A 57,671-nucleotide genomic window follows, 5' to 3' on the forward strand; every position below is an offset into this window, starting at 1 on the left:
ATGTAAGGTCAAGGCACATAAGAACGCAGGCAGCTGAGCTGTTTTGTAGGCTGATAGCCTACAACATCGGCTATCGCCGATGGGATTTTCTACTAGGCCTGTGGCTGGTGCATTCACCAAATTTTTTTTGGATTCTTTGCATTGGTTCGCAAAACTATTTAAAACACTCATGATTTTTTCCTTCCATGGCAAAAGTTGTTGCTGTTATTGGTGCCCAATGGGGCGATGAGGGCAAGGGAAAGGTCATTGACCTTATGGCTGATAAATGCCCGGTTGTTGCAAGGGCAACAGGAGGCAATAATGCAGGCCACACAGTCGTCGTGGGCAAGGAAAAAACAGTCCTGCACCTTCTGCCGTCAGGAATTCTCCACTCTTCAACAGCATGCATCATCGGAAACGGCACAGTGATTGATCCCAAGGTTCTGCTGGGTGAAATCTCAGCATTGAAGGCCAAGGGAATTTCCATAACTCCAAGGAATCTGTTCATTAGTGACCGGGCGCATATAATCCTCCCAACCCACATTGCCTTGGACAGGGCGAGAGAGTCTGCTGCAGAGGCAACAGAGCACAAGATTGGCACAACCGGCCGGGGAATTGGGCCGGCATATGCTGACAAGGCAAGCCGGACAGGAATTCGCATGGCCGAGTTTGTTGACCCCGCAGTGTTCAGGGATTTGCTCAGGCGAAATGTTGATGAAAAAAATTTCATCCTCACGCAGCAATTTAAATCAGGGGCAATTGATTTTGAAGCTGTTTTCAAGGAATACACTAAATATGCAAAGGAGCTTAAGCCATTTGTCACTGATACATCTGTTTTGATAAATGGGCACGCGGCACAGCAGAAAGACATTCTGCTTGAAGGGGCGCAGGGAGCCATGCTTGACATTGACCATGGAACATATCCCTATGTAACCTCGTCCAATGCAGGGATAGGAGGCATTTGCTCTGGCCTGGGGATAAGCCCGCGAATTATCACTGAAATTATTGGCGTGACAAAAGCTTATGCAACAAGGGTCGGCAGCGGGCCCTTTCCAACTGAAATTAAGGATAAGGTCGGGGACAGGATAAGGGAAATTGGCCATGAGTTCGGCTCAACAACAGGCAGGCCGCGAAGGTGCGGCTGGCTTGATTTGGTTGCATTGCGCCATGCCATCCGGACAAATGGAATCACCTCATTGGCAATCACAAAGCTGGATGTTCTGACCGGCCTCAGCGCAATAAAAGTATGCACTTCTTACACAGTAAATGGAAAGAAATTGGAGAATTTTCCAGCAAAATCAAAAGATGCCGAGTCCATTGTTCCTGTCTACAGGGAATTCAAATCATGGAAAAAGGATATCTCATCAGTGAAGTCATTCGCTGGCCTGCCGCCTGAAGCCAAAGCCCTTGTTGATTTTATCCAAAAGGAGTCCGGCGCAAAGATAAGCATTGTTTCTGTTGGACCCGAGCGAACGCAGACTCTTGTTAATTAGCGCAAGAGCAGCCCAGCCCATTTTTTTGCCGGTAATTTATGCCATGCTGAAGTAGTGTCCCATCCCCGCAGGCGGGTCTTGTCGAATTCCTTTCCTATAAGCTTAGTAGAAAAGTTTACGTTTTGCCATCAATTCTGCGAGCATCTGGAAATAAGGCAGACAGCAGTTTTCAGAGTTCCATAGAGAAAACTGCCCTCGTGAATAAGATGCCCATGCGAGCCGATGGCAAAACCTGAGCCTTCAGGCGAAGTTTTCTGCTAAGCTTTCCTATAGAAAAATTTATATACTGGATTGAAATAAGTAAATGTTAATTTGTATGTTAATATATTATGATTATTAACAAACTACCTTTTTGATGTGAGGGATGTAAATGAAAAAAAAAGGTCAAGCCGCGTTGGAATTTTTAATGACTTATGGTTGGGCGATTCTTGTTGTTCTTGTTGTCATTGGCGCATTGGCATATTTCGGTGTGTTGAATCCGAGTTTCCTGCTTCCGGAGAAATGCACCATGGGCCCAGGTATCACCTGCAAGGATTTTAATGTTGACAGCACTACAGACAGAATAACACTCAGTCTGCTCAATGGTCTTGGGAAAGATATTGTATTTACAATGGTGAATGCAACAAGCTCCTTCACACCACAGGGATGCGGCAATTCTTCATCAGAGGTGTGGAATATAACCACAAGAAGTCCTCCAAACCTCATCTTCTCAGGTGAAGAGTTCTTTGTTGATATCACCTGCAGTAAAGGCGCTTTTGGCATTAATCCCACCAGCAGCAAGCAGCAATGGCGGGTATCACTGACATATTACCAGACCGAGAGCGGCCCGGCTTTTACGCATGTAGCTGAGGGCGAACTCACTGCCAGAGTGGACTAATCATTTTTAGCATTTTTTTAACTTTTGAATTGTTAAATAGGGATTATCATGGTAAAAAAAAGAGGCCAGGCAGCTTTAGAATTCTTAATGACTTATGGCTGGGCCATCTTGGTTGTCCTGGTGGTGATTGGCACACTGGCTTATTTTGGCGTGCTGAACCCAAGTTTCCTTCTCCCGGAGAAATGCACCCTGCAGCTTGGATTGTACTGCAAGGATCACAGGATTGACGCCGTTGACAAGTCTGTGAGGCTGATGCTCCAGAATGGCATTGGCCAGGGAATTATCATCACACGGCTGCGCGTTGCAGATGAAAAGGGCATTATCATGTGCGATTCCGGTGTTGGCAAGTTCACATCCGAGCTTACCAAGCCAACCTGCAATGGGGTTGACTGCTCAGGATGCGGCAACCTGGACCCTGCCAGCCTGTTCACAGCTCCGGATGACAGCTATGTCGGGTGCAATCCATTGGCCAATTACAGGAAAACTTTCAACGGCATGCCCGGCTGGCATCTTGAAAACACCTACGATTCCACCATAAAGATACCATGCGATAAAATGAGCCAGGCCGAGGGAAAGGCCAAGGTCAGGATGGATGTGGTTTATTTCTACGATGACAGCACCGCTGACTTTGAGCACACAATGCAGGGCGAGCTGCTTGCCAAGCTTGAGAAGCCTTTGGTATAAATACTTTAAAGCGCTTAATCATCAAATATTTATACTTCTTGCGCACCTTTGCACATTAGCCCGCAACGCAGGAATATTTGTTGCACAAATTCACCGCATTTGGCACAATGGCACGATCGCATCATAAAAAGAGGAAAAAGGCACCTGGTATCAATGCGCAGGTTTCCCTTGAGCATATCATGGTGGTAGCCATTGCCATGATTGTCCTTATTCCTGTTGTCTACCTTTTTTATTCCTATACCCAAAAGTCCACGGCAGAGGTAAATCTTGGCAGGATGTATACGATTGGCCGCAACATTGTGCACGACGCTGAATCCATCTATTATCTTGGGCCTCCTTCCAAGGTGACCCGGGAAGAAAACATGCCGGAAGGCGTGGTCAGCATCGAAATATTGCAGGACCCTTCTGTAACTGCATATGAGCTGGTTTTCCATTTGGCAGACGATAATTCAGTTGTCATCCCTGCCAATGTCCCGATAAATGGCACTTTCGGGGAGGAAAGCACTACAAAGGGGCTTAAGCTGATTGGCATACAGTCCATGGGCGGCTATGTCAATATAACTTTTGAATAAAGAAACTGCCACGCCCATCCACCAACAAAATGCACAATCAATCCTATGCGCATTATCAGGGCAAAAAACCACGCAATTTTGAGGCAAACAGGCGCGGGCAGTCTGCATTTGAGCTTGTAATGGTAACAGGCCTCATGCTCGTAGTATTCACCACATTCTTCATTGTAATCACCAATAGCAGCATTTCAGCCAAAAAAGAGCGCGACACTCAGATACTCAGGGAAATTTCGCTGTTGATATCTGATGAAATCATATTGGCATCATCCTCTGAGGATGGCTACACCCGCACTTTCGAGGTGCCAGTTTCCATCGATGGAATAAATTTCACCGCCGAGCTGCACTATGACAATGATATCAAGAACCATAGTGAAGTCATAATCAAGTCTGTAAACAACCCGATTGAAGTTGAAATTGTTGATATGGTGCAAAAGGATGTTGTGGGAACGATTGTCCAGGGCAGCAACACCATCCAAAAAAGGGACAATGTCGTGTGCCTGAATACCGCCGCATGCCCCTGATCTCCTGCGCTATGCGTGCACTGTGCGCTCATGCCTATCCTGGCAAGCGGATTATATATGAAGTGGATTATTGCCTGCCTGTTTTTGCCAAAGCCTGTTTTTGCCAAGCCAACCAAAAAAATATTAAAGCCTGCCATCTTTTGGGCTCAACAGCAGAGCATGTGGGTGCACCAGGGCCCAATATCCAGTCAATGTTGCATAAACCCTCACTACTGCCTGCCGAATGCCGGCATGCGATAAATGCAAACAGGCAATAATAAAATGACAAGAGACAGGACACTTAGCAGGAAAGCCCAAAACTGGGGCATGGATGTCATGATTGGGATTGGCATATTTGTTCTCGGCCTTGGCCTGTTCTTTTACATCGTTGACAAGAAATCTGATGATGACAATGTCAGCGAGCTGCTGAGGGAAACGGAAAAGATGTCCCAGGCAATGGTTGCCTCAGAAATCAACATCAACAACCCCTGCGCTTTCATCATCGGCAATAAAATCGACAAGCTAAAGCTTGAGCAATGCTCGCAGGATTACCCCTACAGCAAAATCCTGCTCGGAATCCGCAACGACTACTGCGTTTACTTTGTCGACAAGGACGGCAACCTGATAAATATCTCCGCAGTGACCAACAAGTACGGCATTGGGTTCGGGAGCACGGACATAAATTATACTGTGCTGGATGAATTCGGAATCCCGCAGGGCGCAGTGCCCTGCAGCACATAATCCATAACATTTAAAATCATGTACATATACAGTCCTTAATTGTGGCAGGATTGTCCGGTTTAATTTTGACAAAAGAGGCGCACGCATCCAATGGCCAAGAGGAAAAGGGCATCTAAAATGAAAAAAGGAAAAACAATCTCAAAAGCAAAGCCCCAAGTCTTGCCAGCTGCTGGCAAAGTAGCCAGGAAGCCTGGCCTGAAAACCCTGTTGAACCCCATCATAGTCAGCATCATTGCAGTCTACTTCCTGATATTGGCAATCTACGTGATAAACGTGGCGCCCAAGAAAGTCATGCAGGAAAGCCTTGAGACAGACAAGGCCATAATGCTCAAAAGCATTGAGGAGGCCACTAACCCGGACCTTGCCGGCCAGGCATCAGCGCAAAACGTCATCACTTTCATCGTTGGCCAGGAAGTGGACAAGGATAAGCTCCAGGAATTCGCGCAGACAAAATATTCAGACCTTAAAAAACAGCTTGGCCTGACCAATGACTTTTGCATCCATTTCGAGGACCAGGATGGCAACCTCATAGACATTTCAGAGCTGACTGGGAGGCGGGGGGCAGGCATAGGAAGCCCTGAGCTTGAGTTCAATGTCATTGATGACCGGGGCAATCCAATTGCTGTAATGACCTGCTAATCGAAAAGTATTTTAACCAGTTAATCATAATTTTTTAAAAAGAGGTGAAATATTGGGAGTCATAAGCAAATTAATGACAAAGAAACAATATGAGATTGCCCTTCCGCTATACTACTGCGCATTTGCGATTTTCTTCAATATTTTCGGCCTGGCATCAATGTTTGCCCGTGATACACGCTCAGCCATAATCTACCTGCTGTCAGTGCTTTTCATGGGAAATTTCCTCATGTTTGTCGGCTATCTCTACATCCTGCGCGATGTCAGGAAATGGGGATTTGAGTAAGAGTTTTGGATTTCCAATTTTCTCAGAATTTGGCCAAATGGTTTGTCAAAAGTACGCAGCACAATGTAGGCAAATGGGGGAGTTTCCTTATCCGGGCCTTTTCAGGGATTTTCCAGTTATGTGGTGGCCGAGGTTCTTGTAATTCATGAGGAGCAGCGATATCACTGCAATCCCAAAGCTTGTCCACAGCTCTCCCAATGGCCTTGAATAAAGTATGACGACAATCCTATAGACGGATAAAAGAAAAACAGCCGACGCAACCAGCTCAACCCAGTAATCAGCAACCTGTTTTTTAAGCCCCATGCTGCCAATGAATTCATCTTACTATATAAATTTTTTTTGGAAGAACACCAAAGCACGCCTGGCTTTATTTGAGGATTGTCCCAAATCCAATCAGCCTGAACCTTGTCCCAATCCTCCTTGAAATTGTGATTCTTGAGCTTTTCTCGGCGCAGACAGGAAGCTTCAGCTTGCAGTGTATCTGGTTTTTTCCCAGCTTGTCCACAATGCCGACAGTAGCTGCTGAATTGACATTAAGCATAAGGACTTCCCCCATCTTGATGGGCTCGACATTAAGCTCCTTCTCTGACCCAACAACCCTCTCCAACAGGTTGACGCCGAGATTGAACTCATACCACACCTCAGGAAGCTTGCCGACCTTTCCAACGACATTCCCAGTCAGCTTGTCAGACTTGACAATTGAAGGGTCGAGGCTTGTAAGCACCCCCATCGAGCCGCCAGGGCTGATTTCCTTGGCTTCCTTCCCGCCGGTCACAATGCTCATGATTGTTGTCTTTATCGGCTTCCATACCTTCTGGTTTTTTTCCTCGACCATCCTTCCAGGCCGAATCTCAATTTCGTCCCCTATCGTAAGCATGCCCTCTTTCAGCGTCCCGCCGAGGACGCCGCCTTTCAGGCCTTCTATGGCAGTGCCTGGCCTGTTGATGTCAAAGCTCCTCGCTACTAGCATGAGCGGGTCTTTTTTGCTGTCCCTGTTGGGAGTCTTGACGGTATCCTCGATCGCCTTGATCAGGAAGCCAATATTGATATTGTGCTGCGCTGTTATCGGCACAATGGGCACATTCTCATATCGCGTGCCCTTCAGGAATGCCTTAATCTGCTTAAAATTCCTGACCGCATCGTCCCTTGACACAAGGTCTATCTTATTCTGCACAACCACAACATTCTCCACGCCCACAATGTCCAGGGCCATCAGGTGTTCCTGTGTCTGCGGCTGCGGGCACCTTTCATTTGCGGCAATGACAAGCAGGGCACCGTCCATGATTGTTGTCCCGGCAAGCATGGTTGCCATAAGCGATTCGTGGCCTGGCGCATCCACGAAGCTGACTTTTCGTACAGCGACTGAATCTTTGCCGCAGTGCGGGCATTTTGCAGCTGTTGTGTAGCCTTCTGCATCATCTGTATCCGGGCATTTCCTGAAAACCGAATCAGCGTAACCAAGCCTTATCGTGATGCCCCTTTTGATTTCTTCAGAATGAGTGTCTGTCCACTTGCCGGAAAGCCTTTCCGTGAGCGTTGTCTTGCCGTGGTCAACATGCCCTACAAGCCCTATGTTTACTTCCGGCTGGCTGTTTTCAACGTCTGTGTGCTGCTTCTTCTTGACCATTTATTGCTTATCCTCTGGGGTTTTTTCCTCAGCCTTTTTCTCATGCTTGTGATGGTCGCCTTTCACATCCTTTCCAGCATGCTTTTCTACCTTTGCCTCGGCAGGTGCTTCCTTTGCTGGCGCAGCCTTTTCTTCCTTGGCATCCTCTGCTTTTTCAGCTTTTGGCTCCATGGGCTCCTTGCCCTGTTTTGTGACCTTGAGGTTGACTTGGGCTGTAAGGTCAAAAATTGTGTTCCCCGCAACCGACTTCCTTTTCCTGTCGCCGTATTCAATGTCGCGGACGCCGCTGCCTTTTGTGGAGAGAATCCTTTTTCTTGCTGTGCCGATGACATCCCTTCTCATCGGGAATCCGCAGTTGTCGCTTCCGCCTGTAATCATCATCTCATAGCCTGTCAGGCCGAACAATTCACCTTTGACAGTGTCGCCAATCTTCATCCCAAAAAGGTTCTTAGAATCAGGGTCCTTTAGTTCCTTCTGGTAACTTTTGCCCGTTTTAGGGTCAGATATTACAATTTTAAAATCAGCCATGCATATCATTCCTCCCGAGGACTGGACTCCAATGGAGCAGCCTCAGCGATACAAGGAAAAAACAAGCCCTTTAAAAAGGTTGGTGTATTTGCAAAAGCATGAATTTTCAAACCCTGACAAAAGTTGAGAGCGCACAGTTTTACCTGGACACGGCATTCAGGAACGGCCAGCAGGCTGCAGTGCGGTTCAAGCTCCAGAACAAGCCGAGCCGGGATAAGCCGAGGCTGGACAGGACAAAAAATATGGAGTATGCCAGGGTCACTGCCATCAAGAACAGCATGGTCAGCAGCCTGTCCACCATCTTAAAGTCATTCCCGGACATTTCCTCGCTGCCAACTTTCTACTATGAGCTTGTAAAAGTCACGCTGGATTACTACAGCCTGAAAAAATCCCTTGGCACCATGAACTGGGGCAGGGCAAAGGTTGAGGAGTTCTACAGGCAATACATCCCGAAAATCAGGTCTGCACGCGATTTCAGGCAGATGGAGGAATTCAGGAAGCAGTTTTTTGGCCGGGTCAGCAGCATATTTTACCAGATGGACAAGGCCTTCAAGTATCTTGAAAGCGCAAGAAAAACAATGAAGGAATACCCGACAGTCAAGACAGAGACAAAGACTGTGGTGCTTGCGGGGTTTCCAAATGTCGGCAAGACAACCTTATTGTTCCGCCTGACCGGCTCAAGGCCCGAGATTGCCAATTATGCATTTACCACAAAACGAATCAACATTTCCTATTTCAGGGAAGGCGATGAAAGGATCCAGGTGCTTGACACACCTGGCACTCTCAACAGGTTCAATAAGATGAACATGGTTGAAAAACAGGCTTACCTTGCCATGAAGCACTGCGCAGATGCATTTGTCTATGTCATTGACCCGACAGAGCCTTATCCAATAAAGGACCAGGAAAAATTGCTCAAAATGGTCAGGGGATTCAAGAAGCAGGTGATTGTCTATGTTTCCAAGACAGACATTGTCGAAAGCCCAATTGCGCAGGCTGCAGTGTCCAAATACCGTGCAGTGGCCGAGGCTGAAATTCTTAAAAAGGAGATTATGGGCGCTTTAGGTGCTTCTCTTAAGAGCCCATAACTCTCAGGCGGCCTAATTTTTGGCTCCTGAAAACTTCCCCTAATCCTGCTAATTCCCCTTTGCCTTTTCCATAAAGATTGTCCTGGTTGGGAAGGGGATATTGATTTTCTCTTTTTTCAGGGCATACCAGATTGCAGTTGTTACAGTGTCTTCAGTGTCGAGCTTTTCAGAGAATGATGGGACATAAAAATACACCTTGAACTCAAGATAGTAATCAGCCATCTTATTAAAATTTACCCGTGGTTTGGGGTCATGCATTATGCCATTTATATTCTGCAGAGTCTGCAGAAGCACTCTCTTCACTTTGTGCGGGTCAGAGCCATAGTCAACGCCTATAGCAAGCGCAATCCGTATTGTCGGGTCTGGCCTGGCCAAATTGACTATCTTCATGTTGGACAAAAGGTTATTGGGCATTATGATCTCCTCATTGTCAAATGTCTTGATTCTTGTGCTCCTGATTCCGATGTCTATGACCTGCCCTATTTCCCCCTGGTCAAGCTTCACATGATCGCCTACATTGAAATTCTTGTCAAGAATCAATGATATGCCGCCAAAGACATTGGCAAGGCTGTCTTTCAGCGCAAGGGACACAGCCAGGCCTAGCAGGCCAAGGCTTGCAAGGAACGGCCCAACCTGGACATCCCATTCAACCATCACAAAAAGAAAGCCGAGCATAATCACGAAAATCGAGATAAAGCTTTTCAGGAGCGGGAAAATTGTCCTTCCGTGCACTACGCCTGTGGGCCTGTACTTGTCGGTGAGCGCATTCATCGCCACATGGGTAATCACCATCAGCATGTGCGTTACCAGAATTATGAGAAGTGTGTTGATCCCATGGTTTGCCACCACCCCCACTGACTCCTCGAGGTTTAGCGGGAGCACTGCGAATTTAAGGCCCAATCCGGCTATGAGCAGGCTTATGGGCGTCTCAAGCTTTCTGACCAGCATTTCGTCAAGCCTTGACTTGTCCCTATGCACCATGCTTCCGACCAGGGTTTTCAGCAGGCTGAGAATCACATAGGCAATCACAAGGAAAAAGACAAAAACTATAAGCGATTTGGCATAGTCATTCTTTACCAGGATTTGAAGAAGGTCTGTGGTGCTTGCTGCCATTATAAAAATTATTCTTGCAGGCTATATATATTTTATTCCCTATGCTAGAATGGTAAAAAATACTAAGTGAGAATTATGCCTTCTACTTTGCTGTCGGAGCATTTACAATTGTCTCAATTGTTGTCTTGCATGGCACCTTATGCGAGAACCTGATAAGCGCTTTTTTCGCAATGTCCAGGTGCTGCTTGTCAACAGACAATGAAACCATGGGCTTGCCTTCCTTGACCTGCGCGGCAAAGCCGATTGGCTTTCCAAACGACTTCTGCATTCCTGTGCTCATCCTGTCTGCTCCCGCCCCTGCAGCCAGTGGATTTTCCCTTAAGACATGGTGGGGATAAACCCTTATTTTCATGAAATAGCCGCTCTTGCCAAGCACTTTTTCGAGGAGCCTGTTGGAGCTTTGCCTGGCAGCCTCAATTGCATTGTGCCTCAGCTGGAAGCTTGACTTTGAAAGAAGGTTAAGCGTGTACTGGAATTTCCTGTTGGTTTCGCCCATGTTAAACCTGACTACCCTTATGTTCCTTGCTGTCCTGATAAAAGACTTCTGCCTGTATTTGGATATTCGCGTGTAAGGCCTTTCAAGCTTTCTGTATGCTACACCTTTTCTTAGTTTTGCCATAACGGTCTTGCCCCGTTAACAAGCGAATTAGTCTTGGAGGGGTCTCGCTTCGCTTCAACCCCTCAAACTCCGTGAGATATCATGTGAAGATATCCAAGTTAAGCGCAATCCAATATGCTATCCGCTTTGTTAGTATTGCTTACTGGGAAAAATGGCCGCTTTAAAAATGTTGCTATGTTATAGCTTTTTGTGCGGCGGAGGCGGGAATACCGCAGCAGCACCCAATGTGCTGCAGATTTTCGCTGTTTTGTCACAGCTTCGAACCCGCAAGGCATTTGGGTATGCCGCCTCGTCTGGAGCGAGGTGTCAAGAACTGCCTGCTAAAGCAGGCAGCGTGTTTGGATACTGCCTAAAAAGTGAGCAGTTCTTGAGCATGCTCAGAAATCGATATTCTTTCACCGAGTAATTGTTTGGGTATGCCGCCTCGTCTGGAGCGAGGTCTTTCTTTTTTATTTCCAGAATTAATATGCCTTATCAATATAATTCCGAAGATATTTCGGGCCATGGCAAGAATCTGCATCTTAGCTAATAACATTCTATATCACCAACTTAACTTGCGCAATGATACTTTCATTTTTGGCACAGGTTCTCCTTCGGCACTAATAGAAAAATATTTAAATAAGGTAAGTTATATGTGGCTATATTACAGTCAATACCAGTCGAAGTGTATATAAAAAGAGGTGAATTGAATGAAGAAAGGTTCTTTAAGCCTGTCCGTTAATGCTATAGTTGTTCTTATTCTTGCCATAACAATGCTTGGGCTTGGATTAGGATTCATGAAAGGGATGTTTGGGAAGATGACTGAAAGGTTTGACACTGCTTCAGGCGCAGGTGACTTGACCAATCCTCCATCATCATCAAATCCATTTACTGTATCTTCAAACCAGTTATCTGTTTCAAGAGGAACTACTACTTCAGTACAGGTCGCTTGGCTGAATGACCTGATTGCCCCAGCTTCACCGGATCCAAACATTGTATGCGAGGACCAACTTGCAGCTGATCCTATAGGTGGCGGCAGATTGTTTGTAATTGGCCTCAACGCACGAAATAACATAGAGCAAAACAAAATTGCGTCATGGAACGTCGGGGTGCAGGTTGATGAAACAGCGCTAGTAGGGGATGTCTATGCTTGCTCCATAGATGACGCTCAGGTTCCGCCAAAATATGTGGACTTTATAGTAACTGTCAAATAAAGGTGATTCACGATGAAAAAACGACTAACAGCAAGTGAGGAATTTGAGATTATGAAGCTTGTCCTGGACAAGTTTCTGTGGCTTGGCTTCATCATCATGGGCTTTGGAATGTGGTCAATGATTGCCGACACTGGCGAGACAATTGCAAAGGGGCTGGCTATTATGCTGGCAGGCGCAATCGTGCTTGTATTGTTCCTCATGCTCATTGTGAAGGAATACGAGATTATCAGGTAAATTTTATTTTTTCTACTTCTTTTCTTTTTCCACTTTTTTATTTCACATACTCCACATTTGGCATGCCCTCAAAGTCTGAGTCTCCTGTTAAGAACTTAACTTTGTATTTTTGAGATATAACATAGCCAACTGCGTCTGGAATTGACAAATGTTTCTTCTTAACCTTCAGGCTTATAGCCTTTTTTATGTCCTCTAAGGTTACTTCCATTACAAAATCCTTGAACATGTCTGTATATTTGTCCGCTATTTTGCTGCCAACCTCTTTCTTGAGGTTATAGTTTAGCTCTGCCATGTTGAATACGGTTGTAATGGCATGGGCATCCTTGTACTTTTCATATGAAAAGCTCCCTCTAATTATCTCAAAAAATGCATAGGTGTCAAAAAAATAGATTTGTTCACTCATCCCAGGCTTCCTCATCTGATTCTTTCAGCATTTCCAGGGTGCTTTTTCTGAACTTCATCGTTCCGAATGCGTCTTTCAGGGTTCTGCTCTTCTTGGCCACTAAAAGCATGACAGTATCATCCTTGCCTATGCCTTCTGAGATCAGCTTTTCCTTGGGCAAAACCACTCCCAAGCTTCTCCCCCATTCCCTTACATTCGCCTCAACTTCAATCATAATATCACCTTTGATTATATCAATATAATCATCCTTAATAAATCTTTCTGATAATATCCCGAAAATTTATCGCAGCAATCAAAATATATTTATACCACCGTGCCGCATGGAGGCGTATGAGCAAAAAGGGCTTTGAGCTTTCAGCCAACTTTCTTGTCATTCTTATACTTTCCATTGTCATGTTCGGCTTTGGGATATACTTTACCAGGCAGATTATGGAAAGCAGCCGGGACATAACAGACAGAATTGATGACGATACCCTCAACAGGATGGAGGAGCTGCTAAACGACGGCTCCAGGGTTGTAATACCCTTTGACACCAAGACCATAAGGCGCGGTGAAACCGCTGTTTTTGGCGTAGGCATACTCAACACACTGCAGGCGAACACGAATTTCAGGATTCAAACGCAGGACAACACCGGCGCTGTTGCCACAAGCCCTTACCAGGGGAATGCGCCAGACGGCACAGCCATCCCTCCCGCAGAGCTCAGCAAAATCGCCCTGCTTTATGACACAACAGCTGCCGGCAGGAATATCCGGAATAACGATAATCTAAAATATGCAATTGCCGCGAATGTCGCTAAGGATGCTCCTTCCGGGACCTACATCACTAATCTGGTTGTATTTTACGAAGACCCAGCCAATCCTGGCAGCTGGGTGGCTTACGGCGACCCGCTTTACAAGCTCTATATCGTGGTCCCTTGAGCTTGGCTCCTTAAGCTGTGGAACAGAATGCATCACAGTCTTCTTTGCATAATTCGCATGCACTGCTGCAAATTCATCATATGTTTTTCTTGTCTGCCTTATCTCATCCATTTTCAGCCATCTTTTCTGAGATTCAGGAATTCAATATTATGTCAGCAAAATGTTCAGGGTCCAGGCTTGCCCCGCCGACCAGAAATCCGTTTATTTCCCTTTGCGCAGAAAGCAGGGCGCAATTGTCCCTGTTCACGCTTCCGCCATAAATGATGATTGACATCCTTGATACCTGCCTTCCATATGCTGCCAATAATGCATTTCTGATAAAATTGTGCATTTCATTGGCCTCTTCAGGCGTTGCATTCTTCCCGGTGCCAATTGCCCAAACCGGCTCATAGGCGAGAATTACCTTTGGCACTTTTTTTCCATCTACCCCTTTCAGGCCTTCCCTGAGCTGCGTCCCAACCACCCTCTTTGCCATGCCTTTTTCCCGTTCATCCAGCGTTTCGCCTACGCAAAGGACCGGCATCATCCTGTTTTCCAGGGCTGCAGCAACTTTCCTGTTTATGGTCGCGTTGTCCTCTTCAAGGATGTGCCTCCTTTCAGAGTGCCCCGCAAGGCAGAATTTTGCATCGAATTCAGCCAGCATCTCAGCCGATATTTCTCCAGTGAATGCGCCTTTTGGCTGGAAATGCATGTCCTGCGCGCCTATCATTATTTTTGTCCCGGCAGCTGCGCGCTGTGCGGCATAAAGCGAGGTGAATGGCGGGAAAACAATGATTTTTTTCTCGCGCCTTTTTTTTATAGGCCGTTCCCCGGCCCCTGACCCTTCCTTCTCCTTCATTATCCTCTTGAAATCCTTGAAGAACACATACGTCTCCTTAGCTGTCTTGTTCATTTTCCAGTTTGCAGCGATAATCATGTCAGTCATTTGCCAATTCCTCGTCAAAGAATACAAATTTTCACTATTTATGTTTTTTCCTTTTGCCTTCTTTGGCAGCAGAAAAGAGGCCGCCCAGTTTTTTCCCGAGCAGGAGCATGCCGATCCCGTAAATTATGGCCAGCAGGAAAACCATCATTCCGGTCCTGAAAAAAAAGCTTTCCGGGTACATCTCAATCAGGAGGTCGTCCATTGACAGCATCCATGTGTCGCCCTGGAAAAATGCGAGGTGGAACCTGCCAAACAATTCAGCAAAATCCCAGAATGATATTATCACAACAGCGGCCAGGCCGAGCACGGCATACCCTCCCGCGCGCAGGGACTTGCCGATTTTTTCCAGGCCTTTCTCCTTCCCAAGGGCAGAAACAAGCCAAAATCCCATGGCAAATGCAAGCAGCACGCTCATTTTCTCTGCCACAAGGACATTCTGCACAATATTTTTCACATCAACCATGTGGAGCCTTTCCTTGAGCGTGTAGTATTCCCCTGGCAGAATGTCAAATTCCTGGCCGTACCTGAAATAACTCAATATTTCGGAAGTTTGCTGCATATAGAATCTGGCAACTGCCGGGGTTTCCCTTTTGCTGAATTCATGAAAATAATATCCCTCGCTGAATGCTACAGCGTGGAATGCCAGTGTGTAGGAAAGCACGAAAAGGGAAACAGCCAGCACAACCATTGCTGTAAAAGATGAAACGCAGGTTTTTTGGCCCTTTGAGGATTCTCTCCTTTTTCCAGGCATATTATCGTCTCCTGTTCCATGACATCTTCTTGATTATGTCGTCAACGCTTCCCGGGATGCCGCCACTTCCATCCTCATCATGCTTTTTCCCCTGGTGCTTTTTGCCGTGGCCTTTCTTATCCTCATCGTCTTCTATGGACTCGAGGCCGAAGCCAGGCGGCATATGCGCCCGGAAAAGAGTTTTTGCAATTTCATCGTCATCAACTTTCTTGTATTTTTCCCCGAGCTTGTCATCTATTCCCTCATCCTTGCTCGAGAACTTCTCGTCCTTTTTCAGGAAATCCTCGTTTTCCTCATCCCTCTTCAGGTAATCATCGCCAAGGCTCTTGCCATCATCCCTGCCGTACATCTTTTCCTGGTGGTAGAGCACATCTTCTTCTTCATCCCCTCCGTGGCTGTGGCCCTGGTACTTGAACATGTCCTTGACTGCAGATGTAAGGGCATATTTTTTCGGGGAGAATTCATCTTCCTCTGATGGATGGTAGGCTGCCATGCCTTGATGGTCGGCAGGGGGTTTTATATTTTTTACCTTTTCTGGCCCGGCAGGACACTGATCTGGCTTTTGTACATGTCATTCAGGGTATAGCCCATCTGGTTCAGGTAGCCTTCCCACTCATGCAGCACATCGCTCCTGCGCTCGGCCCAGCCGAGATTGAGCGAATTGCTCATCAGTTTGAGCGCGCTGTCATATTCCTTGCTTTGCATCATTTCCCTCACATTTCGGATATGCCTGCTGTCAGCAGATTCGACAAGCTGGTTGAAAAAATTTTGTGTATAAGGAGAGGTGTACCATCCCACCACAGTCAAAAAAGCAAAGGTTGCCAGCTTTGCACGCCTAATCCTGAACAGTCTCTCAAGATTCTCGCTGATTGTGGTCACAGCATCCTTTGGCAGCTCAGTATTCCCTGGATCATACAACGCTTCCCTCAGCTCATTTGCATTTTCGCCGATATATCTCTCAAACCTTCTCTTGGCCCGGATGGATTTTCCCATTTTCAATGGATTCATGACAAATTCGGAGAGGCTTTTGTACTCCGGGAATGACGCCAATACCTCTTTGAGGCCCATGATGGCATGTTCATTCCTGCTTTTTCTCTCAGCCTCAATAAGGGCTTCTCCTTGCATAACCCTGCTTTGCCAGTATCCTGTGTCTGAAATTGTGCTGTAAGCGGCATTATCCTCCTGGCTGCCATGCTGCCTGACTATCTCCCTAATTTTCAAGGTGAAATTTTTTGGGTCAACAAGCCTGTCCAGCGATTTTCTTGGAATGATGGTCGCATATTCACTTCCTTGCCTTACATCAGCAGCAAAAATCCTGCTCCCTCCTCTGGAAACAATCCTGTCAATGCTCTCAGCGACAATAAAGCCTGACTTTGGGCTGTTGATCTCGGAGATATGCCGGACGTAGCATTGCACATTCTCAGCTTTTTCAAAGGCATTCTTCCCCATGACATCACCGTCTATCAAGATGGCATTGACGCTTTCCTCAAGCAATGACCTGCCGGTGCTGATGTTGTTCACGAGGAGCGCATTTTGCGATGCATACATCGCAGCATCTCCTGAGAGCGTGCTGTCAACCACAAATGGGTAAAACGCCCTGCCGAAAGCAAACTCTCCTGAAAATTCGGCCTCGCTCGCTATTGGATATTCAGACTGCCAGGCAACTTCATTGCCAGAATAATGGCCTTTGTCTATGAAGACATACCTGCTCCCAAGGAGCGGCCTGTCCGAGCCAAATCTGCAGGCAACGACTTTAATGCCTTCTTCCCTTGCAAGAAAATTATCCTTGCCTCTATCAGTTCTCAGGTAAACATTCTTGCGCTCTGGCTCTGCCATGTGGCTATCACCCATCTCCAGATCTGCAGTCCAACTTTATTTCTGAGGCTTATTGAATACAGGCAATAACTGCAATTCTTGGGTTTCGCTTGTATATGCCTGCTTTGCAGGCTGGCCAACATCGCCGTACATTATTTTGCTGGCTTTCTGGCTCGTTCTTGATCGAATGCTGTTTATGATATTTCTTGTATCAAGCTGGGTGGAATGAACCTGCCTCATGTAGCTGTCTGCAAAAATTGGAATTCTTTCTTGCTGAGCAATCCTTGCCATGCTTTTGGTCAACGCACTGTTGGCAACCATAAACTCATTCACTAGAAACGCAACAGAGTCGTAGCTTTCCATTGCACTTGATAATCCATCAAATGCCTTTTTGCTGGCAGTTAGATTAGTATCAATTTTTGCAGTCATTTCCAATTGGGAGGAAGTTTCTCCTATCGCAGAAGAATAAGTATCTATCCTTTCTGCAAGTTCTTCTCTGTAGTGTGCCAATAGATTCTTACCCATCTCACAATTATCCATAGTTCCTTCATATGCTGTTAATTGCCGTTTCACCTTTAAGACTTCATCAGCCAGGTCACTGAATTCATGCTTCAGGGCCACACCCGCCTTTGATATTTTTTCCCGTTGGGGTAGACTATCATATCTAGATTTTAGTTCCATGCCCACTTGTGCATAGCTATCAAGGGCATCTTTCAGCTGTTCAACATTATCAGCTGCCTGGCTCTGCATACTGTCAAGGTCTTTGATGTGCTCGCCGGCAGAGCTATAATCTCCCTGCCACTTTGTAACGTACTGCTCAAGCCTACCCACTTCATCAGTTGCCTTTGTAATCATTCTTGGCAAAGCTGATCCGGCTTTTTCATTCATTTTCCTGCTTGCCCATTTTCCTATAAGTGGAAGAGCGGACAGAAAACCATAGCCCCTATCACCAGTAACCATCCTGGAGCCGGCTGCATATTTACCAAAAGATTCCTCTGCTTTCCTGTTTTCATCGGCAAATCGTTCATACCTTGATGAAATTTCAACGCTATAGCTTTTGAATTTTTCTGCATGGTATGTGTCTCTGTTTAATGTCAACTCAACACTTTGAATTGGTTGTAATGCTTTGATTTTTTTCCTTGCCACAGCGAGCCTTTGCTCCAGGTTTGCATCCACTCCATCAATCTCAACTTTTTCCATTGTTTTTGCTTCCATCTTATTCACCCCTCCACCATTTTCTTATCTGTTTCAGGCCTTCGGAGCCTGTTTCCATGATTATTTTCACAAGGCTGGCCTCATCCTGCCTTGGATTTTTTTCAGCGGAGAAGAAATTTGTGTCATAATATTTCCATTTGCCGTCGGAGAATACATACTCAACTGCGGTGTTCATGACTTTCCTGTCGCGGACATTCTTGAATTTGTCAAGCGCTCTGTACTCGACTTCCACAGTTGCCCTATTCCCGATGACATTAACGGATTTTCTTTGATAGAGAAACGTGTCACCCGGCAGCTTTTTTTCATGCTCAGCCCTGACTTTGTCCCACTCGCGGATAACATTGTCATACAAATGCAGTATCCTGAACCCTTCGTCTTGGGAATATTTTTGCCCATTTATCTCAGTCCATCTGCTTCCTTTGGAGGCAAGGCTGTCAATATCGTTGCCCTTTATGGAAAATTCATATTGCTCCACAAACTCAAGGCCGTCAAGGTCATAGGAATAATGCACATCTGCTGTCGCAGAATTACCATGCACGGATGTGACATCAGCTGACACGCCCTGCTTCAGCCCTAAATATGACGCTAGCCCCTTGCTCACCGAATCAGGAATGTCATAGGACATCCTGTTCTGGATCTGGTCTTCCAGCCGCATTTCATGGTATTTTCTTTCAACATAATTTGCGCCAGATTTTGCAGCATTCTGCATCACATTCCATGATTTTTTCCCAAGGCTTTCGAGCAGGCCAGGCGCATGCTCTTTCACCTTCTCCTGAGAATAGCCTATCTGGGAATGGCCTATGGCAGATGCGAACAGCACCAATCCAAGCAAAGCCTCTTTTGATTTCATAAGAACTATGTTGCAGGGAGATTTAATGTGATTTACTGTGCAAAAATCGGAAAGATTTAGTTAATAACGAAAAAACCAATTAACATAGCAGAAATATTGCGGAATAATTAGCAATAATCGGAAATCTTCCGTTTATTTCAGAATAAAACAATCAATTTTGGGCATAGGTTAAATTTATTTTACATATAGCTTTATAAATAAGTACACTTACTACTATTAATGAGTAATAAAAAAACTGGACTAAGCATAGTAGTCCCAACATTTAATCGGCCCGATAGCTTGGATAACCTGTTGCATTATTTATCTAACCAAAATGACCTTGGTTCTGAATTCGAAATCATTGTCGTGGATGATGGCTCGGAATCTGATTACCACGGAGTCATTTCTAAACATCAAAACCTCCCACTGGCATTTTACAAAAAGGAGCATAAGGGGCCAGGGGCTGCCAGAAATTTGGGGGTAGAATTATCCAGTTTCAGTGCCGTCTTATTTATCGATGATGATGTGATTCCAACAAATGGCCTTGTAGGGCAGCACATGAGGTCGCATCAGAGAAATCAGCCAGCGTATTCGATTTTGGGGGCCACTTATTTTCCGACTTCTGGGGGTGAAGTTATGGACAGACACGAATATCCAAATGGTGTCACTTTTCGCCTATCCGAGCAGTCCCCTCATTTCAAGGATCAGCAAGTGTTGGATTATACTTGGTTTATTACCTGCAATGTCTCTGTGGACAGGGAACGATTCCTCTCGGTCGGTGGATTTGACGAGAATTTTATTTTTCCAAATTATGAGGACATTGAGTTAGGATACAAACTTGAGGCCAGCGGGGTGCAATTGATATTCAGCAAGGAAGCTAGGGCATACCATCTCAATGTTCACTCCTTTGCAGAACGCAGTAGATGGGCGTATCAGAATGGATATTCCAAGGGCATAATGATTGGCCTTCATCCGGAACTGACAGATGAACTGATTCAATGCAGGAGATACGGTGTCGGCGAAAAAAATCTATTGGAGATGAGGACTGATCTGGTAAATGAAGAAGAAGTCATGGCAAAAGGCCTGGAACTTGAAAAAGCGCTCAGAGCGAATTCAAACCCACAGTTGATGCAGCAATTTGAACAGTTATGCAACGCATTTTATGCGCACCTTGAAGCAAGAGGGCTGCAAGACAGGCTAGGTGGTATGTATCGAGCACCGGGAATTTCGAAACCTACTGGTTTCCAAATACAACATAAATGAAATTGCAACTATCCAAAAAGTTGGCGGCAATACAAATCAGAATTATTTAGTGGCAGGTCCATCACAAAGGTATATATTGCGTGTTTCTAATCCTGCCAAGACTGAACAGGAGCTTGCATTTGAAACTTCTGTGCTTGACCAATTGGCCAACGAGTTATTTGTGCACTTTGTGGCAAAACCAGTGCCGGATGTCCGCGGGAGCAAATATTCCTTAGCACAAAATGGCGCATTAGTGACATTGTTCCAATTTGTCGAAGATGAATCAAATGGCTTTGCCTGGAACCCATCCCATCCCGATAAGGAATTTCTCGAAGATTTGGCAAGGAAAACTGCTATTTTGCACAGGAGCCTTGCTTTATGTCGGCCTGAAGGTCAAAAGGCATCTTTGGCAGAAAAATTCAGACGATACAAAGGCGGCCCTTATTTTGTCGATATTTTGGATGGCGAGAATCTGGTCCACACAGACCTGAGAATCAAAAACTTGGTCTTTCGATCCAATAAAGTCAAAACTATTCTTGACTTTGACGATATGACGCACGGCAATCAGCTATATGATCTTGCCAAAATTATAAAGGAAAATTTTGCGCTCAGGCAGGATTCGGGTGGGAGCCCCTTGCCACACTTTAATCTGGATGCAGCATCAGCATTTCTAAAAACATACCAGGAACTGAACGGCAGGGTGGATACAGAAAAAATCTATGAGCTGATGAAAGCCTGCATTGTTCATGTGCTTAATTTTTTGGAAGGGGACAATCCCCTTCCGCATGAGCAAAGGGAGTTTATACAAAAGCTGAACATCCTGCAAATGGATTATTTGGGCCAGGCCAAAATAAAAAATGATATTATGGGTGTTTTCCGTGAACAGTGAAACTATTGAGGCCTGTTACGGATTGGATGTTGTTAATTCCCGGGATTTAAGTACTGGGCACACTAACCAGACGCGATTACTTACCACTGGAGACGGAAAAAAATTCATAATGAGGATTTACAATAAGAGGCAGCCCGTGGATATCATATCGAGGGAACATGGCCTACTTAAACATTTTTCATCCAATTTTGCATACAATGTCCCCCATTTGCTGCCTAATCGGCAAGGAGGAACACTTTCCAAGTCAGGCGATTTGCAGTATGCAATCTATCCGTACATCCCATCTTCGCAAAGCCCATATGTCATACTGCAACCATCGAAAAAAATAATTCATGAAATCTCAAAATTATCTGCCAGCTTCGCGGCCAGGGCCGCTGAGTATCCAATCCCTCATACCAATGAAATTATTTTGGAGTTGCAGTCCTACAAAAATAGACTGATAGCATACCTTGCCGGCATGCGTCAGGAAAACCATAACACCCCTCTATTTAATGGGAATTTAGCAAATCGAAATGAATTTTTCATGAATAATATCGAAGATTTAGTAAGAATGTTTACAGGTTACACCCCGAGCTCTGTCGCACATACAGACCAGCGGAAGGACAATTTTATATTTTCACCAGGAGATGAAATAACTGGTTTGCTGGATTTCGGAAATAGCATGCTTGCAAGCCCGTGGTACGATATAGCATTTACACTTAAAGAGCATACCCTGCCTCAGGAGATTAGCGCTGACTTCAACTATGCCCTGCTTCACGAGTTTCTCACTGCATTCCACCAAGCCTTTGAATCAAAGGGAGTGAATATCAAAACCGACCAGGAATTACTAGTGCCTTTTATGCGGCTTTCCGCATTGAGATGCTTATCCTGGCTCTTGCAGGACAGAACCCACACACCTGAATACAGAGAGCAGCTTCAGGATTGGATATATAGGCAGGCGGAATTATTGGTGCACGAAAAAACAACCAGAGGGATTATTGGGAGGCTGAGATAATGATATCCCTTATAAACTCCCCAACAGGAAAGAGCACAATACGGCAATGCGCAGGGGGACTAGGGTTTGGAAGCAACGAGGAATCAATCTTCCCGCCGATAGATTTGATGTATTTTGCAAGTGAGATAAGGAAAGAGCAGGATGTGGCAATCCTGGATTGTGATGCGCAGAGTATTCCTAAAACAAGGGCACTGGAATTGATTGCTGAATCGGATGGAGCGATAATTAATGTATCCCTCCCAACAATACATGAAGATATGGATTTTATCAGGGCAGCGTCTGATGTTACAAATGTGCTGCCACAGACATCAATCACCCACAAGCCAATTTTAGAACAAATTTTTGAGGATACAGGTGTTAATCGCATAATTGTTGGGAAGCCTATCACGGATATCAACAGAATTCTCCGTGGAGAAGACACCTCTGTGGCAAAATATGTCAATGGCAGGCTAAGACTTGATAAGGTTGTCTATTTCCCTGCTTTCGACAAGTTGGCGTTGCCAGCCAGGGATTTAATTGACAGCACTCTTTATTTCTACAATTCCCTTGGAAAGCCTTCAACTGTCATCTACACCGGACTGGGTTGTCCGCACCCCTGCAGGTTTTATTGCCCTTATCCCTCAGGCGAAGGGACCATATGGATAAGCCGCAGTGCCCAGGGCATTTTCTCAGAAATCAATGATGCCATGAAAACCGGCAGCAACTCGTTCTACTTTAAGGATACTTTGTTTACCAGTGATCGCGCAAGAGTAATGGACTTGTCCAGGCTGCTTGTGGCAAATCAAGCCAAGATCAGATGGTGGTGCGAAACACGAGCAGACCAGCTGGATGAACAGCTCATGGAATCTATGAGGGAATCAGGTCTTGCAGGTTTGAACCTCGGGATTGAGTCAGGTGATGAGGTTGTCCGGCGCACCAAAACCAAGAATGGTCTAAGCGATAGCAAAATTGATGCTGTTATAAGGTCAGCAGATAAGCTGGGAATAAAGTACGCTTTCCTTGTGATGGTTGGGCATCCCGCTGAGACTCCAGAAACAACCCAGGCTACCTTGGATATTGTGAAAAGGTATCATCCATTTGAAGTTGGCATATGCTATGCGACACCCTACCCCGGTACCGGACTTTATACATTGGCCGAATCCAAGGGGTGGCTGGTGGATAGGGATCTGTCCCATTATGACGGTCGCACCCCTGTTATGCGAACGGATAACATGTCAATTGCAGACATGAAACTATTTTATAATCAATTAAATCAAATGAGGACTAGAAGATGACAGAAAATGTAAAACCGGTACACATACTTGATTTGGAGCTTACAAATTATTGCAACGCTGACTGCGTTTTTTGCCCTAGGGACAGCCTTGGAAGGCAGACCGGCTTAATGAGCCGCGAGACTTTGGATGCAATTATTGAGAATATTGACGGATTTGACTTCAGGTCCATAAACCTGTCCGGGTTTGGTGAGCCCTTGTTGAATAAGAAAATATGGGAGTTTGTGCGCCTGATTAAATCATCCAATGATTCGCCACTTGTGCTTGTCACGAATGGCGCATTGATGCATGAGGATGCAGCCCGATTTATTTTGGATACTGGCATTGATGAGGTTAGAGTTAGCTACAATGGCAGCAGTGAGGAAATCTATAATGCCATGATGAAAAGGCTGGATTATCACGCCACAACTGCGAATGTGCTTGGTTTAATCCGGACAAAAGGAGCAAGGCAGAAGCCTGTTGTCTCTATCAACACAGTTGCAACGGACTACAATACCAGAGACCTTAACAACCTTATCAATTTCTGGACTGAACACGGTGCTGACAAGATTGTGGTTCACCAATGTCACAATCGCGGTGGCTATCTCCCGGACATGAACATTAGGGAGGACATAATTCGCGAAGTTGTACAAGGTGAACGGGCTGATATCAAACCTCAAATACAGCAGTTTCCAACCGAGATAAACTGCAAGCTCTACAACGAACAGATCTTTGTAGCTTGGAATGGAAAAGTGCTTCTTTGCTGCAACGACCTAGAGGGGGGATATGTTTTAGCAGATATAACATCACAAAATATAAAAGAGATATTGCATATAAAGGGACAATATAAGGATCTGCCAGCAATGCCAGCCTTATGTCAGGATTGCCAATATCATCCAATACAGACAAAGAGATGAAAATCATGAAAAAACTGGTTTTGTGGGATATTGACGGAACAATACTGACAGACGGAGGTGCCGGACATAGGGCATTTGAAAAGGCAATAGGGTCTTTCCTTAATTTGGCCAAAATAAGGCATGTGCGCAAAGCCGGCAAGACAGACCCGGCAATTATCAGAGAAATGCTCATGGCTAATGGCTATGACCATGGGCAAATTGATGTCACCTCCAAATTGCTGAATGAGTACGCAAAATATTTTGCAGAAGAATTTTCAAAGGCAAAGGATGCCAAGCTCATCTCAAATTCCTATGACGCTGTCACGGCACTGGCAGGAAATGGGGACTGTGTGCAGGGGCTGGTAACGGGAAATCTTAAGTCTATTGCGCTGGATAAAATGAGAAAATTTGGCTTAATTGCTTACCTCGCTGATGGTGGCTTTGGCTCTGATTCTGATGAGCGAAACGCTATTGCGGAAATAGCGGTAAAACGTTTTCGGAAGAAATACCCTGACATTGCGGAGATTTTTCTGGTTGGAGATACTCAGAGCGATATCAGGGCAGGTAAGCATATTGGAGCAATAGTAATTGCTGTCGGAACCGCAGAAAAAAGGGCAGAATTTGAGGCGGCTGGTGCTGATTTTATAATGGGTAACTTAAAAGAAATATCACAAATCATCAAATAGAAGCAGTTTCTCCTTTTTTGAAAGCCTCTTTGTCACACGCCTTGTCATTTTTATTTCATGTATATTATTTCATGTATATTGTTTCACCCCTGGATGGACCGGTGGTTATCATATGCACAGGCCGGTTTGTAGATGACTGAATGAAATCCACAAAATAACGGGCTTGTGACGGAAGCTTTGATGCATCGGTCATCCCTCTAGTCGATGATTTCCATCCTGGAATATGCTCATATACCGGGTTTGCCTTTTCCAGCAGAGCCCTATTTGGGGTGAACTCGTCCACTCTGTTGCCATCGATTTCGTAGGCAACGCACACCGGAATCTCATGGAATTGATCCAAAATGTCCAAATGAGTGAGCGCCAACTTGTTGAAGCCTGCAGCATCCACAGAGTATTTTAGTGCAAGCATATCCAATCCACCTATTCTTCTGGGTCTCTTTGTTGTTGCCCCATACTCATTGGCAATTTGCTTGATATGTTCTGCAACATCCCCGAAAATCTCAGTGACAAATGGGCCGCTACCGACACATGTTTCATATGTCTTCACCACACCGACTATGTTTTCAAACTTGTCTGGTGGAATTCCCTCATAAATGCTAACTCCAGCAGGCACTGTGGTGGATGAAGTTACATATGGGTATACACCTAAGTTGATATCTCTCATAGTGCCAAGCTGCCCCTCGAATAGCACATTTTTTCCGGCATTGATTGCATTCTTAAGCAAAGTTTTTGTATCCGTTACATGGGGAAGAAGCCTCTCCCTCCACTGTCTGGCGCTGTCAACAATATACCCCAAATCACCTTCCCAATTATACAACCCTGCAAGAATTTTCTTTTTGGTTGCAATCTGTTCAGATAGTTTCTCATAGAAACTACGTTCGTCCAGAAGGTCAAAAAATTTCAGCGCTTCACGCGTCATCACATCTGCATAAGCAAACCCAACCCCTTTTTTTGTTGTGCCTATCCTATTTTCTTGCCTCTCTCTCATCTCATCGAGAACCTGATGAAACGGAAGCAAGACATTTGCATCCCGTGAGATCAGCATATTTTCAGTGCTGAAGCCGGCATCGTTGAGCATTTGCATCTCCTTCAATATACTTTCAGGATTTACAACCATGCCTGATCCAAGAATTGTTATTACTGATGCATGAAATATTCCTGAAGGGATAAGATGCACGATATACTCTTTATTGCCAAAGGTTACTGTATGCCCTGCATTGTCCCCTCCTTGATACCTGACATTATAATCAAAACGAGATGATAATTCATCTACTACTCTCCCCTTGCCCTCGTCCCCATACTGGGCGCCTGCAATTATTGTAACTCCCATTCATTCCCCCTGTCCTAAATATTCTGTTTTCCCAAACCAAAAACAACTGCAAAACTCAATCTATAATAATGAACAATATCTTATAAAGCTATCTGTTTTTACTATTGTTGCATAGTTGCATTTTTTTCATACCGGATAGGTGACATATTCAATGAGAATCGGCCATATCAAAAGGGGCTATTCCAGTAAAATCCATATACTTCAATCCGCAAAGCATAAATACCCGCTTAAATTCTTTAATCGCATGGCAAAACAGCAGGTAAGCAGGGACACTCCGCTGGCAGAGCTGACGCTCCGCCGGTATGAGCGGCCTTTTGACCTCAAAAAAAGGGAGCTTGTCAAGAAATTGTGCCTGAGCCTGGGGCTGCTGAATCCCGGAGACTCAAGGGATGTCATAGTGGACGTCCTTGTCGTGATTTTGGAGTCAAGGAAAACGGGGCAGCCGCTCACATCCGGCGAAATTACTGAAAAAGTTGTGCAAAGCAGGAAGCAGGAAAAGCTGAAGCTGCTCGGCATAGCGCATTCAAACATAAGGCGCCAGATTTCAAGGCTCAGGAAGCTTTACCTTGTTGAAAAATCAAAGAATCGTTATCGCATCGCTGAAAATGGGATGCTGCTGGAGGCATTTGCAGAGAAAGTCCAGGATTTTGTCCTGCCCGCAATTGTGAACAGGGTCAGGGATTACCTAAGGCAGGTTGATGATGAATTCTCATAGGATGCTGAAAAATTCTTGATTATTTCCTGATCTTCTTGATTATTCCCTAATTATTTTTTGTCCAAAGCCCTTAGGGCATTCAATGCCATGAAATGCCGTGCCCAGTTCAGGTACAAGAGCAAAAGCACAAGGTAAGAGAATACAAAGGCCATTTCAGGCAGCTTCTCCAGCAGGTTGCCAATCCATGATATCATGACAAGCATCAGCCATGCAATAAAAATTCCAGGCAGAATGTAATCCCAGCTTTTGGCCAGCCGCCAGCATGCTTTCATCCCGTCGGCAAATTTCTTTTGGCTTGCCAATCCGAATACAAATGCAGCATAGGCATAGAAAAAAACCAGCATGACACCTGCGCCAATGACCGGTATTGCATTTGGATTGAGGGTTTTTTCAAAGAGCAATGCCATCGACCCTATCAATCCCAGCATGATAAACTTGAAAATGCCAAGCAGCAGCGCTGTCCTGCCAAGCTGGATCCGTGACTGGCCTTTCGCCCCGGCATTCCTGAAATACGCCTGAAGAATAAAAGCCCTCCAAAACATCCAGTTAATCAGGATTAAAATCAGGCCAATAATGCCAATTGCCTTTATCTGGGTGACGCTTGCAGCCAGCTGGGCAATCAATTCAGGGGACTGCACATCAGGATTTTGCTCGAATGCATTCATGGCCCCGAATGCCTGGTCAGTCATGACAAAAAAAAGGATAATTATCAAAAAGAAGATAGAGTAGCCAAGAACATCGAGCCCGAGATTTTTCAGGAACGGCTCCCTGAATCTCCAGCTCTCAAGGAATGAGGATTTTAGCCCCTGAAGGAATCCATGTGCTGCCTTTGCTTTTCTTTTTGCCATAAAACTAAATTAATTGCGGCTTTAATAAATCTTTGTTATTGCTGTATTGCATGCAGAACTCCAAATGGTCAGCAGCCCTTCCAATCTCAGAATACCATGCTGGCAGGCCTTCATTTGTTGTTTTTACCACAACTGTGTTATAATCAAGGTAATTGTCCGGAACATCAAGCTCCGCGGACACCCCTCCAACCATAATCAGGCTGACTTCCACATCTTCAGGGGGGAAGGTGTAGCCTCCAAATGATTCGCTGTCGGCAAAATAAGTGTGCGGCGAATCCTCTGGGAATTCCAGGTAAAGCTGCGCTTCAATCAGGTACTTGCCCGGCGCGAGCCTTAATTTCCCGGCCGAGCCCGGCCTGAAATCCCTCACAACATCCTCCCATGTATTCTCATCAGCAGTAAGCCTTGTGACTTTGAGCTCTGAAAGTTTTTGCCCCGCATGCATGTCAGCTGCCGGGCCAGACAGTTCACAGCTGGCATCGTCGCCAGGCAATGTCAGGTAAGTGGTGTCATAAATCTGCGCCTTGATGTCATATTCCTTGAGCGGAACCATGGTGTACTCAATCTCTATTCCCTCCTGGTCTTCAAACTGCTCAGAATTGAAAAGGTAATTCGCGCCCATGAACTGCGGATGCCTTAGCATGACAAGCCCATTGCTGCAAATCGGGAATTTTCCCAAAACTTTTGAATTTGCCTCTGAATAGCCTATGTTGCAAATCCCTGCATTTGGCGTGCATTGGTATTCAACTGTGGCGCCTGAAATCTTGTTGTTTGGCAAAAGCGAGTTTTTCAATGTTATCTGTATGGGCGGTGTTTGCGGCTGCCCTGGGTCGCAGTCCAGCAATCCCGGGACTGGCGATGGCACCTCATCATCAGTTTCAAGGGCCAAGTCGCCTGTTTCTGAAATCCTGGGCCAGTTGTCTGCAACAACAACAAGTATTGGGAACTGGAAAAGATACTCCTGGCCTTCCTGCTGGTCGTAGATGGTGACAATAAGCGGGAAGGCGAAGCTGTACTGGAACCTGTAAGTGGTCAGGCATTCGTCTGAAAACGGGTTGCCTGAATCAACTGAAACTGGCGGCTCAAGGATTCCGCTCCTGCCCCACAATCCATTTATCCCGAATGCGAGCAATGGCTTTGCCTCAAAATCAACTGCAAATTCACTATACTGGTCTTCTGTAATGTTCAGTATCATTCCCGTGAAGAAATTATTCTGCGCCGCCCTGAGGAAGTCGTCATACTCCTCTGTCTGCAGCACCCTGAGCCTCTCATAATCTGTGTGGTTGATTCGCATGTAAGGGATGTTGTCAGTAAGCATGTACTGGAAATTATCCACGACCTGCGCCATGTTCCACCTGGTCTTTTCATTGCACCCTTCCGTGACAAGGCCATAATGCCTCGGCGGCAATTCCTCTGGCGTCTTGCCTTCATAGCCAACCATGATGCTGTCCAGCACAGCCCTTTCAAAAATCACGTCGTTTGCTTCCTTGTAAAGGATGTCAGCAGCCAGCTGGTAGACTTTTTTCAGCTTGACATTAACCTCCCCCCTGAAAAAATTCAGGTCATTTGTCTCGCCTTGCCGTGTGACTTTCAATGGATAATCAAGGTTCACAACAACATTCTGTTCAGTAATGTCAACTCTTGAGCTGATTGTCCCGAGCTCCTCAACCTCAAATCCCTGCGCTTCCATGCTTTCAAACCCTTCCAGGCATTCGCCGATATGCGCATTGACATACCTTTCAATCTGGCTCTGGACAGAATAGTCAGCAGGGGCTTCCTTGTAAAGCAAGGGGACGTTTTCAATAGTGGGCAGACCGTTCTTGTGGAAAATCCAGTAGGGCACAAAAACCCCGTCAACAGCCTCGACAAGGTTACCCGGGCTTGACCCTGATGGCTGCTCAAACCTGGGGGAATTCACATCAACCCAGCCGCCGTGCAAACCTAATTGCACAATTGCCTTTTGCGCTGCCTGGCTTGCGCACCGCGACACAAAATTATCCAATGGCTGGAGCGACAGCGGAACCTGTGTAACAACTGGAAAATTCACATTAAGGTCCTCCTCTGCCCTGTAAGTCCTGAAATAGAAGAATAGCGCGCTGCTGAAAAGCAGGACTATTGCAATTATGATAAATACAGTTATCTGGCCTCTTTTTTTCATGTTCATCTTGATTCTCCCAAGCTAACAGTCGCCAAGCGCATGCCCTGGCAGTGCAGTTACCCAGCCGCACCCGCCGCTTCCGCTGCAAAAGTTCAGGCAGCGCTCCTGCCCGTTGTTGTAGCTGCTTCCGGACTTTGCCTGCACGCAAATTGTGTCATACCTGCACGGCTTGCCCTGGCAATAAATCGCATCCGTTGCATCATTCATCTGCTTGGCAATGCCGAACAAGTACCATTTCCTGTTTGCGGTGTATGACTGCACTGCAGCATTTGCAGCAAGGCGGTAAACATAATCGGATTTGCAGCTGTTCGTCAGCCAGATATCCCATGTTGAGTCAGCAACCGGGAAAATCCTGACTTCTATCTCATAATTGTAAGTCTCATCATCAACCTGCTGCATCCGCCCGGCAAGCCTTACCGAGTCAGCATCCATCTGGGCAAAGTAAGCATTGAGGTCCAATGTAGGGATGTCGCCGTATGGCCCAACTGCAGGCAACAAGCCATAATGCGCAGGGTTGCTCCCGACTCCTGTCCTGAACACTCTTGCCCCTCCCATTTTTGTGAAATCCTCATTTGTATCCTTGCAGGCTGACTGCAGCAATCCTATGCCACCCAACCCAATGCTCTTCACAACAGGGTCGAGCAAATTCTGGATAAATGGAGTAATAATGCTGCGGATTGCCGATGACAAAGGGGCTTGATTATATTTTACTGGTGCAGCAGCCGGAGGGGTAACAGGGACGGGTTCGAGCGGAGCCAATGGATCCTCAGACGATAATTCGACTGTTCCAACAATCGGGGGCATTTCACCGCTTAGAGTTGGGCTTTCAGCAGTGCCGGCAGTGGACTCAGGGGTTAGCACATTTGCGTCATAGTAATATGCATTAGCTTCTTCCATTGATGAAAATCCGCCAGGCGCAGTGCTTGCTGGCGATGCCTGCTGTGATGCGGCAGGTGGCGTTTCAACCACTGCTCGTGTCGCAGCAGCTTGTCCGGCAGTATAGCTTTGCTGGGCATGAGCTGACATCATTTGTCCACTGTACGAAGATGTTGAACCGCTGGCTGTTCCAGTTGACGGTATTGCAGGGGCAGGGCTGTTTCCTCCAAATATATTATTGACGTAGTTACTCACACCACTAATTCTCCAAGCGCCCTGTGCCATTCCTGCAAGAGGCATGCACAGGAAAACTATTATCACAACACTTGCAAGCACAATTCTCCTTCCATTTCTTGCGTTATTTATCATCTTTCTCAGCAATCCGTCAGCCCGCAAATGTCTCCGTCAGGCGGCGTTGCCATGTCAGGCAAGGGCGCTGCTGCGGCACTGTCCAATCCCTCATATCTATTGATCATGTCCTGGGTATCGCTAATCCTGTCCAGATAATTACCCGCATCAAGCATTGCATAAAGATAACAATATGGCTCATAGGCCAGCCCACCTGTCGGGCAAAGTATCAATTCACCGCCAATTGCCTCCATTATTTTCTGGACCAAATAATTTACAACAAGCGAGGTAATATAACTCATGACAGCAGATGCCAATAATTGGATTAAGGCCGAGCCCGCATTCGAGTAAATGCAGCTGAACTCCTCGCTCAGCCTTTGGCACTGCATGTCCTTGCCCATCAATGCCTGTTGCCTTATGCAATAATCCTCAGCAGTGAGAACTGTCTTTTTCATCTGGAAATATGTATAAAATCCGGTCAGGCAAGTTGGAATCTGGATTGAAGAAAGCCAAATATTCTCTCGAGGGTCTGGGCTGCCAGCTAAAAGTCCGGCGACGGGAACTCCGCCTGGCAGGACAGTGTCAACGCCCATTGCACTCATTCCAACTCCTGCAATATTAGAACCCTGGCATGTTGCCATCTCGCACCAGAATTTGACTTTGTAGACGTCGAGGGGATGAATTGGGCTCCACCATTTCCACGCAAAGAAAAAAACTGACCTTATCGAATCCCCGATAAACGGCATCCAGCCGGCAACCAAGGATGCAGTAGCACTAATCATGAGCGCCATTGCCCCTGCCTTGCATGCCGGCACAATGAAATCGAGAATCTTCTTGAAATTGTTTGCCCATCTCTTGGCTGTTTCAATCTCATCTGCATGGTCAGCTATTTTCTTGAAATTCTGCTGCCCGATGTTGACGCCAATCTTTTGCCTTAGCGTGAAAGTGAATGACTCGTTCTCAAGCTCTACGCTGTTGGTATAGACCTGGGTCGCATCGCCATTTGTTATTTCAAACTGGCAGTTGACTTTTATTTCAGTGTTATCCTCATCCTTGAGCCAGTCCTCTTCAAGTGCGGGCAATTTCAGGGTGAAGAATATTTTGTGCCTTTCCTCGCCTGTTGACGCGTCCCCGATATAGTTGTTGACGCTCCATTCAGTCCCCAGTGTTTGCCCGGGGTATTGCTCGGAAGTGCATTTCCTCGGCCTGAAGAGGAATACTTCCAGGTCTGGCGGGGGGGATGCGCCTGTATCCTCGCTGAGCTCGGCAACAATTTTTGTCCTGAATCCGTTTTGCGGGGCAAAGCTCGGCTTCAAAAGGTTCCTGTTGATTGATTTCGGCGAAACGCCTGTCTCGTCATCAACATTGACAATCCAGTATTGGTCAGGTGTTATTGCGCCTCCTTCCCTGTAAACCTCCAGCAGCCCGAAAACATTGTCCTGCTGGCTGTGTTTGTAATTGCCCGCAACGTCCTCGGTTGAAATGTAAAGCTTGTTGGGCGGGTTTCCTGATTCCGGGTTGTAATTCTGGAAATTCCAGACACATTCCCATGTATCAGCTTCAATCGCGCTCATTGTGCAGGAATCAGCCTCGGCATATGAGTCAGCGCCTGCGCCCTCATTGAAATTCTTGTTAAGGTCCTTTGTCCTCAGCATTGTCTTGCCGGGGGAAATGCCGGACAATGCCTCCTCTATTTTTGCAGTAATCCTTACTGAATGCCTCCTCACTGACTGGGGGAAGTCATCCTGGCTGTTCACAATTTCAACTGACTTGAATTTCGGGGCTGTCTTGTCGACATAGAGGTCTGCATCTCCTGTGCCCGGGCCGTTTCCAAAATCATCCACTGCGGAAATCTCAACTGTGAACGGATTCCCATCCGGAATCCCGCCTGCGCCCATGTCGTCCAATGACATGCCCGTGGATGCATCATCATCCCCATACCACTGCGCCCTATATCCTCCTGTGTTTGCTGATTGCTCGTAAACCCTTGTTGGGTTGGGATATGCGTCAAAATTGGCAGTGACCCTTTCCACATCTGAAATCAAGGACGCAGAAATTGTGGAGGATATTGTGTTATTCTCGCGGTTAATGTAATATCTGTCATCAAGCGGATCATAATGGTTTGATATAATCAGGGTATCATCTACATAAGGCGATTGTGATGCAGCAACTGTCACGCTTGCAGATTCATTGTTGCCAGCAACATCAAAAATATTGATGTAAACCTGCTTGCCAAAGCAGTCAGTGTCAACTGTGCCAATCCCTGTTGATGCGGTTCCCCAAGTGCAGGTCACTTCTCCGGGATATCCTGGATTTTCTTCGCAGGTTGTAGCAGCTATGCCCTCCCCTGTTCCCATGTGGCAGTCAGGGCCTTTGGCATATGCCCTTGCGTTTCCTGTTTCTGGCAGTATCCCTGAAGTCTCGTCCCTGGCAATTGTTGTGATCTTCAGCTTGCCTCCCCTTGACAAGGAAGCAAGGTTGGTTATTTCCGGAATCTGCACAAAGCTCGGCGGCAAATTGTCCAGCTGGGCCTCACAGCCATCCAGTTCTGCGCATGCAGCATCCTGCAAAATCGGATTGCCTGCATCATCCGCGCCAGTCACTGTGAAAACAACAATGCTTCCATCGCTTCCTGCAACCTCAACATTCTCGAACTCGCATTCCCATACTCCTGGCACAGAGTTGCCTTTCTGGGCACAGGACTTGATGGACTGTGACACAACGCTGTGCCCCGGGCTCGTTGCCTCGAGGTGCACATTCTTGTCGCCAAACCCTGAAACACCGCTCAATTCCAGGGGGTCTGAGTCGTTCAGCAAAACCAGGATGGAATTTTCCGTAGCCTTGAGCATGTTGATTGTGCCTTTTCTCATAATGCCTTTGATTACAGGCGCAGAATTGTCAAGCTCGTCCTGCGGCATTTCGCTCAATGTCCAGAAATCAGCGTCGCTGAACTCATTGCCCTTTAGGTCAGCAACCTTGACGCCCATAGGCTTTGTCTTGTCGCCAGTCCCAACAGTTATTTGCCAGGTCAATTCATACTTGTGCGCAATTTCAGTCAGCCGCACAGCCCCTCTCAACTCATCTTCATCAATGTTAAGGTAGTTTGCATCCAGAAGCGGGTTGGCAATTCCCTCATCATCTGTAAAATTGGCCTTTACAACAATTGCCTGCCCGAAGCTCACATAATCAGTACTGCTTATTGGGTCGCCGATTACAGTCCCGATTGATTTTTCAAAGCCGCCAGGCCTTGGAACCGGCTTTGGCGTTTTCAGGTCCAGGAAATAATTGCCGGCCAGGCATGACTGCGCCTGCGCCTGTCCCAATTTGTCATCTGCATCAACGCAGATTGACACTTCCTCAGAGAACTCCGCCCCGAAATCAGAGATCAGTTCTGTCCTGGGAATCCTCAATGTCTTATTTCCAGCTGGAATCTGGCTGCAGCCAGTGTTCAAATCTGCCAGGTCCTGGGTGTATTCCTCAGATGAGACCGGGTCATCTGCTTCAGCAATTGTCAGCCTGACTTCATTCAATCCAGCGCATTCCTGCCCTGTAGCGCCTGAAAATGCCCTGTCGCCAGAGCCATCATTGTAGGTTATTGACAGATAGCCGGGCGGTATGAGCTGCGTCGCAGATTTTATGCTCATAACAGGCGGTTGGGTGTCCACATAAAAATAAAATCCCTGGCTCGCGATCAATGTCTCGGGCGCCCTGGACAATTCCTGGTAAAGGTTGACATATCCCTCATTCTCGCCCGGGCTCCATGTGCTGACCGGCGCCTGCGCGTAATCGCACATCATGTAACCGGGGTATTTTACAGAGTTTGCGCATGATTCGCCCGCCCCTCCATAGGAAAGCAATGTGGTTGGCAAATAAATCGCCAAATATCCTTTTTTGAGCGCCGCAACTTCATCGACAACTGCGTGCGTCCTCACAACAATGTAATCATCAGGCAGCATCACATTGCTGTCCCTGTGATTATTGAAGTTGGCGTCCTCAGAGCCATAAACTTCCACTGCCCTTATATTCCCTCCGCCAAGGGCAAATGAGCTGTAGAATGGCAAGCTAATGATAAGGGCAATCATAAACGCTGCAACTTCCCTCAATCCTCTCGAATCCATGTTTTTCCTCTTGCCCGCTCTCTTTATCCTGATTTAATATATATGGTTTGCGCTGTTTAGCTCAATGGCACGCCAAACCTGTATGGCCCGTAATTTGAGCATGCAATGCTTGTCTTGCAGGCCACAATCATGAAATAATACTCTGTTCCGGGCTCAAGCGCTACAAGGGTTGCTGAATGCACCTTGGATGTGCCTGATGCTGATGCAATTGTTCCCTCCCAAATCCCGACTGCCTTTCCGTACCTGATGCTTCCGGTTGACAATTCATCCGTGTTCCAGTTTATTGTAGTGGTAATTCCGGGGATAGCGCTCATGCTGTTGACCCTTGCGCCTGGCCTTGCCTGGAGCCTCAGCCTAGCGGTCATGTCCGGCCATGCCTCCTGCATGATGTCAAAGTCTGTTCCAGTGGCAAGGTAGTAGCCATCGCAAACAAGCGTGCCCTGCCCCTGGCTTGACATGTTGTACCTTTCAATTGAATTGCAGACATAGGTTGTCAAATTATCATAGCTTACGACAACATACTTGTCTTCATCCGGAGTCCCCTGCTTGTCCCTGACCCTTCCAACAATTGTCTTGTCGCCAACATGGATTGTGTAAAACTTGTCGAATACAAACACATCAGTCGGGACATTGGCGGATGAAATGAACAATCCACGCACCCAGTTGATGACAGTCTTGACAGGGCTTGTCAGGAAGCCGAGGAATGCCTCGAGCCTTGTAGGCGCCCCCAAATCCATGCCAACATTGTTGTAAATTATCATCTCATAATTATTGTCATACCATACTTTCCTGGCTGCATCGCAGTTGTCAAACCCTTCTGCGCCCTTGCCGTCGCAAACTCCGGCAAAATTCCTTCCAACCGTGCTCTTCAGGTAATCTGAGGCATTGCTTACATTATTTATTGATGTTCCCACTGCAACCTTAAACCTGTTGTTGTCGTTTGTGTCATTGTACTGCAAGACACAGAAATTATTTGTGGGCGCTATGTTCCTGGGGCTCCCGACACCGCTCAGGTAATCATGCAGGCTCTTCGGCGTTCCAGCATCAAATTCCACATCATAGTCAATATAATTCAATGTATTCTCATAGCTGTCGCAATAGATTGAATAATCCACAATTTTCTGCTCTGCTGTGAAGTTTAGCATCTTAGCTGCAATCAACCCTGTCCTTGTTGTCCAGTTGCCATTGTTGCATGCATGGTCATAGAAATACCTGAAATTGCCATTTGTGCAGCCTCTTCCATCCAGATAAATTGAGCTAAATGTATCATAGTCATAATCATATTGGGCTTTCCTCTCAGCCTCATACCTGCTCCTTGGCAGGAAGCATTGCCCGGCCCCTGCGCAGTAATCATAAGTCAGGTCTGACCAGTCATATCTCTTGACTGCGTTCTGCCAATTTCCTGCCTGGCATATCCATAGTCTTTCAAACCCGGGCAAAGGTAAGGAGCGATTGAGCAAATCAAATTCATTAGTGCAATTATTCCCTGTCCAGCAGGAATCAACGCCTTTGCAGCAGGAGCTCATTGTTGAGGAATTGTACAGCAGGTATTCCTCCACTTTTATTTCTTCATGCAAGCTCATGGGAAGGTATGCATCATGGTAATCGGGTGCATAAGCGCATGCACTGTAATTTTCAAATCTCCTGGTCTGGTCCTGCCAGAAACCTTTGCCAATGTCAAGGCTTGCCTGCTCTGCAATTGGCCCAAGGTCATTGTTGGCGACAAAAATTGCATAGTCATAATATGACAGCATTTTTCCCACTTCAGGGAAATGTATTGTCTGGCCGCAATTGTAAACAGCCCCTCTCACTCCAGCGCTTGCCGAGGACAGCTGGCCGGCTGTTGCATCTGTAATCGTGCAAATATTATCAGAGAGCAGGTTCCTATAAATGATTGAAGCGTATTCATAGCCTTTTGTGGTTATTTCCGTAACTCCGCTGCCAGTTTTCGTAGTCTGGTTGGTCTGTTCACTCAAGGCTTCAATGTAAGTTGGGTTCCCAGTCAAATCAACTGTCCTATTATCCTGCCTGTAGAAGAAATTTTCGAAGTTCCTTGTCTTGGAAATCATGCTCCTCAGGCCTGATAATGCCGGGGCATCGCCGCGTTCCCTGAACCCGAGCAATCCAATGAACCAGTTCCACATCCTTTTCGCAAATCCAGTTGGCTGGCCAGGCGCAGTGATTGCATCATCTGTGCTCACAACAAGGATGCCAGTCTCAAAGTCCCACATCACTTTCCTGGCACGGCCGGCATAAGACGCATCAATCTCGCAATCAGCCAGCCCTTTTCCTGCAGCAGAGTCGCAGGCATTGGGGAAATTTGCCATGATTATCTTCAGGTCACCTTCAATCATCGTATGGATGGAAAATGCCGGGTCATCCAGGGCTCCCGGCGGGCTGAATGCAAAGGTAATCTGCCTGTTGCCCAAATTGTAATAGGTGCATACGGGCGTGGCAGTGCCATGGTAAAGTTTCATTATCCTGGAAACATTGCTCATATTGTTGCATGCAAATGTGAAATTCGCATCAGCGCCATAGGCCTTTTCAGTGACGTTCAGCAATGTAATTGCAGCGAGATGCGTCAAAGTTGTCCATTCGCCGGACAGGCAGTAATATTTTCCTTGTACTGCACCTGTCGCTACACATCCAGCAGGCGAAGTTCCTCGTGCAGTTATCCAACATTTGTTTTGTTCAAGACAATAACCATACTCCGATAAGTCATACGCATCCTTGCGGTAAACCTTGCTCCAGTCTGAGTATAGTTGCACATACTCGCCAGTTGGCAATCCGACATTCGGATAAGTGACAGTGGCATTCAGCCTGCATACATAAGTCTCTGCTCTGCCCTGGTCATATGGGCTGAACAATGATTCTGGCCTGCTTCCTGCTCCAATAAATTCATCCTGGGTAAAATTAGTGACATCGGAATTCCATCCTCCGACACATTTCCTTCCATTCCAGCATTTGTCAGAAGGGCAGCATCCATCAGGGGAGCTGGTGCCGAAAGGCAGGTGGGCCTCTGTTTCAAGCATGGCAGAATACTCCCACGGCACGGTCAGGTTGTTGAAATCGTACTTGAAGCTGCAATTGGCAAAATTCCTAAACCCACCCAAAGTTTCATTCCAGAAATACATGGCAAAATACGCTGCAGGCGGCACAGCCGGGCTGGTTTCCCAAACAGGCGTTTCAGCAGGCGGCGCAGTATTCAAGATTGCAAACATATCCACATCCCTGTCCTCTGGGACAGCATAATTTTCCAGGCAATTGAACCATCTTGTATAATCCAATGGCTTGGGCGGCAGGTCATATTCAAAGCTCCTGACGCTGTATTCAGCTGCAAGAACAGGGCAAAGGTCATTTGCTGATCCAACATTCCGATAAAATGCGCCCAGGAAATATGATTTGTCAAGGTGCTTTTCCAGGAGGGCAGTTATTCTCTTGGCCCCTGATTTTTGGATAAATATCGTATCATAGAATTTGGGCTGTGCAACCAATGGCTCAAGGTCATATGTTGCTGCCCCTCCGCTTGACAATTCAGCCGGCAAGCCAACAGGGGAGCCATCATTGTAGTAATCCTGGAAATCCTGAGTGTACTTTTCAACATAGGAAGTATCCATGCCTCTATCCAATCTTGTCCGGTAGTCTATTGGCGCATTGCTTATCAGGATTATCCTTGTTATATTGTTGTAGCCGATGCTCTTTATCCTGTGCCTTGTGTTGAGGTTTTGCGCATTATGGTAGCCCCCTGCATCAGTCCTTGGCGTGAAATCCCTTCTGGTGCGCCTTGGCGGGCCGTTATTGTCATTGTTGTAGCCAACACCAAGAATCTCGTCCATAAATTCGCTTACAATGAAATCCTGCGGGTCGCCGGGCAGCATAAGCTCATTCCCGAGGCTGGGATTTGCATTCAGTGATTTGTTAAGCAATACTCCTGCAATTATCGTGTTTGTCTCAGCATTCCGATAAACACAAGTGATTTCTTTGTCAATTGGGCAGGTTCCCGCAGCGTTCTTTGCAAAGCAATCAGCGCTGTCGCACACAACTGTGAAATCAGCATAGCCTAATTCCTCACCGAGCTCAAGCATGTTCGCAAGCAGGTATTTAGTCCTTGATTCCCAATTGTCAGGCCGGGGCGATGCAAGGCAGTACTTATCATTCGAAATTTCTCCCATGAAATAGCATCCCTCCAGCAGGGTCCCGCTGCTCGCATCAGTATAGCTCTGCCAGCATTGCCCCTGGGTTGGGCAGTATTGCCATTCATCCGCATCTGGTGTTGTATTGTACCAATGCTTTTTCAGGAACGGTATGCTCCAGTTTGTCCAGTCAAATACCTTGTCGGCATTCTGGTCTTCAGCCAAGCACACCGGGAACGGCTCGCTAGAGTGGGTATTGCGGTAATCATCTCCGGAGAGAACATTAACGCATGCTGAGCCGTCCCAGCATTCTGTGGCTTGGCAACAACCAAAATTAAAATCCGATTTTAGGAATGGCAATGGGTCTTCTGGATTCTTATTTCCCTGTATTTTGACAAGGTTGAAGCCGTCTGCATAAATATCGCCTGTGCCGCTCGGGCTGGTGATTAAGAATATCTTGGCAACTGCTGCGCCTGGATTGGTCCTGAACCTGACATTCTTCCTGATCCACTGGCCTTTTTTGCCAGCCATGTTTGCTTCAGTTATGTAGTAATCATTTGCATCTGTGTTTAGGATTGTGTATTCATGGTTTGTCCCGATTCCGCTTAACTGCACTTGCCTGTGCAGTTCCCATGTGCCAGTCAAGGCCGCGCTTACAGGGACATAGACATAAACCGAGGCTTCGTACTCTGTGTTTCCCTCAACAGGTATGTCAATTGTCCTGATGCCTCCATAATCTGAAGGGTCACTGATGGTTATTCTCACTGCAGAACTGCCGAACTGGCTTTCAGGGTAAATTGACTGGGGGCTTGGTATGAATGCATCATATTCTGGCAGGGACACAATTGGCCGTGGCGAGCCTTGGATAATCCATCCTGGTATGTCAACTCCCTGCCTGCAGCAGACAGCAATTGTTGCATCCGGGTCAGTTGTGTCGCATGAGGCAACATGCGAATCGCTTTCCTTATACAGCTTGGCGACACAGTCATATCCCTCATTCAATGGGCATCCATCTGCAGTTACCTCGCCGACAAAATTTCCGCATTGGACATTGCTTACAGCGCTCCCGAAATTTACAGGGCCATAACCTGCTCCGTCATAATCATTCTGCGCAGCATGCGCGCCGCTGGCTTTGACGCTCGGCAAACTCGGATCGAATATCCTGAGGACAGTGCCTCCATCATTGGGCAATTCAGGATCCCGCGCAACGCCTTCGCAGCAGGCAACAAGATTGTAGTCAGCTGCATATTCACCTGGATGAGCGCTGTAAATGTCATAAGGCAGAATCTGCCTGTTCCTGATATCACTGGTTGCATGGCTGCCATCATCCCATATCCTGAAAACAGAATTCAATTCAGGGCAAGGGCTTCCGCTTGCGTCATCCCTTATATCACAGCTCAATGTCTGCCCTGTCTGGGGAGGCAAAGTGTAATGCACTCTAATCTTGATGTGGTCAACCATCGCTATTTTAACCTGGCCTGACAATTTCACAGAAACAGCAATCCCGAAGCTTGGCGAATTCACAATAGCAGGTGTCAGGCTTGCGGCGCCCCACATGTCAACAGCGCTGCCATACTTGACAATAAGGTCACTTCCAGAAAATGTCCATGCAGCCGGGTCAGCTTTGTTGTTTCCTGTTATGACATTGTTCACAACCAGCCTGACATCATTGTCATAAACATAAGGTGTTCCGGTATTGCTTCTCCTTTCTATCCATGCCTCTACTCCTGTTATTACCGCTGTGTCCGGGATGGCAAGCCCAAAATCAGTGAGCTTGAGATAATGTGTAACCTCATAAAAAGTTTGAGGAGTTGCAGGCGAATGTACACCTAATACCCACATATTATCTGAGAACTTTGCATTGTCCGGGGTAAGCCAAACTCTTGTCCCAATGCTGGGATCGTCTGTTATTACTGCTGCGGCCAGGCCATCCCTGTAATCTGCTGCAACTGTCTCTAATCCGGAAAACAGAAAAAACAGGGCAAATGACATCAGAACAAGACTCCTTGGCCTAAGCAAAACCTTTCTGTATTCACTGTTTCTGCTTTTACTCATTCTTTGGATTCCTTATCAGCTCAATCCTTCAAAGCTTGGGTTGGTAATGAGATTGAATGATTGTTTTTTGGCAAGGCCAGGCTCGCAGGAGCAGGATGCCGGGTCAAGTTCGCAGCTCTCGCCATGCTGTACAGCAGTGCAGAAATTATCCACGCACATGCTCCCCCCTAAAGCAGGGCAAAGGTTGCAGTCATTGTTTGTCTCACATTCGACAACGTCAAATGATGGATTGCTTGCTGACTGGCCTCCCCACCAATTGTTGTCAGCAAAGCTTCCTGTGAATGCAGTGGCTGTTCCAACAGACCGTGTGCCTAAATAAGCAACATTGCACATTGGCTCAAAGAGATATTCTGCCGTGCTTGTCCCTCCGGCAGCGGTTTTCCCTATTCCGAGCATGTATTCATAATTATCACCTGGTGCAGGAGACTGGTCGCAGAAATTCTTGCCGGCAATGCCGGTATTTAGTATGCATGAAAACAGGAAGGTCCAGTCAGGCGACTGCCCTGCAGTGCCTGTGTACAATGAATTTACCTTTATTTTCAAGGTGTCAGACAAAGCTATTTTATTGTCAGATGCATCGTTCAGGTCATCATAAGTGATTGCAGGCGCTGAAATATCAACTGGCGCGCAAAATCCGCCGCCAATGTTTGTCCCGCCTTTGCTTGATGTCCAACCCAAGTTTGCAGTCCCTGTGCAGGCATCATTGCCCCCGCACCTGATGAAATTCCTGCCTTGCACCCCGGCAACTGTCATTATGCCTCCTGCATTTGTTGCCCCTGGGTCAGGGTTGCCTGAATTCTTATTGCATGCCGGGTCGCCGTCCGCTGTTGACTGGTCAGAGCATTGATAGAATCCAGAGCCTGTGCAAACGCCATAAGTTGTTCCCTGCTGGGCCAATGAGCCGCACATGCTTCCCCTTGTGCCATCGCATCGCGTGCATGTGTCTAATCCGCCATCCCCATTTGTATCAGTGCAAAAATTTGGTATTACCCCTCCTGTGCATTCAGCACCTGAAGTGCACGGGTTTCCATCTGTTTCGCAGGAAAGGTCAGCCAGGTCAATAAACCCGTCGCCATCATTGTCATTTCCATCGCCGCAGGCAGCAGCGCTGCTTTCCGGAAGCTCGCACAAAATGCCAGAGTCAGTTGTCACGTCATTGCAGTCATGGTGAGGGCAGCCGTTGCAGGTGTTTTGGCACGTATTTTTTTTATCAACGCATGCATTGGCTGAATAGGTTCCTTTTGGGTCGCATAAAGGGTAGACATCAGAGCCATAAGATGCCGAGCACAGGCCATCCTTGTCCCCGCACACGCCATCGCTGGGTGTTCTCTGGTCGCCTGACTTATACCCATTTTGAACAATGCCACCCATAGGGTCACCTGGCCCGCTGTCAGAACAATAAAAAGTCCCACCCTCTGCAGCACCGCACCCTGTTCCCAATGGGGCATTGACACATTGCCCGGAGCAACTAAGCGGCGGCCAACAAAAAACAGGCCATTCGCATCTCTGGCAAAGATAAGCATCACAATCTGCCTGTGAATTGCATTGGACGCCTTGCGCAGGCTTTGGCGTGCCCGCCAAAGTGACAGTTATCACTGTTAACAGAAATAAAATAGTCACTAGCCGCGACTTTAACTTGTATATTTTCACATTACCAACCCACTCTAGCAAAATAAGCCAAATCATACCAATTTTATATATAAATATTGTGATTTATGGTATATGCAAATTTATAAATTATATAATCTCATTTTGTAGAAAAGTTGCCATAGCCGCACAAGAATTATTTTTTTAATTATGCCTGATGCAGGCTACTCTACCGAGCGCATGAGACTCAGTTCGGAAATTCTGAATGTCATTTGCTAACACATAATATTGTGCGTTGAGTGCATCATCACTCACCAAGAAATATCGAATTCCAGTAGATACACCCACTGCTTGCATTGGATATTGCGTCAAATCATGTAATGAAGCAAGATCATAATCAAAACCGAATTCATTTTTGCATGCATTCTTTTTTGTGGCTAAATCAGTATTCGAGGGGTAGTCTCCCTTTACCGTGAATCTCAATGGTGCTCCTTTGTATATGCATGCAATTCTGCCGGTATAACCATTATGAAAAGACATTCCATTTATCTTAAGAATTACTCCCACATCCTCATCTATATCAACAGCAGTCCACGCATTTGCACCATTAGTTGTATCTTCCATCTTTACAAAATATCCTGGTGGAGAAACATCCTGCTGATATGCAGCAATTTCAAGCGCATTGGCAATTGTATATTCACTGCCGAATCCTATGTTTGGATCAGGGTTTGCGCAAATTGATGCCTTATTGGCAGTTGTTCCAGAATAATCCGCCCTTTCTGTATACCTAATCAGAGGCTTTATTGGATAGTGGAATGCACCGTTTATTTGAACGCCATTGGCGTCTATAGTTATTGCCTGGGAAACAACACAGGTTATATCTCTCTTCCTTGTTCCAGTTGTATACACATCTACACATGTCCTTGATTCGCTTGATTGGCAAGCATATTGACTATTAATATTCCCATCGCAGGTGTCGCTATCTCCAACAGACACAAGTTGCATGGCTCCGTAAACATCCGCATCAGCAGTGCCAACATAAATTGTCCCAATCGCTTCCAAATTATGGGTTGGCGTTGCTGTCCCAACCCCGACACTGCCTAAATTATAATAAACATTCAGACCATTCCTTGTCCACGATGCCTTGCTTGAGATTTCAGTGTCAACATATTTCTTGCTTGCGGCAGAATTGTCAGTGCCGGGAACATCAGGCACGCCTGTAATGTCACCTGCAACTTGAAGCGTTGAGCCTACCTGCAATGCCCCTGCTATAAGCGCACTTCCGCCAACTCTCAATCGCTGCGCGCCTGCTGCTGTGCCAATGACCAATGCATTCGTGCCGCCAGTCAATTCAATGTTGCCAGTTGTTTTTGTCGCGCCACCGATATTCAGGACATAAGAAGCATCCGGCGCAATATTGATCCCCAATTTTGCAGATTGAAGATTGCCGGTAAACACTCCTGACGAGCCAGCCAAGGCGCCAGTCAGTGTTGTCGTGCCAGCAACTGTCATTGCGCCCTGCAGTGTCGTGCCAGTCTGCACTGTTAAATCGGGAAATACATAGCCTGTTCCTGATGCAGTCCCTCCACTTATCTCATTCAAAGTATGCCCCTGCGGCGCAACAGCAACGCCCACAGCAATGGCTAGCACTGCAAAGAAAACAATAAGCTGCCTAATCATCCTCATTATTATATCCACCTTGCCATGCCTTGCATGGGAATAAGAAGTATATATATTTTTTGCAAGAATCATGCATCATCAAGCAGATTCTTCACTTTCACTTCTGTTAACGATTCTGTGGAGAGCTTTTTGCTGGCATCTAAAAATTCTACTCCCAGAATTTTTCCCTTGTCATCCTCATCTATGGTGGTAAAGTCGTCAAGCTTCCTGTTTTTTCCGACTTTTTCCTTCCTGAACCGAATGTACAGAGCATGGGCCTCTTTGTCATAGCTGATTTCCATTTTACAGCAGCCTTATCCCATCCTTGAGAATTGATTTTACTATTGCATCTTTCTTATTATTATAAAACAGCTTTTTGCCGAAATAGTGCATTTCAATGTTTTTACCATAAACAACCTCAAGTCTGGAGACGAAAGAGTCTATTGGGTCTTTGCTAATGTTTTTGCTGTGAACAATTGCAATATCCACATCAGAATCTACATTATATATCAGCTTGGCAAATGAGCCAAAAAGATGCACTTCAATTCCCTTCATCCTGCTGAGATTGTCAGTCAAGTCCATTAGCAGGCAGTAAACATTGAATGGCATTTCCCTCATTTCCTTATACTGGCTTGAGCACATCGCTATGATTTTCTTGCCTTCTTCATTTTCAAAATTTACAGAGTAAAAATTACCCTCTTTTTTCAATATTGAGGAATTTAACAGGCGAAACAGGGCATTGTCCAAAGGAACATTGTTAAGACCAATTTTTTCCTTAATCTCATTCCTGTTATGCCTTGAACCCGGTGATACGCTGAATAGTGTCATTATCTTGAAGCAATCAGGGGTAAATGCCGGGTTAATCATCTTTTTGCCTCCAATAATATATCCATCTTAGCGATAAATGGCTCGACTTTATTGTTCAGAAATTTTTGCGCTCTTGCCCTGTACTCTGATTTCATGTAATTGCTGCCGGTAAAATATTGAGTTTTCGTTCTCTCTCTTTTAGCCTCAGCCAGGTCATTTGCCATATGGATAAATTCATTGTGGCCTGCTTCTAAGAGTTTTATTATCCCCTTATTGTCAATTAGCCCTCTTAGCGCCTTAATAGTTGTGGAATGAACTTGCACATCTATTTTTATTTTGTATGCTTTGGCCAGAAAAAGCTTAGTTATGTCATGCATGGCATAATAACCAGAAATTATGCTCCATCTTGGAAATTCTTGAATGATAAACCTGCAATGCTGCAGATTGTCTTTATAGGAATGAAAAAAGAAATTTACATAACGCTCCTTTTCCAATTCCCCAATCCTGCTGACTTTGCCTTCCCTTAGCAAAATCTCAATTTTTACCATTTTTTTGGTATATATATCTTTTTGTTTAAATACTTTACCATTTTTTTGGTATATTAAATACCTTATAATGACTTGAAATGACGCACTCAAGAAAATATGGAATTAATTCACTGCTCCATATTCTTCCATTCCTCGATGTTATGCACTTTCATCGTGCAGAATTTCTTGCCTTCCCAGTAGACCCAGCAGGAATCGCCGAACTTGTCCCATCTAAGGCAGCCAACGCAAACCGGGGCGCCAGGCTGCTTTGCCCTGTGCTCCTTCTTCTTCCCCTCTTTTTTCTTCGCTTTCGCCATTTTAATCAGCCAAACAGCCTCTTATACTCAGCAACGCTATTAATTCCGAAAAGGCTCATTAATTTCCGCTTGCCGTTCGGAGCCTGAGCAAGTTTCCTTATCATTCTCATCCTTTTGCTAATCTGCGCATCAATAAACTCATTGTGGGCTTCTTTCCAGCCGGGATTGGACTTAACATAGTTTGCCCATCTTGTCACTTGGTTATCCTCCTTTATCATAGCCTGTACCTTCTTATCATGCTTTTTATCTTCCCTATCTCATCCTCATCAATATCATCTGAATAAACAATTCTTAAATGTTTCGCATCTGACATGTCCTTGTCAGATTTCAAGTACTCTTCCTTGAAGGCAATATTGGCATTGACCGAGCTGAACCATACCGGCAGGCCAGTAAATTTGATTTTTTGCCTGGTGGAAATCTGGTAAGCATCAATAATGTCCTTTGCAAACTTGACTTCCATTTCCGGCACCAAAATCTTTCTTTTAATATAGCGGATGCTATTCCCCCCGAGAAGGTAATCAAATATTTCAGCAGCATCCTCACTCTGCACGCATTCAAAGCCTTTTCTTTCCAAGTCCCTGTGCAATATGCCGAATTTTTTAGCAGTGATCTTCTCAATTATCATGTCAATATCCTCTGTGCCCCTTGATCTCCCTGAAGCTATTGCAACAAAACCTGACACAATTATATATTTGCAGTGCCTTTCCACCACTCTGCAGAAATCAATGCAAAATTTATCAAGAATATTCCTTTTTTTTACTTGCCTGTCCATGCCAGATTCAATCAATGAAGATATTTAAATATTGGTATTATACTATTTATCGGTATTATGTTATTTTACCTCACTCTTGCGCCGTCCTTCACCTTCTCAACCTAACCTTTCTCTAGAGAAAGGTTAGAATCCAAAGAGTCGTCGCCTGCGGAAACTTCGTTTCCTTGGCTCCAGGCTTTGCTTCGCAAAGCAAATTTACCTCACTCTTGCGCCGTCCTTCACCTTCTCAACTTTAATCTCTTCCTTATCTGTCTTAAAAACTTTTCCATTGCATGTCGGCTTCCCATCAACAATTCTCATCTCAATCTGCTGGAAATCCTTGAAGCTCAGAATATTGTTGGCATCATCTGGCTCTGCTCCATCAATGTAAACCTGGTCGCCTGGCTCGCTTTCCTCTGCAAATAGCACTCCGACTTCCTCCCCGTCGTCGCCTGCCAAAAGCATTGCCTCGCTTTCCACGCCCCTCAATTTATTCCTTTCCAGGTTTGTGACTATGCACAATTTCTTTCCCAGCAGGGAGTCATTTGTGTAATGCCCCCTTAATCCGGCAACAATCCTTCTTTGCTCTGTTCCTAAATCAATTTTCAGAAGCAGCAATTTGTCGGCATTTGGGTGGTTTTCAACTGACATCACCTGCCCAACTTTGACATTTAACCTTGAAAATGTTATGCCTTCATCCTGTTTCGGCGATTCGTCTTCCATTTTTTCCCCCCCAAAAACCTCAAGCTTTTCATCGTCAATTTTTTTGATAATGATTTCAGCCCTGCTGATTTTGCAGGAAGCCAGGGTATCATTCAGGTTGCCCCACTCCAGCCCCTCCAGGCCAAGCTGCTCTTCCAGCCGCCTTGAAAATTCCGGGAGTATCGGCTTGACCAGGATGCTGACATCCTTCACAATGTTCGCCACGCTATTCAGCACCTTGTGCGCGCCTTCCTTGTCCTCCTTGACCATTTTCCACGGCGCATTGTCCTGCATATACTTGTTGCCCTGGCTGGATGCATTCAGTATCAGCTTGACAGCTTCGCGGAAATCAAGGTTGCCGTATGCATCCTGGATTTTATCATAATTTTTTCTCAGCCCTGCAATGAAATCACTGTCCAGGCCGCTGCCTATCTGAGACTGGAAAGAGACATTCAGCATGCTCAATGCCCTGTATGCAAGATTTGCAATGTTCGCCACCAGCTCATTGTTTATCCTTTCATGGAAGTCCTTGAAATTCAAGTCAATGTCCGACAGCTTCTTGCTGAGGTTTGAGGCATAATAATACCTGAGGAACCCTGCGTCATAATGCTCAAGGAACTGCCTTGCCGTGAGGAAAGTCCCCCTTGACTTCGACATCTTTTCCCCGTTCACTGTCAGGAAGCCGTGCACAAACAGGCTTGTAGGCATGTTAAAATCAGCAGCATGCAGAAGCGCTGGCCAGAACAGGTAGTGGAAGTATATAATGTCCTTCCCGATAAAATGGATAATCTCGGCATCCTCGCTTTTCCAGTAATCCTTCTCGGCATCCAGCCCGTTTTCCCTTGCGTAATTTTCCGTGGAGGCAATGTAGCCAATTGGCGCGTCCAGCCAGACATAATAATACTTGTCCTCTTCGCCCGGTATCTTGAAGCCGAAATAAGGGCCGTCCCTTGAGATGTCCCAGTCCTTTAAACCTTCTTTAATCCAGTTCAGCACAAAATTCCTGACCTCATCCTGCAGGCTCTTGTTTTCCTTCAGCCATTTTTCCAGCATCCCTGAAAGCGAACTCAATTTGAAGAAATAATGGACAGATTTTTTCCTTGCCGGCGTATTTTTGCATAACACGCAATAAGGGTCAACAAGCTCTATAGTGGCATAGGCGGAATTGCATTTCTCGCAGACATCCCCGTACTGGTCCTCTGCCCCGCACTTGGGGCATTTTCCCTTCACGAAACGGTCAGGCAAAAACCTCTTGTCTGTTTCGCAGTAGGCCAATTCAACTTCCTTGGTGTAAATCAGGCCTTTTTTCTTTGCAGACTCGAAAAAATAATCAGAATATTTCTTGTTTTCAGGAGAATTGGTGGAATAATAGCTGTCGAAGTGTATCTGAAAGTCAGCAAAATCCCTCGTGTGCTCTTCATAGTATTTTGCAATCAGTTCTTCAGGTGTAATGCCCTGCTTTTCAGCATTTATCTGGATTGGCGTTCCGTGGGTGTCATCAGCGCAGCAGAATATTGCATCTTTTCCAATGAGCTTCAGGAACCGAACATAGACATCGGTCTGTATATACTCTACAAGATGGCCTATGTGGATCGGGCCGTTTGCATACGGCAAGGCAGCGGTTACAAGTGTCCTTTTTCGCTTAGTTGGCGCCATTTCGCATCAAAATGGCTAAAAAGGCGCAACTTTAAAAAATTAATGAGTTTCCGGCACAAATTTTCAGATGCTAAGATAACATGGCCAGGAGGTGAGAAAAGAAAAAGATGATGAAATCTTATCCTGACTGGTGGTCTTGTCAATCAAAAGGAAAAATAATAAAAAAGAAAAAATCGATGAGAATTTTATTTGCGTTTTGCCTTGCCGACTTTTGGGTGTGTTGCCGGGCTTTTGAAGCAGCACTGTAAGGCTGTTTTCCCAGAACCACACGGGCACGGCTCGGATTTGCCGCAGCACTGCACATATTTTTTCTTTGAGCCGCACGGGCATAGTGCCATCAGCTTCTCGTACATTGTCATATTTTTTGCTTTACCCATTATTCCCCTCCTTTATTTAACAAACATGCAGGCTTCAAACTGCCGTTTATTAACCATTGTTATCTCACAGCAATAGAACCTATTTAAAGGTTATCATTTGCAAAAATAGAAACAAAATGGCAACAATTATCAATCATCATCGCCATCATCCTTTGCCCCTTTCTCCTTCATCTTCTTGGTGACATCAATGTTTGCGCTGCAATGGCCGCACCTGAACCTCAGGGTTTCAACGCCTTCAATTTTTTTCCTTTTGAACTGGGCTTCAGCTTCGCCTGGTTTTTTGCACTCCGGGCATGTGTATTGTGCCTCTGCTGTCAGGCTTTCCTCATATTCCTTTTTCTCGAGTGTGTACTTGCATGCAGGGCACGTGTACTCCTTTGCCCTTATCCTTACTTTTCCAGATTCGTCCCTCGGCTTTCCCATCAGTTCTTTTTTGCATTTCGGGCATTTCTGCTTGTACACCCAGCAAACGACTTTTCCGTCGCCAACTGCCCTTCTTGTAAAATAGATTAAGTCATCCACGCTGTCTGGAAATTTCACCATTGTCATCGCCTCAAATTTGTCAGGTTGCTTTCGTTTGCTGCTGGAAGCCAGTCCTTTTGGGCCGCCTCACTGGCCACTCCCGCGACATTCTTGCCTGTCCCCTTTACCCATGACCAGAATTTGCCGAGGAAAGTCGCCCTGTCTTCAGGGTTGTCCATGTCAAGGTCGTTTATCCTGACAATCATGAATCCCCCAATCAGCATGAATACGACAACAACCATCCATACTTTTACCATTTTCGCCTCCACCTAAACAATGATGCATTATTCATTATGGCCCCTGTAATATTTTGCCGCCAATCAATTCTGGCTCAGAGCTCTCTAAACTCATTTATCATATTGATGACGCCCTCCTTTATAAATTCTGCCGCAATTGCAACCAGGACAAGCCCGAGCACCCTTGACAAGACTTCAATCATCCTTTCGCCAAAAAAGTTCTTGATTTTTTCTGAGAAAATCAGCATTAGCCATGTTATGGCAAGCACAAGAAGCGATGCAATGACCGGCGGCCAATACCCGAATTTCTGGGAAAGCACGATAACTGTTGTCATTGCGCCTGGCCCTGTCAGCAATGGTGTCCCAATCACCACTGCGGCAATCTTATGCACCTTGTCCCTTTTGCTGAACTCCCAGCCAAACAGCATCTGCACCCCCAATATCAGAAGTATGATGCCTCCTGCAACAATAAAGCTGGCAAAGCTTATCCCCAAAAGGCTAAGCAGCAGCAATCCGGAGAACAGGAAAACAAGCAAAAGCCCCAATGCGACCAGGACGGCAATCAGGGCTTCCTTTGCCCGTTCTTTCTCCTTCAGGCCCTGTGTCAATGGCAGGAACACTGCCAATGACATGAACGGATCTATGATTATGAACAGTGCCGTGAAAGACTTTATCACTGCGCTGAGGAACGGGTCAATTGCCATTTGGGCAATTATCCCGCTGTGGTTTTTATATTTTATCTATCTATGCCCAAATAACAAAAAAACAACTTTTATAACACTCAACAATATCCTCCGGCCATGACATACTACGACACAATCGCTTCAGGCTATGACACTCTTTACAAGGAAGAGCAGCTCGCAAAGCTAAAGCTGACACTGAAGTATCTTCATATCAGAAACATTGACCTTGTCCTCGATGTAGGCTGCGGCACTGCCTTTGCAGCAAAGGAAATCCCGGCAAAATACATTGGCATAGACCCTTCATTTGGCATGCTGGAGCAGAATAACGGAAAGGATATTCTTGTGCAGGGTCAGGCAGAAAACATGCCGTTCAAGACCCGGCAATTCAATGTTGTAATCGCATTAACTTCGGTGCATAATTTTGCCGACATTGAAAAAGGCATAAATGAAATGCTCAGGGTCGGGAAAGGCAGGTTCGCAATCTCAGTTCTCAAGAAAAGCGCGCATCTTGAAAAAATAGAATCCATCCTGCACAGGAACTTCAGGATGGTAAGGATGATTGAGGAGGACAAGGACTTTGTCTTTATCTGCTCAACATACAATCTTCTATAGAAAAATATATATATAAACTTAGCAGTAAAAGGCATATTATATTAAAAAAGAGGGTGGACATGGTCAGGCCAGAGATTGTTGAATACATTGAAAAAGAGCTTGAAAAAGGGTTTCACATAGAGGAAATCAAGCGCGCATTGCTTTCTGTTGGCCATGAGGCGCAGCACGTTGAGGAGGCTGTCCTGCACGTCCATTCCAAGAGACAGGCACGGCAGCGCAAGCGAACAGCCCTCATAATACTCATCCCTGTTCTCATAATCCTGATTTTATTGCTCGTTGTGAACCTGATGCGGCAGCAGGAAAAAAATGATTTCCTGGACCAGATAGGCGGCGGGACGCAAACTCCGGCTGACAACATTCCAGATGCAGGAGAGGAGCCTCGGGAAACAATTCCCGGGCAGGGAACTGTAACAGCGCCGCCAGAAGCCATAGGCGCGCCAACAGACGCTGAAAATCTTGACTTGGCCTTGACGCATGGTGATATCTCTTATTGCAACAAAATTGTGGACCCAATAGTGAAGGAAATCTGCACAACTACGCTTAACCCGCCGCAGCGTGAAGTGCCGGCATACGCTGAATCAGATTCACTCCTGCTGGACTCTGCATTCACAACCGGTGATATTTCCAAATGCGATGGCATTGTGGACAATTCAACAAGGGAAATATGCACAAGCACGCTTAAGCCGCAGGAAACTGCTGTCAGTGAATTTGCCGAGCAGGACTCCATCAATTTCGACAATGCCCTGGCAAACTCGGATAAAACCTATTGCAATAATATACATGATGAGGCCCTGAAGCAGACATGCCTGGGCATGCTTGGATAAGTAAAATATATATATGACATCAGCCAGAGGTTTGTTTAACATGGTCAGTTTAAAGAGGTGGGTTCGTGCGTTCAGTATTTCTGTGTTCTTGATAGCCTTATTTTCCCAATATATACTTGCAGCCGGCACTCATACTTGCGCAGAAGTGGGCCTGAATCCGTGCACCGGTGATATTGCTTCAAGTGGAACCATTTCTGCCGGCACCCAGCTTATATCACCTGATATCATGACTAATACTCTTTATGCAGGTACATCAGTTACATCTCCACGTTTGGGATGCACTGGAACATCATCCATGTGCTTTACAGCAGGTGTTACTGGAGCGAGTTCTTCAGCTGCGTTATGGAGCTATGCACAGGGAGGTGCATGGACTGCCAAATTGCTTGGAGCAGCCGGGGCCGATGTCCTTATTGGCCAAAAATTAGCAGTTGGCAATCCCAGTGCCGTTCATCCAACTAATGCCTTGGAAGTTTATGGTACAGCAAAAATTAATAATGGTGTAATCAGCGTGCCGGGCGCAAAATTCGGAGTCGGGACATTGACACCGACAGCAGAGCTTGATGTCGTTGGCCTTGCGCGGGCTCAAAGGCTAAGGGTAACAAGCACTTCGACTCTGGCAGGCTGGCCGGCTGTATTCATTGAAGAACAATCTCCGGGAACATCATATAGGTATGCATTGGCTGCTTCTGCAGGCGGCGGTGCAAGCAGTGGGGCATCTTCCATCGCGATACGCGGAGACAGTCTAAGCAACGCGCCTGGCGCAACAACAGGCGGAAGAAATATTGGGGGTTATTTTTCAGCGTCAGGCAATACCTTCAATAGGGGAGTTGAAGTAAATGTGCCTTATGACACAAACAACTTTGCAATATATTCAGGCGGCGCAGCCAAATCATTTTTCAGCGGGGATATCGGGCTTGGCACAACTTCTCCAGAGCCAGGCAGCAAGCTGACCATTGAAGGTGGAGATGCCACAATAAGGGATGGAAAACTTGTCCTGACAAAAGTGAAGACTCTTACAGATGCGGATGGCGATGGGTATTATGTACCTGGCGTCTCCGGAGTGGATGTAACAACTATCACGGGTTCAGGCTTGACAACCACCACAATTCCGAGCGGAATCACAGTTAACCCAGGGGATGATTTATATGATTGTCAGGATTCTTACTTTCCAACCATAACCTCATCACGCATTCACAAAAATTCTGAATATTGGAAAAGAGTGTCGGTTGGAGGGGCAGTGCCAGCATCCCCTTTAGATGATATCAACTGCGATGGTTCGACGAGCAAGCTGACAGAGCGCTCAATCACTGCCGGTAGTAATTGTGTTTGCTGCGAGACAAAACCGGACAAATACAAGCTGGTGCGCGATATCGACACAGATGAAGCAAAACTCATAAGGCATATTTGTGTCTCAGCTCCCTGTGATAAATGTAATGATCCTTTTCATGAAGCCTATACTTTCTGTGCGACATATGCAGCGGAGGCGCAAAGCTTAGGGACATTGGGTACATGCAATCAGCTGAATGATTATTATCAATAATCTTTTTCTCCATAACTTTTTTATATTCTCTTCCCTTTAGCCCCTTCATGCCTTCCCCGACAGACGAACAGATTGCGCAGCTGCTTCCCTTCCTGAAACATACCAATCCCCATCTCAGCGAGGAAGAGCTGGTTGTGCTTGCAAAGAAAATGCTTTCCATGCCGGCTACGCCGGATGAAACTTCCTCAGACAAGCCCCTGTCAGAAATGATGGAAGGGGCAGAAGATAAAGTTGATTCTTAGGTTTGTCGCTTTTTGGGCTGTGTTGAAAATATTTGTTTTGGCACCATTAATGCGAGCGTCCAATCCTAATTAATTAACAAGCAAAGGAGATTGCAAGAGGAATTTGCTTTATCATTGCACACCTAAACACGCGAGCCGGTGCCAAAACCGAGGCGAAAGCCGAGATTTTCAACACAGCTGCTTTTTGCCTCAAAAAACAAAGCTTTATATATCAATCATTATTTTTATAACGATATGGTTAAAAAATTATCAATAGAAAACGCACTCGAGCCATTTCTGGGCAGGCCGGGCGAGTCAATCCATCTGGCCAGCGTAGCCAGGGAAATCAACCAGCCTTACCCCACTGTTCGGCTCTGGTTGAACGAGCTTGCCGCTCGCGGCATTCTGGGAAAAAAGTTTGTCGGGAGGCTGACCACATATCATCTGAATCTTGGGCATCCCAATCTTATTGATTATCTGCTGGTGGCCGAGCAGCGCCGGCTGATTAGGAAGTGCACAGATGACTTGTTGATGAGGGAAGCGGTAAAGCTTCTTCGCCAGGCACTGCCGGAAAACGCGCCCATTGTCATTTTTGGCTCTGCCACTGTTTCATTTAAAAAGGCAAATGATGTTGATTTGCTGGTAGCGGCCAAAATCAAAGAGCCTTCCATAAACGAAATCTCCGGCACCATAAACAAAAAAATCCACTTAATCAATGTCACAAGCCTTGATGGTGTTTCCAGGCCGCTAAAGGGTGAAATTGTCAAGCATCATGCAATAATCAATGGGCATTATGGTGTTCTGAGGTGGATGCTATCGTAAGCTTGGCGTGGTGCGCAAGGCAGCGCAGGGGAATCAGACTGGTCGAGCCTAATGATAACCTTTCACGGGAATATGAGTCCACTGCCGATGAAACTCTGCAAATACTCAGGGGCATTAAGGGAAAGTCAAATATTTGGCTGGCAACAACTAAATATTATACGGAATATTTTGCCATATATTCCCTTCTCATGAAAATTGGCATAAAATGCGAAATGCATGACTGCACTATTGCTGTCTGCTCCTTTCTCGAAGAGAATGGCACAATCCCTGTTGGTTATTCCAATATCCTTAATGAAGACAAGCAGCTCCGCATTGATAACCAATATTACCTGAAGAACAGGAAAGTGGAAGTCAGCTATAATGGCCTGGCCGAATTTGTGCTCAGAATAAAGGACATCAATCTGAGGCTTTCACCAGAGCAGATTGGCAGGATAAGGAAACAATTGAGTACTATGCTCCTCAAGGAGGGATAATCCCATCGATTTGCGAATCAACAATGTTTTTCTAAAGCTTTATAAACAACCATGCCTTTTATATGTTACTATACAGTAGATACATAGAGGGCGCTATGCGGCAAAATACAATAATAAGCATGATATCTGCTTTGATAATTGCAGTATTGTTGACAGGCAGTGCCATGGCAATTTCCATGACGCCAGGCACAATTGAAGTGAAAGCACAGCTTGGCCAGCCAGCAACTGCAAAAATTCTTGTATCCAATGAAGACACAACAGACATCCTCAATGTTCAGATGTCGCACACCGGCCTGAATGGGTTCATTGTATCATTCAGCCCGTCATTCTTTGCTCTGCCTGCCAATTCCGGCAGGGAAGTTGGGATTACATTGACTCCGCCAGGCAATGCCGACCTCCAGGATTATTCAGGGCTAATCACTGCCGGGAATTCCAGCCTGTTCACTTCCAATACCATAATCGCATCTGTGAATGCAATGCTTTCAATTGAAAATGTCGATGTGAAGTTTGGCGACACAGAGGTCAACAATATCAGGGAGGGGGAAATAATCAGCGCAGATGCCGAGCCAGGCATGCCGCTTGAATTCAAGGTGAGGCTGCGAAATGAATTTCCAACAGCAACCAGCTCTGACACAGGCCAGCTCAGGAATGTATTCTTCAGGGTCACAATAGTTGACCTCGGGGATGAGGGCGACATTGACCTTGAGTCAGAGGATTTTGAGCTTCCTATCCAGGATGCAAAGTCCAAAACGCTGTATTACACAGTCCCGTTAATGATTGAAGAGGGCAGCTATGATGTTGAGGTTTATGCAGAGGGAACAGACGGCGACGGCATAATCCACTCCGAGGCCTGGCAGCTCAGGCTGGACCTCAGCAAGGACGCCCATGATGTCAGGATACTCAATGAAGGGCTTTCAACTGCAATTGTTGACTGCACCCGCAAAACAGCGCTGGCATATGACCTGGTGAATGTCGGCAGCAGCGACGAGAGGCAGGTGTTTGCCAAAGTGGAGAACAGCGAGCTGGGAATCAGGCAAATTACAGGGCCTTTCATACTTGATGCAAACCTTGACTCGCCAATAAACAGCATACCACAAAGCTTCAGCCTCACAATCCCGCAAACCGCCAAGCCAGGAAAGTATCGCCTTGACCTGAGGGCTTATTATTTGACCAATCTTGTCAGCTCTGTGAAGCTGGTTGACCTCGAGGTCAGGAAATGCAGCACAGCAGGGCCTGAAGACACCGGCTCCGGCAGCCAGGATTCAGCGGGGCAGGAAGAGCCAGGCAGCACAGCACAGGAAAATGCCCAGCAGGGAACACAGGAAGAGGGCCTTTCCGAGCAGTTTCCAGGCATAAACCTGGATGATGCAGCAATCGCAGATGTGGTTGACACATCAGCAGTCCCGAAAGAAAATAATGGCAGCCTGAAATCATTGGTTGCCCTCGCAGGCCTTAACATTTTCATATTATTGGTCATCATTTTTGTCATTTACAGGCTTATTGCCTTTGTTCGAAAATAAGGCTTCGAAAATAAGGCCATGGTCAATAAAAAACGTAACTACTGACCAATGCTAAAATATGCAAAGCTTTTTAAACAATCCGAGCTTTGCAATGCGTCCGGGGGTGCACTATAAAATGACACTTAAGAAAATCGCATCAGCAATTATTGCTATACTGGCCCTGTTCACAACTTTGTATTTTGCATCAGCTGAAATCAATATCCCTTCCCAGGCATGGCCCGAAGACACACAGCACACACTCAACCTTAAATCCTATTTTCCAGGTGACGCTGTCAAT

General features: G+C 46.1%; 59 protein-coding genes (1 of these 59 running past the window's edge). 27 read left to right on the forward strand and 32 right to left on the reverse strand.

Annotation, left to right across the window (positions count from 1 at the left end; translation table 11 throughout):
- Nucleotides 1-185: 185 nt before the first annotated feature.
- The 8 genes from J4227_04720 to J4227_04755 all read left to right on the forward strand — a co-directional run bounded on the left by J4227_04720 (nt 186) and on the right by J4227_04755 (nt 5,765).
- A complete protein-coding gene (locus J4227_04720; GenBank protein ID MBS3109802.1) occupies nt 186-1,472 on the forward strand; it encodes an adenylosuccinate synthase in 1,287 nt (428 codons plus the stop codon).
- A gap of 370 nt (nt 1,473-1,842) precedes the next feature.
- Complete coding sequence (locus J4227_04725; protein ID MBS3109803.1) at nt 1,843-2,349, forward strand: hypothetical protein; 507 nt, start codon at nt 1,843-1,845, stop codon at nt 2,347-2,349.
- Between the two features lie 48 nt (nt 2,350-2,397).
- Nucleotides 2,398-3,033 (forward strand): hypothetical protein, encoded by a 636-nt coding sequence (locus tag J4227_04730; GenBank protein MBS3109804.1) that lies wholly within the window; start codon nt 2,398-2,400, stop codon nt 3,031-3,033.
- A 107-nt stretch (nt 3,034-3,140) separates the two neighbouring features.
- Nucleotides 3,141-3,605 carry a hypothetical protein gene (locus tag J4227_04735; GenBank protein MBS3109805.1) on the forward strand — a complete coding sequence of 155 codons (465 nt, stop codon included), beginning with the start codon at nt 3,141-3,143 and terminating at the stop codon, nt 3,603-3,605.
- Nucleotides 3,606-3,634: 29 nt separating this feature from the next.
- Complete coding sequence (locus J4227_04740) at nt 3,635-4,123, forward strand: hypothetical protein (GenBank protein ID MBS3109806.1); 489 nt, start codon at nt 3,635-3,637, stop codon at nt 4,121-4,123.
- A gap of 261 nt (nt 4,124-4,384) precedes the next feature.
- Entirely contained in the window at nt 4,385-4,843 is a 459-nt protein-coding gene (locus J4227_04745; protein ID MBS3109807.1) for a hypothetical protein, read from the forward strand.
- Between the two features lie 117 nt (nt 4,844-4,960).
- A complete protein-coding gene (locus tag J4227_04750) occupies nt 4,961-5,482 on the forward strand; it encodes a hypothetical protein (protein ID MBS3109808.1) in 522 nt (173 codons plus the stop codon).
- Nucleotides 5,483-5,555: 73 nt separating this feature from the next.
- A complete protein-coding gene (locus tag J4227_04755) occupies nt 5,556-5,765 on the forward strand; it encodes a hypothetical protein (protein ID MBS3109809.1) in 210 nt (69 codons plus the stop codon).
- A gap of 87 nt (nt 5,766-5,852) precedes the next feature.
- Here J4227_04755 and J4227_04760 read toward each other — a convergent pair whose 3' ends face one another.
- From J4227_04760 to J4227_04770, 3 genes are all read right to left on the reverse strand, one after another.
- Complete coding sequence (locus J4227_04760) at nt 5,853-6,068, reverse strand: hypothetical protein (protein MBS3109810.1); 216 nt, start codon at nt 6,066-6,068, stop codon at nt 5,853-5,855.
- A gap of 64 nt (nt 6,069-6,132) precedes the next feature.
- Complete coding sequence (locus J4227_04765; GenBank protein ID MBS3109811.1) at nt 6,133-7,392, reverse strand: translation initiation factor IF-2 subunit gamma; 1,260 nt, start codon at nt 7,390-7,392, stop codon at nt 6,133-6,135.
- On the reverse strand, nt 7,393-7,920 hold the full coding sequence (locus J4227_04770) for a 30S ribosomal protein S6e (protein ID MBS3109812.1): 528 nt from the start codon (nt 7,918-7,920) through the stop codon (nt 7,393-7,395).
- Between the two features lie 98 nt (nt 7,921-8,018).
- Here J4227_04770 and J4227_04775 point away from each other — a divergent pair, with 98 nt between their 5' ends.
- The gene (locus J4227_04775) at nt 8,019-9,005 is read left to right on the forward strand and encodes a 50S ribosome-binding GTPase (protein MBS3109813.1); all 987 of its coding nucleotides are present in this window, start codon (nt 8,019-8,021) and stop codon (nt 9,003-9,005) included.
- Nucleotides 9,006-9,053: 48 nt separating this feature from the next.
- On the opposite strand, the gene J4227_04780 is transcribed toward J4227_04775, so the two are convergent.
- On the reverse strand, nt 9,054-10,118 hold the full coding sequence (locus J4227_04780) for a mechanosensitive ion channel family protein (protein MBS3109814.1): 1,065 nt from the start codon (nt 10,116-10,118) through the stop codon (nt 9,054-9,056).
- An 82-nt stretch (nt 10,119-10,200) separates the two neighbouring features.
- On the reverse strand, nt 10,201-10,737 hold the full coding sequence (locus J4227_04785) for a 50S ribosomal protein L16 (GenBank protein ID MBS3109815.1): 537 nt from the start codon (nt 10,735-10,737) through the stop codon (nt 10,201-10,203).
- A gap of 689 nt (nt 10,738-11,426) precedes the next feature.
- Between J4227_04785 and J4227_04790 the strand changes: the two genes are divergently transcribed.
- Nucleotides 11,427-11,930 (forward strand): hypothetical protein, encoded by a 504-nt coding sequence (locus J4227_04790; protein ID MBS3109816.1) that lies wholly within the window; start codon nt 11,427-11,429, stop codon nt 11,928-11,930.
- A 12-nt stretch (nt 11,931-11,942) separates the two neighbouring features.
- Entirely contained in the window at nt 11,943-12,164 is a 222-nt protein-coding gene (locus J4227_04795; GenBank protein MBS3109817.1) for a hypothetical protein, read from the forward strand.
- A gap of 37 nt (nt 12,165-12,201) precedes the next feature.
- Here J4227_04795 and J4227_04800 read toward each other — a convergent pair whose 3' ends face one another.
- Complete coding sequence (locus J4227_04800) at nt 12,202-12,567, reverse strand: PIN domain-containing protein (GenBank protein MBS3109818.1); 366 nt, start codon at nt 12,565-12,567, stop codon at nt 12,202-12,204.
- A complete protein-coding gene (locus J4227_04805; GenBank protein ID MBS3109819.1) occupies nt 12,560-12,781 on the reverse strand; it encodes a hypothetical protein in 222 nt (73 codons plus the stop codon). The genes J4227_04800 and J4227_04805 overlap by 8 nt, the downstream gene beginning before the upstream one ends.
- 116 nt (nt 12,782-12,897) lie before the next feature.
- Here J4227_04805 and J4227_04810 point away from each other — a divergent pair, with 116 nt between their 5' ends.
- A complete protein-coding gene (locus J4227_04810; GenBank protein ID MBS3109820.1) occupies nt 12,898-13,485 on the forward strand; it encodes a hypothetical protein in 588 nt (195 codons plus the stop codon).
- 133 nt (nt 13,486-13,618) lie between these two features.
- On the opposite strand, the gene tpiA is transcribed toward J4227_04810, so the two are convergent.
- The 6 genes from tpiA to J4227_04840 all read right to left on the reverse strand — a co-directional run bounded on the left by tpiA (nt 13,619) and on the right by J4227_04840 (nt 19,041).
- The gene (gene tpiA, locus J4227_04815; protein ID MBS3109821.1) at nt 13,619-14,410 is read right to left on the reverse strand and encodes a triose-phosphate isomerase; all 792 of its coding nucleotides are present in this window, start codon (nt 14,408-14,410) and stop codon (nt 13,619-13,621) included.
- Between the two features lie 34 nt (nt 14,411-14,444).
- The gene (locus tag J4227_04820; protein MBS3109822.1) at nt 14,445-15,161 is read right to left on the reverse strand and encodes a DUF1461 domain-containing protein; all 717 of its coding nucleotides are present in this window, start codon (nt 15,159-15,161) and stop codon (nt 14,445-14,447) included.
- A gap of 1 nt (nt 15,162) precedes the next feature.
- A complete protein-coding gene (locus tag J4227_04825; GenBank protein MBS3109823.1) occupies nt 15,163-15,654 on the reverse strand; it encodes a hypothetical protein in 492 nt (163 codons plus the stop codon).
- A 32-nt stretch (nt 15,655-15,686) separates the two neighbouring features.
- Nucleotides 15,687-16,997 (reverse strand): DUF3737 family protein, encoded by a 1,311-nt coding sequence (locus J4227_04830; protein MBS3109824.1) that lies wholly within the window; start codon nt 16,995-16,997, stop codon nt 15,687-15,689.
- 36 nt (nt 16,998-17,033) lie between these two features.
- On the reverse strand, nt 17,034-18,122 hold the full coding sequence (locus J4227_04835) for a hypothetical protein (GenBank protein MBS3109825.1): 1,089 nt from the start codon (nt 18,120-18,122) through the stop codon (nt 17,034-17,036).
- A gap of 70 nt (nt 18,123-18,192) precedes the next feature.
- Nucleotides 18,193-19,041, reverse strand: coding sequence for a hypothetical protein (locus J4227_04840; GenBank protein ID MBS3109826.1), 849 nt, complete (start codon nt 19,039-19,041; stop codon nt 18,193-18,195).
- A 219-nt stretch (nt 19,042-19,260) separates the two neighbouring features.
- Between J4227_04840 and J4227_04845 the strand changes: the two genes are divergently transcribed.
- Genes J4227_04845 through J4227_04870 form a run of 6 tightly spaced genes read left to right on the forward strand, consistent with a single transcriptional unit; the run spans nt 19,261 to nt 24,977 of the window.
- On the forward strand, nt 19,261-20,283 hold the full coding sequence (locus tag J4227_04845) for a glycosyltransferase (protein MBS3109827.1): 1,023 nt from the start codon (nt 19,261-19,263) through the stop codon (nt 20,281-20,283).
- 49 nt (nt 20,284-20,332) lie between these two features.
- Nucleotides 20,333-21,151 carry an aminoglycoside phosphotransferase family protein gene (locus J4227_04850; GenBank protein MBS3109828.1) on the forward strand — a complete coding sequence of 273 codons (819 nt, stop codon included), beginning with the start codon at nt 20,333-20,335 and terminating at the stop codon, nt 21,149-21,151.
- Nucleotides 21,141-22,145: a phosphotransferase gene (locus J4227_04855; GenBank protein MBS3109829.1), complete on the forward strand. Its 1,005-nt coding sequence runs from the start codon at nt 21,141-21,143 to the stop codon at nt 22,143-22,145. The genes J4227_04850 and J4227_04855 overlap by 11 nt, the downstream gene beginning before the upstream one ends.
- Nucleotides 22,145-23,419 (forward strand): radical SAM protein, encoded by a 1,275-nt coding sequence (locus tag J4227_04860; GenBank protein ID MBS3109830.1) that lies wholly within the window; start codon nt 22,145-22,147, stop codon nt 23,417-23,419. Before J4227_04855 ends, J4227_04860 begins: the two co-directional genes overlap by 1 nt.
- Nucleotides 23,416-24,312, forward strand: coding sequence for a radical SAM protein (locus J4227_04865; GenBank protein MBS3109831.1), 897 nt, complete (start codon nt 23,416-23,418; stop codon nt 24,310-24,312). The genes J4227_04860 and J4227_04865 overlap by 4 nt, the downstream gene beginning before the upstream one ends.
- A complete protein-coding gene (locus J4227_04870) occupies nt 24,270-24,977 on the forward strand; it encodes a haloacid dehalogenase-like hydrolase (protein MBS3109832.1) in 708 nt (235 codons plus the stop codon). Before J4227_04865 ends, J4227_04870 begins: the two co-directional genes overlap by 43 nt.
- Nucleotides 24,978-25,041: 64 nt before the next feature.
- Here J4227_04870 and J4227_04875 read toward each other — a convergent pair whose 3' ends face one another.
- Nucleotides 25,042-26,307: an adenylosuccinate synthase gene (locus J4227_04875; protein ID MBS3109833.1), complete on the reverse strand. Its 1,266-nt coding sequence runs from the start codon at nt 26,305-26,307 to the stop codon at nt 25,042-25,044.
- 244 nt (nt 26,308-26,551) lie between these two features.
- Between J4227_04875 and J4227_04880 the strand changes: the two genes are divergently transcribed.
- Entirely contained in the window at nt 26,552-27,022 is a 471-nt protein-coding gene (locus J4227_04880; protein MBS3109834.1) for a hypothetical protein, read from the forward strand.
- 50 nt (nt 27,023-27,072) lie between these two features.
- Here the strand turns inward: J4227_04880 and J4227_04885 are convergent, their stop codons facing one another.
- From J4227_04885 to J4227_04970, 18 genes are all read right to left on the reverse strand, one after another.
- Nucleotides 27,073-27,870 carry a hypothetical protein gene (locus J4227_04885; GenBank protein ID MBS3109835.1) on the reverse strand — a complete coding sequence of 266 codons (798 nt, stop codon included), beginning with the start codon at nt 27,868-27,870 and terminating at the stop codon, nt 27,073-27,075.
- A 4-nt stretch (nt 27,871-27,874) separates the two neighbouring features.
- Nucleotides 27,875-30,034, reverse strand: coding sequence for a hypothetical protein (locus tag J4227_04890; GenBank protein ID MBS3109836.1), 2,160 nt, complete (start codon nt 30,032-30,034; stop codon nt 27,875-27,877).
- Between the two features lie 15 nt (nt 30,035-30,049).
- Nucleotides 30,050-31,273, reverse strand: a complete 1,224-nt coding sequence (locus J4227_04895; protein MBS3109837.1) for a hypothetical protein — start codon at nt 31,271-31,273, stop codon at nt 30,050-30,052.
- A gap of 5 nt (nt 31,274-31,278) precedes the next feature.
- Nucleotides 31,279-35,370, reverse strand: coding sequence for a hypothetical protein (locus J4227_04900; protein MBS3109838.1), 4,092 nt, complete (start codon nt 35,368-35,370; stop codon nt 31,279-31,281).
- A gap of 56 nt (nt 35,371-35,426) precedes the next feature.
- Nucleotides 35,427-41,558, reverse strand: coding sequence for a fibronectin type III domain-containing protein (locus tag J4227_04905; GenBank protein ID MBS3109839.1), 6,132 nt, complete (start codon nt 41,556-41,558; stop codon nt 35,427-35,429).
- Nucleotides 41,559-41,573: 15 nt separating this feature from the next.
- Complete coding sequence (locus tag J4227_04910; GenBank protein MBS3109840.1) at nt 41,574-42,929, reverse strand: hypothetical protein; 1,356 nt, start codon at nt 42,927-42,929, stop codon at nt 41,574-41,576.
- Nucleotides 42,930-43,349: 420 nt separating this feature from the next.
- Nucleotides 43,350-44,897, reverse strand: coding sequence for a hypothetical protein (locus J4227_04915; protein ID MBS3109841.1), 1,548 nt, complete (start codon nt 44,895-44,897; stop codon nt 43,350-43,352).
- Nucleotides 44,894-45,106: a DUF2283 domain-containing protein gene (locus J4227_04920; protein ID MBS3109842.1), complete on the reverse strand. Its 213-nt coding sequence runs from the start codon at nt 45,104-45,106 to the stop codon at nt 44,894-44,896. The genes J4227_04915 and J4227_04920 overlap by 4 nt, the downstream gene beginning before the upstream one ends.
- A 1-nt stretch (nt 45,107) precedes the next feature.
- Nucleotides 45,108-45,671 carry a nucleotidyltransferase domain-containing protein gene (locus tag J4227_04925; protein ID MBS3109843.1) on the reverse strand — a complete coding sequence of 188 codons (564 nt, stop codon included), beginning with the start codon at nt 45,669-45,671 and terminating at the stop codon, nt 45,108-45,110.
- Nucleotides 45,668-46,159 (reverse strand): hypothetical protein, encoded by a 492-nt coding sequence (locus J4227_04930; protein MBS3109844.1) that lies wholly within the window; start codon nt 46,157-46,159, stop codon nt 45,668-45,670. The genes J4227_04925 and J4227_04930 overlap by 4 nt, the downstream gene beginning before the upstream one ends.
- Nucleotides 46,160-46,266: 107 nt before the next feature.
- Nucleotides 46,267-46,455, reverse strand: a complete 189-nt coding sequence (locus J4227_04935) for a hypothetical protein (GenBank protein MBS3109845.1) — start codon at nt 46,453-46,455, stop codon at nt 46,267-46,269.
- A gap of 5 nt (nt 46,456-46,460) precedes the next feature.
- Nucleotides 46,461-46,673 carry a hypothetical protein gene (locus J4227_04940; GenBank protein ID MBS3109846.1) on the reverse strand — a complete coding sequence of 71 codons (213 nt, stop codon included), beginning with the start codon at nt 46,671-46,673 and terminating at the stop codon, nt 46,461-46,463.
- Complete coding sequence (locus J4227_04945) at nt 46,670-47,227, reverse strand: hypothetical protein (GenBank protein MBS3109847.1); 558 nt, start codon at nt 47,225-47,227, stop codon at nt 46,670-46,672. Before J4227_04945 ends, J4227_04940 begins: the two co-directional genes overlap by 4 nt.
- A 195-nt stretch (nt 47,228-47,422) precedes the next feature.
- Nucleotides 47,423-49,564 carry a methionine--tRNA ligase gene (metG, locus tag J4227_04950; protein ID MBS3109848.1) on the reverse strand — a complete coding sequence of 714 codons (2,142 nt, stop codon included), beginning with the start codon at nt 49,562-49,564 and terminating at the stop codon, nt 47,423-47,425.
- Nucleotides 49,565-49,749: 185 nt separating this feature from the next.
- Nucleotides 49,750-49,941: an SEC-C domain-containing protein gene (locus tag J4227_04955; GenBank protein MBS3109849.1), complete on the reverse strand. Its 192-nt coding sequence runs from the start codon at nt 49,939-49,941 to the stop codon at nt 49,750-49,752.
- Nucleotides 49,942-50,070: 129 nt separating this feature from the next.
- Nucleotides 50,071-50,484 carry a hypothetical protein gene (locus J4227_04960; protein MBS3109850.1) on the reverse strand — a complete coding sequence of 138 codons (414 nt, stop codon included), beginning with the start codon at nt 50,482-50,484 and terminating at the stop codon, nt 50,071-50,073.
- Nucleotides 50,485-50,486: 2 nt separating this feature from the next.
- Nucleotides 50,487-50,720: a hypothetical protein gene (locus tag J4227_04965; GenBank protein MBS3109851.1), complete on the reverse strand. Its 234-nt coding sequence runs from the start codon at nt 50,718-50,720 to the stop codon at nt 50,487-50,489.
- Nucleotides 50,721-50,794: 74 nt separating this feature from the next.
- Complete coding sequence (locus J4227_04970; GenBank protein MBS3109852.1) at nt 50,795-51,403, reverse strand: MarC family protein; 609 nt, start codon at nt 51,401-51,403, stop codon at nt 50,795-50,797.
- Between the two features lie 96 nt (nt 51,404-51,499).
- Here J4227_04970 and J4227_04975 point away from each other — a divergent pair, with 96 nt between their 5' ends.
- From J4227_04975 to J4227_05010, 8 genes are all read left to right on the forward strand, one after another.
- Nucleotides 51,500-51,994: a methyltransferase domain-containing protein gene (locus tag J4227_04975; GenBank protein ID MBS3109853.1), complete on the forward strand. Its 495-nt coding sequence runs from the start codon at nt 51,500-51,502 to the stop codon at nt 51,992-51,994.
- Between the two features lie 59 nt (nt 51,995-52,053).
- Nucleotides 52,054-52,818 carry a hypothetical protein gene (locus J4227_04980; protein MBS3109854.1) on the forward strand — a complete coding sequence of 255 codons (765 nt, stop codon included), beginning with the start codon at nt 52,054-52,056 and terminating at the stop codon, nt 52,816-52,818.
- Between the two features lie 40 nt (nt 52,819-52,858).
- Nucleotides 52,859-54,358: a hypothetical protein gene (locus J4227_04985; protein ID MBS3109855.1), complete on the forward strand. Its 1,500-nt coding sequence runs from the start codon at nt 52,859-52,861 to the stop codon at nt 54,356-54,358.
- A gap of 47 nt (nt 54,359-54,405) precedes the next feature.
- A complete protein-coding gene (locus J4227_04990; GenBank protein MBS3109856.1) occupies nt 54,406-54,600 on the forward strand; it encodes a hypothetical protein in 195 nt (64 codons plus the stop codon).
- A 234-nt stretch (nt 54,601-54,834) separates the two neighbouring features.
- Nucleotides 54,835-55,401 (forward strand): hypothetical protein, encoded by a 567-nt coding sequence (locus tag J4227_04995; protein ID MBS3109857.1) that lies wholly within the window; start codon nt 54,835-54,837, stop codon nt 55,399-55,401.
- A complete protein-coding gene (locus tag J4227_05000) occupies nt 55,386-55,874 on the forward strand; it encodes a hypothetical protein (protein ID MBS3109858.1) in 489 nt (162 codons plus the stop codon). Before J4227_04995 ends, J4227_05000 begins: the two co-directional genes overlap by 16 nt.
- A 62-nt stretch (nt 55,875-55,936) precedes the next feature.
- On the forward strand, nt 55,937-57,394 hold the full coding sequence (locus tag J4227_05005) for a hypothetical protein (GenBank protein MBS3109859.1): 1,458 nt from the start codon (nt 55,937-55,939) through the stop codon (nt 57,392-57,394).
- A 115-nt stretch (nt 57,395-57,509) separates the two neighbouring features.
- Nucleotides 57,510-57,671: the start of a putative Ig domain-containing protein gene (locus J4227_05010; GenBank protein MBS3109860.1), read on the forward strand. It continues 1,449 nt past the right edge of the window; 162 of the gene's 1,611 nt are visible here — the first part of the coding sequence; it begins with the start codon at nt 57,510-57,512; its stop codon lies off the right edge, out of view.

The organism is Candidatus Woesearchaeota archaeon, from assembly GCA_018303405.1.
Classification (GTDB): Archaea; Nanobdellota; Nanobdellia; order Woesearchaeales; family JABMPP01; genus JAGVYD01.

Bases quoted from the DNA above. Each gene is read 5' to 3' on its own strand.
- J4227_04720 (MBS3109802.1), top strand. From the start codon at position 186: ATGGCAAAAGTTGTTGCTGTTATTGGTGCCCAATGGGGCGATGAGGGC.
- J4227_04725 (MBS3109803.1), top strand. From the start codon at position 1,843: ATGAAAAAAAAAGGTCAAGCCGCGTTGGAATTTTTAATGACTTATGGT.
- J4227_04730 (MBS3109804.1), top strand. From the start codon at position 2,398: ATGGTAAAAAAAAGAGGCCAGGCAGCTTTAGAATTCTTAATGACTTAT.
- J4227_04735 (MBS3109805.1), top strand. From the start codon at position 3,141: ATGGCACGATCGCATCATAAAAAGAGGAAAAAGGCACCTGGTATCAAT.
- J4227_04740 (MBS3109806.1), top strand. From the start codon at position 3,635: ATGCACAATCAATCCTATGCGCATTATCAGGGCAAAAAACCACGCAAT.
- J4227_04745 (MBS3109807.1), top strand. From the start codon at position 4,385: ATGACAAGAGACAGGACACTTAGCAGGAAAGCCCAAAACTGGGGCATG.
- J4227_04750 (MBS3109808.1), top strand. From the start codon at position 4,961: ATGAAAAAAGGAAAAACAATCTCAAAAGCAAAGCCCCAAGTCTTGCCA.
- J4227_04755 (MBS3109809.1), top strand. From the start codon at position 5,556: ATGACAAAGAAACAATATGAGATTGCCCTTCCGCTATACTACTGCGCA.
- J4227_04760 (MBS3109810.1), bottom strand. From the start codon at position 6,068: ATGGGGCTTAAAAAACAGGTTGCTGATTACTGGGTTGAGCTGGTTGCG.
- J4227_04765 (MBS3109811.1), bottom strand. From the start codon at position 7,392: ATGGTCAAGAAGAAGCAGCACACAGACGTTGAAAACAGCCAGCCGGAA.
- J4227_04770 (MBS3109812.1), bottom strand. From the start codon at position 7,920: ATGGCTGATTTTAAAATTGTAATATCTGACCCTAAAACGGGCAAAAGT.
- J4227_04775 (MBS3109813.1), top strand. From the start codon at position 8,019: ATGAATTTTCAAACCCTGACAAAAGTTGAGAGCGCACAGTTTTACCTG.
- J4227_04780 (MBS3109814.1), bottom strand. From the start codon at position 10,118: ATGGCAGCAAGCACCACAGACCTTCTTCAAATCCTGGTAAAGAATGAC.
- J4227_04785 (MBS3109815.1), bottom strand. From the start codon at position 10,737: ATGGCAAAACTAAGAAAAGGTGTAGCATACAGAAAGCTTGAAAGGCCT.
- J4227_04790 (MBS3109816.1), top strand. From the start codon at position 11,427: ATGAAGAAAGGTTCTTTAAGCCTGTCCGTTAATGCTATAGTTGTTCTT.
- J4227_04795 (MBS3109817.1), top strand. From the start codon at position 11,943: ATGAAAAAACGACTAACAGCAAGTGAGGAATTTGAGATTATGAAGCTT.
- J4227_04800 (MBS3109818.1), bottom strand. From the start codon at position 12,567: ATGAGTGAACAAATCTATTTTTTTGACACCTATGCATTTTTTGAGATA.
- J4227_04805 (MBS3109819.1), bottom strand. From the start codon at position 12,781: ATGATTGAAGTTGAGGCGAATGTAAGGGAATGGGGGAGAAGCTTGGGA.
- J4227_04810 (MBS3109820.1), top strand. From the start codon at position 12,898: ATGAGCAAAAAGGGCTTTGAGCTTTCAGCCAACTTTCTTGTCATTCTT.
- tpiA (MBS3109821.1), bottom strand. From the start codon at position 14,410: ATGACTGACATGATTATCGCTGCAAACTGGAAAATGAACAAGACAGCT.
- J4227_04820 (MBS3109822.1), bottom strand. From the start codon at position 15,161: ATGCCTGGAAAAAGGAGAGAATCCTCAAAGGGCCAAAAAACCTGCGTT.
- J4227_04825 (MBS3109823.1), bottom strand. From the start codon at position 15,654: ATGGCAGCCTACCATCCATCAGAGGAAGATGAATTCTCCCCGAAAAAA.
- J4227_04830 (MBS3109824.1), bottom strand. From the start codon at position 16,997: ATGGCAGAGCCAGAGCGCAAGAATGTTTACCTGAGAACTGATAGAGGC.
- J4227_04840 (MBS3109826.1), bottom strand. From the start codon at position 19,041: ATGAAATCAAAAGAGGCTTTGCTTGGATTGGTGCTGTTCGCATCTGCC.
- J4227_04845 (MBS3109827.1), top strand. From the start codon at position 19,261: ATGAGTAATAAAAAAACTGGACTAAGCATAGTAGTCCCAACATTTAAT.
- J4227_04860 (MBS3109830.1), top strand. From the start codon at position 22,145: ATGATATCCCTTATAAACTCCCCAACAGGAAAGAGCACAATACGGCAA.
- J4227_04865 (MBS3109831.1), top strand. From the start codon at position 23,416: ATGACAGAAAATGTAAAACCGGTACACATACTTGATTTGGAGCTTACA.
- J4227_04870 (MBS3109832.1), top strand. From the start codon at position 24,270: ATGTCAGGATTGCCAATATCATCCAATACAGACAAAGAGATGAAAATC.
- J4227_04875 (MBS3109833.1), bottom strand. From the start codon at position 26,307: ATGGGAGTTACAATAATTGCAGGCGCCCAGTATGGGGACGAGGGCAAG.
- J4227_04880 (MBS3109834.1), top strand. From the start codon at position 26,552: ATGGCAAAACAGCAGGTAAGCAGGGACACTCCGCTGGCAGAGCTGACG.
- J4227_04885 (MBS3109835.1), bottom strand. From the start codon at position 27,870: ATGGCAAAAAGAAAAGCAAAGGCAGCACATGGATTCCTTCAGGGGCTA.
- J4227_04890 (MBS3109836.1), bottom strand. From the start codon at position 30,034: ATGAACATGAAAAAAAGAGGCCAGATAACTGTATTTATCATAATTGCA.
- J4227_04895 (MBS3109837.1), bottom strand. From the start codon at position 31,273: ATGATAAATAACGCAAGAAATGGAAGGAGAATTGTGCTTGCAAGTGTT.
- J4227_04900 (MBS3109838.1), bottom strand. From the start codon at position 35,370: ATGGATTCGAGAGGATTGAGGGAAGTTGCAGCGTTTATGATTGCCCTT.
- J4227_04905 (MBS3109839.1), bottom strand. From the start codon at position 41,558: ATGAGTAAAAGCAGAAACAGTGAATACAGAAAGGTTTTGCTTAGGCCA.
- J4227_04910 (MBS3109840.1), bottom strand. From the start codon at position 42,929: ATGGGTGGCATTGTTCAAAATGGGTATAAGTCAGGCGACCAGAGAACA.
- J4227_04915 (MBS3109841.1), bottom strand. From the start codon at position 44,897: ATGATTCTTGCAAAAAATATATATACTTCTTATTCCCATGCAAGGCAT.
- J4227_04920 (MBS3109842.1), bottom strand. From the start codon at position 45,106: ATGGAAATCAGCTATGACAAAGAGGCCCATGCTCTGTACATTCGGTTC.
- J4227_04925 (MBS3109843.1), bottom strand. From the start codon at position 45,671: ATGATTAACCCGGCATTTACCCCTGATTGCTTCAAGATAATGACACTA.
- J4227_04930 (MBS3109844.1), bottom strand. From the start codon at position 46,159: ATGGTAAAAATTGAGATTTTGCTAAGGGAAGGCAAAGTCAGCAGGATT.
- J4227_04935 (MBS3109845.1), bottom strand. From the start codon at position 46,455: ATGGCGAAAGCGAAGAAAAAAGAGGGGAAGAAGAAGGAGCACAGGGCA.
- J4227_04940 (MBS3109846.1), bottom strand. From the start codon at position 46,673: ATGATAAAGGAGGATAACCAAGTGACAAGATGGGCAAACTATGTTAAG.
- J4227_04945 (MBS3109847.1), bottom strand. From the start codon at position 47,227: ATGGACAGGCAAGTAAAAAAAAGGAATATTCTTGATAAATTTTGCATT.
- metG (MBS3109848.1), bottom strand. From the start codon at position 49,564: ATGGCGCCAACTAAGCGAAAAAGGACACTTGTAACCGCTGCCTTGCCG.
- J4227_04955 (MBS3109849.1), bottom strand. From the start codon at position 49,941: ATGGGTAAAGCAAAAAATATGACAATGTACGAGAAGCTGATGGCACTA.
- J4227_04960 (MBS3109850.1), bottom strand. From the start codon at position 50,484: ATGGTGAAATTTCCAGACAGCGTGGATGACTTAATCTATTTTACAAGA.
- J4227_04965 (MBS3109851.1), bottom strand. From the start codon at position 50,720: ATGGTAAAAGTATGGATGGTTGTTGTCGTATTCATGCTGATTGGGGGA.
- J4227_04970 (MBS3109852.1), bottom strand. From the start codon at position 51,403: ATGGCAATTGACCCGTTCCTCAGCGCAGTGATAAAGTCTTTCACGGCA.
- J4227_04975 (MBS3109853.1), top strand. From the start codon at position 51,500: ATGACATACTACGACACAATCGCTTCAGGCTATGACACTCTTTACAAG.
- J4227_04980 (MBS3109854.1), top strand. From the start codon at position 52,054: ATGGTCAGGCCAGAGATTGTTGAATACATTGAAAAAGAGCTTGAAAAA.
- J4227_04985 (MBS3109855.1), top strand. From the start codon at position 52,859: ATGGTCAGTTTAAAGAGGTGGGTTCGTGCGTTCAGTATTTCTGTGTTC.
- J4227_04990 (MBS3109856.1), top strand. From the start codon at position 54,406: ATGCCTTCCCCGACAGACGAACAGATTGCGCAGCTGCTTCCCTTCCTG.
- J4227_04995 (MBS3109857.1), top strand. From the start codon at position 54,835: ATGGTTAAAAAATTATCAATAGAAAACGCACTCGAGCCATTTCTGGGC.
- J4227_05005 (MBS3109859.1), top strand. From the start codon at position 55,937: ATGTTACTATACAGTAGATACATAGAGGGCGCTATGCGGCAAAATACA.